The 57,671-nt window shown below is 38.9% G+C and carries 57 protein-coding genes (1 of these 57 running past the window's edge); 11 read left to right on the forward strand and 46 right to left on the reverse strand.

Annotated features, from left to right (window positions below):
- Together A3GQ_RS26205 and A3GQ_RS0110275 are read left to right on the forward strand one after the other, a co-directional pair.
- A partial coding sequence (locus tag A3GQ_RS26205) for an IS3 family transposase (RefSeq protein ID WP_083964185.1) occupies positions 1-226 on the forward strand: 226 nt, incomplete at its 5' end.
- Between the two features lie 719 nt (positions 227-945).
- Positions 946-1,365 carry a hypothetical protein gene (locus A3GQ_RS0110275; protein ID WP_028776973.1) on the forward strand — a complete coding sequence of 140 codons (420 nt, stop codon included), beginning with the start codon at positions 946-948 and terminating at the stop codon, positions 1,363-1,365.
- 489 nt (positions 1,366-1,854) lie between these two features.
- Here A3GQ_RS0110275 and A3GQ_RS26930 read toward each other — a convergent pair whose 3' ends face one another.
- Entirely contained in the window at positions 1,855-2,049 is a 195-nt protein-coding gene (locus A3GQ_RS26930) for a hypothetical protein (RefSeq protein ID WP_156877652.1), read from the reverse strand.
- 331 nt (positions 2,050-2,380) lie between these two features.
- Here A3GQ_RS26930 and A3GQ_RS0110280 point away from each other — a divergent pair, with 331 nt between their 5' ends.
- Positions 2,381-3,265 (forward strand): VOC family protein, encoded by an 885-nt coding sequence (locus A3GQ_RS0110280; protein ID WP_028776974.1) that lies wholly within the window; start codon positions 2,381-2,383, stop codon positions 3,263-3,265.
- A 510-nt stretch (positions 3,266-3,775) separates the two neighbouring features.
- Here A3GQ_RS0110280 and A3GQ_RS0110285 read toward each other — a convergent pair.
- The gene (locus A3GQ_RS0110285) at positions 3,776-4,087 is read right to left on the reverse strand and encodes a hypothetical protein (protein WP_028776975.1); all 312 of its coding nucleotides are present in this window, start codon (positions 4,085-4,087) and stop codon (positions 3,776-3,778) included.
- A 459-nt stretch (positions 4,088-4,546) separates the two neighbouring features.
- Between A3GQ_RS0110285 and A3GQ_RS0110300 the strand changes: the two genes are divergently transcribed.
- A complete protein-coding gene (locus tag A3GQ_RS0110300; protein WP_156877653.1) occupies positions 4,547-5,935 on the forward strand; it encodes a helix-turn-helix domain-containing protein in 1,389 nt (462 codons plus the stop codon).
- Positions 5,936-6,107: 172 nt separating this feature from the next.
- On the opposite strand, the gene A3GQ_RS0110305 is transcribed toward A3GQ_RS0110300, so the two are convergent.
- On the reverse strand, positions 6,108-6,701 hold the full coding sequence (locus A3GQ_RS0110305; RefSeq protein WP_028776977.1) for a hypothetical protein: 594 nt from the start codon (positions 6,699-6,701) through the stop codon (positions 6,108-6,110).
- Positions 6,702-7,150: 449 nt separating this feature from the next.
- Positions 7,151-7,525: a hypothetical protein gene (locus A3GQ_RS0110310; RefSeq protein WP_028776978.1), complete on the reverse strand. Its 375-nt coding sequence runs from the start codon at positions 7,523-7,525 to the stop codon at positions 7,151-7,153.
- A 329-nt stretch (positions 7,526-7,854) separates the two neighbouring features.
- Between A3GQ_RS0110310 and A3GQ_RS26935 the strand changes: the two genes are divergently transcribed.
- Both A3GQ_RS26935 and A3GQ_RS0110320 read left to right on the forward strand, forming a co-directional pair.
- Positions 7,855-8,001, forward strand: coding sequence for a hypothetical protein (locus A3GQ_RS26935; protein WP_169818281.1), 147 nt, complete (start codon positions 7,855-7,857; stop codon positions 7,999-8,001).
- Positions 8,002-8,337: 336 nt separating this feature from the next.
- Positions 8,338-8,793, forward strand: a complete 456-nt coding sequence (locus A3GQ_RS0110320) for a GNAT family N-acetyltransferase (RefSeq protein ID WP_028776979.1) — start codon at positions 8,338-8,340, stop codon at positions 8,791-8,793.
- Between the two features lie 226 nt (positions 8,794-9,019).
- On the opposite strand, the gene A3GQ_RS0110325 is transcribed toward A3GQ_RS0110320, so the two are convergent.
- The 24 genes from A3GQ_RS0110325 to A3GQ_RS24065 all read right to left on the reverse strand — a co-directional run bounded on the left by A3GQ_RS0110325 (position 9,020) and on the right by A3GQ_RS24065 (position 32,601).
- Positions 9,020-9,580 (reverse strand): hypothetical protein, encoded by a 561-nt coding sequence (locus tag A3GQ_RS0110325; RefSeq protein WP_028776980.1) that lies wholly within the window; start codon positions 9,578-9,580, stop codon positions 9,020-9,022.
- Positions 9,581-9,716: 136 nt separating this feature from the next.
- Positions 9,717-10,835: a deoxyribonuclease IV gene (locus A3GQ_RS0110330; RefSeq protein WP_028776981.1), complete on the reverse strand. Its 1,119-nt coding sequence runs from the start codon at positions 10,833-10,835 to the stop codon at positions 9,717-9,719.
- A gap of 185 nt (positions 10,836-11,020) precedes the next feature.
- Positions 11,021-11,431: a hypothetical protein gene (locus tag A3GQ_RS0110335; RefSeq protein WP_028776982.1), complete on the reverse strand. Its 411-nt coding sequence runs from the start codon at positions 11,429-11,431 to the stop codon at positions 11,021-11,023.
- Positions 11,432-11,627: 196 nt separating this feature from the next.
- Positions 11,628-13,058, reverse strand: a complete 1,431-nt coding sequence (locus A3GQ_RS0110340) for an aldehyde dehydrogenase family protein (protein ID WP_028776983.1) — start codon at positions 13,056-13,058, stop codon at positions 11,628-11,630.
- Positions 13,059-13,078: 20 nt separating this feature from the next.
- The gene (locus A3GQ_RS0110345) at positions 13,079-13,792 is read right to left on the reverse strand and encodes an ABC transporter ATP-binding protein (protein WP_028776984.1); all 714 of its coding nucleotides are present in this window, start codon (positions 13,790-13,792) and stop codon (positions 13,079-13,081) included.
- 1 nt (position 13,793) lies between these two features.
- Positions 13,794-14,561, reverse strand: a complete 768-nt coding sequence (locus A3GQ_RS0110350) for an ABC transporter ATP-binding protein (RefSeq protein WP_028776985.1) — start codon at positions 14,559-14,561, stop codon at positions 13,794-13,796.
- Positions 14,548-15,528, reverse strand: a complete 981-nt coding sequence (locus A3GQ_RS0110355; RefSeq protein WP_051271579.1) for a branched-chain amino acid ABC transporter permease — start codon at positions 15,526-15,528, stop codon at positions 14,548-14,550. Before A3GQ_RS0110355 ends, A3GQ_RS0110350 begins: the two co-directional genes overlap by 14 nt.
- Positions 15,529-15,532: 4 nt before the next feature.
- Positions 15,533-16,432: a branched-chain amino acid ABC transporter permease gene (locus A3GQ_RS0110360; RefSeq protein ID WP_028776987.1), complete on the reverse strand. Its 900-nt coding sequence runs from the start codon at positions 16,430-16,432 to the stop codon at positions 15,533-15,535.
- 83 nt (positions 16,433-16,515) lie between these two features.
- Entirely contained in the window at positions 16,516-17,640 is a 1,125-nt protein-coding gene (locus A3GQ_RS0110365; RefSeq protein ID WP_028776988.1) for a branched-chain amino acid ABC transporter substrate-binding protein, read from the reverse strand.
- Positions 17,641-17,720: 80 nt separating this feature from the next.
- Entirely contained in the window at positions 17,721-18,584 is an 864-nt protein-coding gene (dapA, locus tag A3GQ_RS0110370) for a 4-hydroxy-tetrahydrodipicolinate synthase (protein ID WP_028776989.1), read from the reverse strand.
- Positions 18,585-18,679: 95 nt separating this feature from the next.
- A complete protein-coding gene (locus A3GQ_RS0110375; protein ID WP_028776990.1) occupies positions 18,680-19,681 on the reverse strand; it encodes a 4-hydroxyproline epimerase in 1,002 nt (333 codons plus the stop codon).
- Positions 19,682-19,683: 2 nt separating this feature from the next.
- On the reverse strand, positions 19,684-20,862 hold the full coding sequence (locus A3GQ_RS0110380; protein ID WP_028776991.1) for an NAD(P)/FAD-dependent oxidoreductase: 1,179 nt from the start codon (positions 20,860-20,862) through the stop codon (positions 19,684-19,686).
- Between the two features lie 17 nt (positions 20,863-20,879).
- Entirely contained in the window at positions 20,880-22,115 is a 1,236-nt protein-coding gene (locus tag A3GQ_RS0110385; protein ID WP_245596770.1) for an FAD-dependent oxidoreductase, read from the reverse strand.
- Positions 22,112-22,444 (reverse strand): (2Fe-2S)-binding protein, encoded by a 333-nt coding sequence (locus A3GQ_RS0110390; RefSeq protein WP_028776993.1) that lies wholly within the window; start codon positions 22,442-22,444, stop codon positions 22,112-22,114. The genes A3GQ_RS0110385 and A3GQ_RS0110390 overlap by 4 nt, the downstream gene beginning before the upstream one ends.
- Positions 22,445-22,446: 2 nt before the next feature.
- Positions 22,447-22,713: a (2Fe-2S)-binding protein gene (locus tag A3GQ_RS0110395; protein WP_028776994.1), complete on the reverse strand. Its 267-nt coding sequence runs from the start codon at positions 22,711-22,713 to the stop codon at positions 22,447-22,449.
- A complete protein-coding gene (locus A3GQ_RS25665) occupies positions 22,706-23,500 on the reverse strand; it encodes a FadR/GntR family transcriptional regulator (RefSeq protein WP_051271583.1) in 795 nt (264 codons plus the stop codon). The genes A3GQ_RS0110395 and A3GQ_RS25665 overlap by 8 nt, the downstream gene beginning before the upstream one ends.
- A 390-nt stretch (positions 23,501-23,890) precedes the next feature.
- Positions 23,891-24,481, reverse strand: a complete 591-nt coding sequence (locus A3GQ_RS0110405) for a hypothetical protein (protein ID WP_156877655.1) — start codon at positions 24,479-24,481, stop codon at positions 23,891-23,893.
- A gap of 289 nt (positions 24,482-24,770) precedes the next feature.
- On the reverse strand, positions 24,771-25,451 hold the full coding sequence (locus A3GQ_RS0110410; RefSeq protein WP_028776996.1) for a DUF3139 domain-containing protein: 681 nt from the start codon (positions 25,449-25,451) through the stop codon (positions 24,771-24,773).
- A 449-nt stretch (positions 25,452-25,900) separates the two neighbouring features.
- The gene (locus tag A3GQ_RS0110415; protein WP_028776997.1) at positions 25,901-26,872 is read right to left on the reverse strand and encodes an agmatinase family protein; all 972 of its coding nucleotides are present in this window, start codon (positions 26,870-26,872) and stop codon (positions 25,901-25,903) included.
- 15 nt (positions 26,873-26,887) lie between these two features.
- A complete protein-coding gene (locus tag A3GQ_RS0110420; RefSeq protein WP_028776998.1) occupies positions 26,888-27,649 on the reverse strand; it encodes an amino acid ABC transporter ATP-binding protein in 762 nt (253 codons plus the stop codon).
- Positions 27,646-28,320 (reverse strand): amino acid ABC transporter permease, encoded by a 675-nt coding sequence (locus A3GQ_RS0110425; RefSeq protein WP_028776999.1) that lies wholly within the window; start codon positions 28,318-28,320, stop codon positions 27,646-27,648. The genes A3GQ_RS0110420 and A3GQ_RS0110425 overlap by 4 nt, the downstream gene beginning before the upstream one ends.
- A gap of 49 nt (positions 28,321-28,369) precedes the next feature.
- Positions 28,370-29,137: a transporter substrate-binding domain-containing protein gene (locus tag A3GQ_RS0110430; RefSeq protein WP_028777000.1), complete on the reverse strand. Its 768-nt coding sequence runs from the start codon at positions 29,135-29,137 to the stop codon at positions 28,370-28,372.
- A gap of 124 nt (positions 29,138-29,261) precedes the next feature.
- Positions 29,262-30,617 (reverse strand): sigma-54-dependent transcriptional regulator, encoded by a 1,356-nt coding sequence (locus A3GQ_RS0110435; RefSeq protein WP_028777001.1) that lies wholly within the window; start codon positions 30,615-30,617, stop codon positions 29,262-29,264.
- Positions 30,595-32,601: a transporter substrate-binding domain-containing protein gene (locus A3GQ_RS24065; RefSeq protein ID WP_083964186.1), complete on the reverse strand. Its 2,007-nt coding sequence runs from the start codon at positions 32,599-32,601 to the stop codon at positions 30,595-30,597. Before A3GQ_RS24065 ends, A3GQ_RS0110435 begins: the two co-directional genes overlap by 23 nt.
- A gap of 218 nt (positions 32,602-32,819) precedes the next feature.
- On the opposite strand from A3GQ_RS24065, the gene rpoN reads away from it, so the two are divergent.
- On the forward strand, positions 32,820-34,154 hold the full coding sequence (rpoN, locus tag A3GQ_RS0110445) for an RNA polymerase factor sigma-54 (protein ID WP_028777002.1): 1,335 nt from the start codon (positions 32,820-32,822) through the stop codon (positions 34,152-34,154).
- Positions 34,155-34,238: 84 nt separating this feature from the next.
- On the opposite strand, the gene spoVM is transcribed toward rpoN, so the two are convergent.
- The 3 genes from spoVM to thiT all read right to left on the reverse strand — a co-directional run bounded on the left by spoVM (position 34,239) and on the right by thiT (position 35,636).
- Positions 34,239-34,319 (reverse strand): stage V sporulation protein SpoVM, encoded by an 81-nt coding sequence (gene spoVM, locus A3GQ_RS24070; RefSeq protein WP_037464635.1) that lies wholly within the window; start codon positions 34,317-34,319, stop codon positions 34,239-34,241.
- Positions 34,320-34,413: 94 nt separating this feature from the next.
- Positions 34,414-35,085: a thiamine diphosphokinase gene (locus A3GQ_RS0110455; RefSeq protein WP_028777003.1), complete on the reverse strand. Its 672-nt coding sequence runs from the start codon at positions 35,083-35,085 to the stop codon at positions 34,414-34,416.
- Complete coding sequence (thiT, locus tag A3GQ_RS0110460) at positions 35,082-35,636, reverse strand: energy-coupled thiamine transporter ThiT (protein WP_028777004.1); 555 nt, start codon at positions 35,634-35,636, stop codon at positions 35,082-35,084. The genes A3GQ_RS0110455 and thiT overlap by 4 nt, the downstream gene beginning before the upstream one ends.
- Before the next feature lie 379 nt (positions 35,637-36,015).
- Between thiT and solA the strand changes: the two genes are divergently transcribed.
- The gene (gene solA / locus A3GQ_RS0110465) at positions 36,016-37,146 is read left to right on the forward strand and encodes an N-methyl-L-tryptophan oxidase (protein WP_028777005.1); all 1,131 of its coding nucleotides are present in this window, start codon (positions 36,016-36,018) and stop codon (positions 37,144-37,146) included.
- Between the two features lie 262 nt (positions 37,147-37,408).
- Here the strand turns inward: solA and A3GQ_RS0110470 are convergent, their stop codons facing one another.
- The 8 genes from A3GQ_RS0110470 to rsmB all read right to left on the reverse strand — a co-directional run bounded on the left by A3GQ_RS0110470 (position 37,409) and on the right by rsmB (position 46,069).
- Entirely contained in the window at positions 37,409-38,764 is a 1,356-nt protein-coding gene (locus tag A3GQ_RS0110470) for an MATE family efflux transporter (protein WP_028777006.1), read from the reverse strand.
- A gap of 148 nt (positions 38,765-38,912) precedes the next feature.
- Positions 38,913-39,038, reverse strand: a complete 126-nt coding sequence (locus A3GQ_RS28220) for a hypothetical protein (RefSeq protein WP_281170820.1) — start codon at positions 39,036-39,038, stop codon at positions 38,913-38,915.
- Between the two features lie 264 nt (positions 39,039-39,302).
- Entirely contained in the window at positions 39,303-39,965 is a 663-nt protein-coding gene (gene rpe / locus A3GQ_RS0110475; RefSeq protein ID WP_028777007.1) for a ribulose-phosphate 3-epimerase, read from the reverse strand.
- Between the two features lie 4 nt (positions 39,966-39,969).
- A complete protein-coding gene (rsgA, locus tag A3GQ_RS0110480) occupies positions 39,970-40,854 on the reverse strand; it encodes a ribosome small subunit-dependent GTPase A (protein ID WP_028777008.1) in 885 nt (294 codons plus the stop codon).
- A 19-nt stretch (positions 40,855-40,873) separates the two neighbouring features.
- Positions 40,874-42,700: a Stk1 family PASTA domain-containing Ser/Thr kinase gene (gene pknB, locus A3GQ_RS25670; RefSeq protein ID WP_425423373.1), complete on the reverse strand. Its 1,827-nt coding sequence runs from the start codon at positions 42,698-42,700 to the stop codon at positions 40,874-40,876.
- A gap of 28 nt (positions 42,701-42,728) precedes the next feature.
- Positions 42,729-43,481 carry a Stp1/IreP family PP2C-type Ser/Thr phosphatase gene (locus tag A3GQ_RS0110490; protein WP_028777009.1) on the reverse strand — a complete coding sequence of 251 codons (753 nt, stop codon included), beginning with the start codon at positions 43,479-43,481 and terminating at the stop codon, positions 42,729-42,731.
- Positions 43,482-43,509: 28 nt separating this feature from the next.
- On the reverse strand, positions 43,510-44,556 hold the full coding sequence (gene rlmN, locus A3GQ_RS0110495) for a dual-specificity RNA methyltransferase RlmN (RefSeq protein WP_028777010.1): 1,047 nt from the start codon (positions 44,554-44,556) through the stop codon (positions 43,510-43,512).
- A gap of 169 nt (positions 44,557-44,725) precedes the next feature.
- Complete coding sequence (gene rsmB, locus A3GQ_RS0110500) at positions 44,726-46,069, reverse strand: 16S rRNA (cytosine(967)-C(5))-methyltransferase RsmB (RefSeq protein WP_028777011.1); 1,344 nt, start codon at positions 46,067-46,069, stop codon at positions 44,726-44,728.
- Positions 46,070-46,164: 95 nt separating this feature from the next.
- On the opposite strand from rsmB, the gene A3GQ_RS0110505 reads away from it, so the two are divergent.
- The gene (locus A3GQ_RS0110505; RefSeq protein ID WP_028777012.1) at positions 46,165-46,818 is read left to right on the forward strand and encodes a pyridoxine/pyridoxamine 5'-phosphate oxidase; all 654 of its coding nucleotides are present in this window, start codon (positions 46,165-46,167) and stop codon (positions 46,816-46,818) included.
- 280 nt (positions 46,819-47,098) lie between these two features.
- Here A3GQ_RS0110505 and A3GQ_RS0110510 read toward each other — a convergent pair whose 3' ends face one another.
- The 6 genes from A3GQ_RS0110510 to A3GQ_RS0110535 form a co-directional block, all read right to left on the reverse strand.
- Complete coding sequence (locus A3GQ_RS0110510; RefSeq protein WP_028777013.1) at positions 47,099-48,577, reverse strand: xylulokinase; 1,479 nt, start codon at positions 48,575-48,577, stop codon at positions 47,099-47,101.
- 6 nt (positions 48,578-48,583) lie between these two features.
- The gene (gene trpA, locus A3GQ_RS0110515) at positions 48,584-49,381 is read right to left on the reverse strand and encodes a tryptophan synthase subunit alpha (protein ID WP_028777014.1); all 798 of its coding nucleotides are present in this window, start codon (positions 49,379-49,381) and stop codon (positions 48,584-48,586) included.
- On the reverse strand, positions 49,378-50,340 hold the full coding sequence (locus A3GQ_RS0110520) for an ABC transporter permease (protein ID WP_156877656.1): 963 nt from the start codon (positions 50,338-50,340) through the stop codon (positions 49,378-49,380). Before A3GQ_RS0110520 ends, trpA begins: the two co-directional genes overlap by 4 nt.
- Complete coding sequence (locus tag A3GQ_RS0110525) at positions 50,333-51,850, reverse strand: sugar ABC transporter ATP-binding protein (RefSeq protein WP_028777016.1); 1,518 nt, start codon at positions 51,848-51,850, stop codon at positions 50,333-50,335. Before A3GQ_RS0110525 ends, A3GQ_RS0110520 begins: the two co-directional genes overlap by 8 nt.
- A gap of 66 nt (positions 51,851-51,916) precedes the next feature.
- The gene (locus tag A3GQ_RS0110530) at positions 51,917-52,843 is read right to left on the reverse strand and encodes a substrate-binding domain-containing protein (protein WP_028777017.1); all 927 of its coding nucleotides are present in this window, start codon (positions 52,841-52,843) and stop codon (positions 51,917-51,919) included.
- A gap of 709 nt (positions 52,844-53,552) precedes the next feature.
- Positions 53,553-54,173, reverse strand: a complete 621-nt coding sequence (locus tag A3GQ_RS0110535) for a TetR/AcrR family transcriptional regulator (RefSeq protein ID WP_028777018.1) — start codon at positions 54,171-54,173, stop codon at positions 53,553-53,555.
- 210 nt (positions 54,174-54,383) lie between these two features.
- On the opposite strand from A3GQ_RS0110535, the gene A3GQ_RS0110540 reads away from it, so the two are divergent.
- Together A3GQ_RS0110540 and A3GQ_RS0110545 are read left to right on the forward strand one after the other, a co-directional pair.
- On the forward strand, positions 54,384-55,817 hold the full coding sequence (locus A3GQ_RS0110540) for an MDR family MFS transporter (protein WP_028777019.1): 1,434 nt from the start codon (positions 54,384-54,386) through the stop codon (positions 55,815-55,817).
- Positions 55,818-55,842: 25 nt separating this feature from the next.
- Positions 55,843-57,063, forward strand: a complete 1,221-nt coding sequence (locus A3GQ_RS0110545; protein WP_028777020.1) for a macrolide family glycosyltransferase — start codon at positions 55,843-55,845, stop codon at positions 57,061-57,063.
- Between the two features lie 266 nt (positions 57,064-57,329).
- Here the strand turns inward: A3GQ_RS0110545 and A3GQ_RS0110550 are convergent, their stop codons facing one another.
- Positions 57,330-57,671: the 3' portion of a GNAT family N-acetyltransferase gene (locus A3GQ_RS0110550; RefSeq protein WP_051271590.1), read on the reverse strand. It continues 168 nt past the right edge of the window; the window shows 342 of its 510 coding nt (coding positions 169-510); the start codon falls outside the window, past its right edge — the gene reads right to left on this strand; the stop codon is at positions 57,330-57,332.

Below are 57,671 nucleotides of genomic sequence, written 5' to 3' on the forward strand. Positions count from 1 at the left end.
AATGGTAGGCAGCCACTCTCACAAAGGAAACTGCCTAGACAATGCGTGCATTGAGTCTTTCTTCTCTCATTTGAAGACAGAAACGTTGTACTTTTCCCAGTGTAAAACAGAACAGGAGCTTCTTCAAGCTGTCCAAGATTACATTGGCTTCTATAACCATGAACGTTTCCAGAAAAGATTAAACCAATGTTCTCCAGTAGAGTACCGGAGAACATTGGTCGCTTAGGCTTTTTTCTTACTGTCTACTTGGCAGGGGTAAGTTCAATCCCAAAATGGAATTGGTCTTTTTCAATTATATGATCTATTTCTAGGCACTCCGTAATTACCTCAATCCAATGATTAAAAATTGGACTGAAATCCTCAGAGAGATAAACCATTAATGTGCACTTATTTTCGCACTTACCATGTTGCCCATAATGCCGGCAAAACCACTTGCGCAGGAGTAATGAGGACTTAAATTCCAAAGTTAAGGTGTATAACAAGAAGTCTGTCCTCTGTTCACTTCCCTACTCCCTCTGTAGTTATCACAATGACGTTGTGCCCATCACCCCTCACGATCCACATACTCTACATTTCAATCATATGGTGCAGTAAAGTAAATGGAGAAACGATTCGTGAGTATATCAAAGGTCAACAAAGTGAATACGATACTATGTTTGATATCAAGGAGTAACTCACTTTAGCCTAATTATTTGATAAAAAAAGAATCAACAACACCCTATCGATTGAAAAAGATATAAAATTTTTTAAAATTACAATTCAATTAGTTTAGTTTTCAATTTTGATCTTCGGCTTTTTTACCAATTATTAGTCCGAATATAAACTTGAAGATAATGGATTGTAAATGATTTGTTAATATTAATAATTTTTATATTGTTATTTTTATTAGGCGAAAGTATACTGTGGTCACGTAGTAGAATATTAGACCAAAAGGAGGATTTGACTATGTTAGCTAGGTTACGCCCAAAGAAATCTCTTGCGTTTGTAGTTTTGTCACTTGTTGCCTTGGTCATTTCATTTTTACCTGCGAATCAAACGTATGCAGCGTATGAATATAAGCATACGAATTCCTATCATTATTGGGAAGATACGAGTGTGTTCAGGTATTATAGTGGTGGTTTGGGGATTAAGGTCTATTGTCAAAATACAAGCGGAGACACTCAAAAGATGACCGTATTTCGTAAAATTAATGGATCATGGAGTGCTCGTGCTACAGAAACGGTTTATTGCTATGAAGAATCCAAAAAATACAATTATTTTTATTATTCCGGTGCAGTATCTGGTTCCGAATATTATTTACGATTTGAGAATTCTGGGTCTCCCATATCTAGTACCACACTAAATGTATATGTGAACCCAAGTTAATCCGAAGTGAACTCGATAAGAACTATCCCTTCATATTTAGACAGATAATGTGTCATAGAGGGAACTCCCATGAGAAACATGGGGAAAACATTGTATAAGAGTTCCAAAGGAAACCATGGATTTGTATCTGAACGAATATATGAGATACAAAGAAATTGGAAATCGACAGTTTTCTAGTAATAGACGAAATAGTATCAAGGCGCTCAGATGAGCGCCTTTTTTTACTCTAAAACCACATATCGACCACCTGTGGCACTCAGTTCGACTTCTGTACTTAAAAATCTTCTCTCAAAATTCGACTTCTAAACCTAATACTTGAACGATTTTATAATCATACTTCTTACGTAGAATGAAGGAAAAATTGTATTATTTTATGGCATTAACGATATATCACATAAAATAATACATCGTATCTTATCTGTCATACAAAAAACCTCCATTCCCTACAACGAGGAAAAATTAAGGTTTTATTTCGAAATCAAATTATACTTATCTGTTTCCCGCTTCTCTATCTTGAAGCAACGGAAATAAGAAAAACATAATCATCGTTAATAAGATATTAAATCCTATCGTAAAGTTAAATGCAGTGATAACAGACTCGTTTTCGAAACCAAGAAAAATAATTCCCGCTATCACGCCACCAAGTGCATAAGCAGTTGTAGAACAGCACATTGTATTAGCCAAATACGTAACATTCGGTTATCCAAACGAGAAATGCAAAACCATTATTTTTCCACGATTATTTTAACTACCTATCCAACCAATCTGTGACAAATTGTCTCTAATCATGTTTTTATGCCTATAAAACGACACTTGAGAGCGGCCAATGGTCGCTCTTTGATTTTTCCCCATATACAGGAATGGCTAATTCAATGTACGTTTAGCTTTGATAGTATCCGAAGTTTACTTATTGGCTATTATTTATTTATATCTGTATATTTTCATTTTCACCAAATATACGTTCGACTCACTTTCTGTTATTTGCTATAATATGGAAAAAGAAAGAGGCGAAAGCATGCAAAAAATCATTCCACATTTATGGTACGACACAGACGCGAAAGAAGCTGCTGAATTTTATGTATCCGCTTTTGGAGATAACTCCAAGATCACCAACATCACTACCTTGCATAATACCCCATCAGGTGATACAGATATTGTCTCCTTTGCACTTGCTGGGCAAGATTTTATGGCGATTAATGCAGGACCTTATTTTACGTTTAACCCTTCTGTATCTTTCATGGTTCATTGCAGAACTACAGAGGAAGTTGATTCGTTGTGGGATCGATTGTTTGAAAACGGTGCAGCTCTAATGCCATTAGGCTCCTATCCATTTAGTGATCGATATGGATGGTTACAAGACAAATACGGACTTTCGTGGCAAATCATGCTTATCGACCAAGAGATAACACAAAAAATTACCCCATCTCTTTTATTTACTGGTGATATTTGTGGGAAAGCGGAAGAAGCTATTAACTTTTATGTCTCTGTATTTAATCAAGCCAGTTTTGATGCGAAGGCACGTTACGAAAAAGGAGAAGAACCTGATGCAGAAGGAACTCTAAAATTTGCTGCGTTTACACTGGAAGGTAAAAAATTTTCGGCAATGGACAGCGCTCATGCACATGGATTTTCGTTTAACGAGGCAATCTCTTTTCTCGTTAATTGTGATAATCAAGAGGAGATCGACTATTATTGGGAAAAACTCTCTGCAGTACCAGAAGCCGAACAATGTGGCTGGGTTAAAGATCCATATGGATTCTCATGGCAAGTTTCTCCCAAAAAAATGGACGAACTAATGCAGACGAATGATCAAGAAAAACTCGCTCGCCTCACGAAAGCTTTTTTGAAAATGAAAAAGTTTGATATAGAGGAGTTAGAAAGAGCCTACAACGGAAAGTAAATATAAGTATGACAGGAAAGAGCGGCCAGTGGTCCCTCTTTTTTTTATTTCTGCTATCAATCATGTAATCCGCATTCATAGGCCCATAAATAAGCAAGGATAAAAAAATCCCGATCAGCAATTACAGATCTGGAAAGAGGGTTTTATTATGGTATTTGTAATATCACGAGTGAAGGGACAACCTTTACTTTTTGTACACAAAATAGGTTGACCGTCTAAATCAAATGATCAGACGGTCATGGTGCCTCCAAAGGAGACATGCAAGGATCTCGATCAGTGACTCTCGCCACGAATCACACTGACCACCACAGCAGCTACAAATGCCGCAATGAACGCAGTCATACCAGCCAGCCTCTCAGAAAATCGACCTGCAATGTAAATCCATGATAACATTATTTTTTATTTGAATACATCTCTCATTTAAATCCTTTTGCAATATCCTATGAACAGACCGACTATTCTCTTTTATTTCTATCCATGCATATACTTGTTTGAGTATTTGTATAAATTCTAAGTAGTAGTACTTTTTGGAATAGCAAATATGTCATAGCTTGACCCTGCTATTTGTCGTGTATGCTCACCAATCCTTGTTTCCACTGGATGAAGCAATTCAATCTGGATAACTTGCTCATCCAAAGTTACCAGCTCTACTTGTGCTATCTGCAATTGTGTTGGTTTTAATAGATTTGTGGTAAATTGCAGTTTTCTTTTTCCTGTCTCTATCTCCACTTCCGAAATCTTCGTAAAATAAGGTTGTGTTTTTAAATGAGTGACAAATGCTTCTACCTGATGGAGTTCACCGCTTAGTATCATCGTTAACAAAATCAAATTCCTCCCGGATTCCTTTCCGTTTCAATCAATCCTAAATTTGTTACTTATTTTTTCATTTTACGGTTTTTCTCCATGTCTCTTCCGATCTGCATGATCTGTACTTCCTTCGCTTCCCCCACTTCCAGCTTGATTCTCATCAAATACAAACTCTACGATATCTTTGTTTGGTGAGAGTTAATATCTTGCGCTCGCATAGGTAGCATAGCGTTCATTGGTTTTCATAAAGGTAATAGAGTTCCGTACTGCCTCCTCTTGTCCTTCGATTTTGAGCAATAAATCCATCAAGTCTCTCTCCTTTCTCGCAAAATCCTTTCTTTGCCAAGCATAAAATAGTACAATGATTTTTACCAATATTGGAATTAATTTTATATTTTTCTAATTTTCTTTTGTTTGGAAAGAAACTTGATTACGATTTTTCAATTGGTGACAAAAGGAGGATTTGCATATCGGATGAAAGCATCTGTATTTGTTTCGTATGAACTGGGCGAAAAGATCCGCAAAACGAGGAAACAACGAAGGATCACACAAGAAGATTTGGCTTTATCCCTTGATCTGTCTCCCTCATTAATCAGCAAAATCGAACGTGGCGCCTATCAAGTAGCTAGGGATAATTTTGAGGTGGTCTGTGAGTTTTTGGGGTTGGATGTGGAAGTGTTGTTAGAAAACAATCAAGTAGAAATGGATAATCAGGTGGATATTCGATTGCTTTTAAAAACGATTGAGCATGATATTCATTTAGTTGGAACAACAGAAGTATGGGCAGAATTGAATACAATTAATTTAGATAAAAATAATCATCTATTGGGAGAATATTATTATTTGCAAGGTTTAATTTATGAGGCAAAACAGAGTTGGGGGAAAGCACAAGAATTTTATGAGAAAGCAATTCGCTTTGCTGATCAATTCCAAACATCAAATGATACTAATATTAAATCTATTAGTTATTATGTTTTAGGTCGTTTGTTCGGAAAACAAGGTAAGTTAAAACAAGCACTAACTTTTATTAAATTAGGAGAGGAGAGCTTTATAGAAGGCGTTGAGCGCAGTTATCTAAAGTATAGCTTGCTTTTGAGTAAAGCTATATACCTAGAAAAACTAAATCAAAATGAGGAAGCATTTCGAATTACAGAGGAACTAAAAAACAAACCTTTTATTACTGCCAGTACTGAAGCAAAAACTAATCTTGTTCAGTTACATGCAACTCTGCTAAATAAATTTGGACTCTATGATCAATCTATTCAAATTGCAGAAGAAGGAGTAATCCTCGCTCGTCTGGACAAGCTCTATGATCGAACATTTGAATTATGGACAACTAAGGGTGAGAGTTACCGAAAAAAAAGATCTTTTGCTAATGCCAAACATTGTCTCAAAACTGCTTTAAAACTTAAAGAGAAAATACAATACCTTCCCCTTGCTGTCTCTACCTACACCCAATTGGGTTTGTTATACTTAGAATTAACAGATATTCAGAAATCACAGAAATCGTTAGTGCAAGCTGTCGAACTAGGAAAAGAAACAAAAGATAACCTTCGCCTGATGAGTGCTTTAATCGCTTTAGGAAATTGTTACCTTCAACAACAAAAGTTAACCAAAGCACAATGTCAATATGAAATGGCACTGTCCATTGCACAAACACATTCTTATACCCAACATGAATGGGATATTTTGATGAAACTAGCAGTAACATGTAAGCAGGATAATCCAGATCTTTATGGAAAATATGTAGAACAATTCCATCAATTATCATTAAAACTATGGATAGGTGGTGAGAAAAGTATGACTTTCCATCAGAATTACAGAATTCCAATACATTTAGAAGCAGAGCCACCTGATGTTTAAACGATGAAACAATGAAAAATATTATTACTCTAAAATATTTCCCTAGATCATATATAATACTTAAAACCAAAAATCAAAACAAAACCCAGTCAGGATCAATAGCCTAGACTGGATTTTGTTTTGATTCAAGAATCCGTTCGCGCCCGGAAATTATGAACATAGTTATGCAAACCTACACCACCATATCCCGCATATCAACCTCATATATATCATCTTTACAAACCAGCAAAAACTTGTGTGCTCGTCCAATCGCATAATCATATGGTATAACTCTATTCTCTTCATTCACTGGAATATAGGTTTGAACCTTCCTATCTTTCTTTGAATAAAGATGCAGTTTTCCTCTGTCTCTATAGCCATGTCCAAATAAAATATGATCTTTCCAAATAGCAAAGGCATGACTTCCTCTGATAGGGGATGTATGGAAAGCTTTATCTTGAAATACTTCAAAATCAGTTTTGTTATGAAGAGCTACTACTGGAAAATCATAATAGTAATAGGCATATACAGTTTTAGCAGAACAAACGTTCAAAGCATAACAATCATCGATAAAAGGAATTTCCTTATTACTTGAAGACTCGATAAGTTTTATAAAATCAAAGGTGCGATGTGTGGATGTGCAGTCTCGGTACTCGCGAAGAACTGGAAGCACGGCAAGTACTTCCAGAAGCGGTACAACGGCAAGTACGGCTGGTTCCGGGCCTGGATCTTCAACCTGAAGAGGGGAAGGATCGTGAGCAACTTCACGCTGTAGGGGTTGTTCCATCGGTCGCCTGTGTCTAGCATGTAGACACAGGCGACCGCAGTCGTTTAGTCAAAGAATATTTTAGCTTTTCATCTTTTCATTAAATCAGATATTAATCCATCTCGATTATTTAAATGCATAACAAGAGAACTGTGCCCTGTGTCACTAAGCTATCATTACTACTGTTATGCTTTTTATTCTTTTTGCAATCATCATTTTTCGTTAGCATAAATCTTGGTTGAAGATATCTATTTCTCCTGTTTATACATACAGTGAAGAAAAACCGCTCTTTATCTATCCAATAAATGTAACTTCTGTTCATGCGACAAGAGAACCGTCCCCTTGTCTCTCGCTTATATTTCATAACCCGAAACGCAGGCGACCGCTGGATTATGCGAGAATAATCCAGCGGTCGTGGTACACCCTCAGGTGCTAGAGCAAGGTTCCGCCGTCAGGTGTCAAGCTCTCTGTCACTTGGCGTTGGGGGCGTTGGGGGCATTGGGACCACTGGTAGCGGGTACGCCATCCGGTCCAGGGCCGACATAGCTCTCGTCAGGCCAGGCCCAACCATTGTGGTATCGCTTCCCGTTGATGGTGTGATAGCAGTGAACGTCAGCGTACAGGCCATTGCCGTATTCGATCTCACAGTTCGGCTCCGACTTTCCATCCAAGTCTACACCTCTGATATAGCCATTGGTGTGACCCTCGACGTAACCGAAGGTATAGCCCTCTCGGTAACTTTCCTTTTCAGTGAGATGCTCAGCGATCTTGTATGTACCGACCAGAAGGGCCAGTACAGACAGGAACAGAGCGATGGCCTTCAGGTGCTTGCGACGCTTTCCCATTTTGACTCCTCGGGGATCAACTTGCTGTTACACTCATCATAACATTTTCTTCTCCTTTCAATATATTCAATATGAGACTTCACCATTTCGATTACTACTATTTTGCTTTTTATACTGTTTGCAACCATCCTTAAGATAGACAAAAGGAAATCATTTGAGATAGGGATGCATATAACGACTGATCCAACTTTTAATGCATATAAAGAGGCTGAATAGGATGAATTTCCTATACCTTACTCTAACGTAATGCAAACCCAAGATTACTGGAAGCAAAACGAATTTTAACAGAAATAACTCCAGTTTATTTGTATATGTTTCATGTGGAAGTAGTGGATTTAAATAATGATGGCCAAACAGCGATCATCGGGCAATTTTCACATTTTGATCCTTCAGAAAACGGATATGAACGTTTTTATATTGCTCGATATAAAAAAATAGATGGATACGGGATTTTTCTTACCATCTTAGTAAATTAGAACTGTTCGAGTAACTATCTGTATCTGATAGGAGAAATAGCTATTGGAACGGAGTTATCCTCACTTGTAATGGTCGAAACAAGTATGTACTTACCTTTTTTGAAAATAAGTTAACGTTATGGAGATATGCTGGATCTTAATCGATTTCATTTGTATAAAGATATTAGAGCTGAGTACTTATTTTTTAAAAACCATTTTCGAGATTTCCTCTTCCTATCTTCCGTTTCCTCTTGTAAACTTGCTACTAAAGACTACAAATGAGATTGTTAATAAAAACTGTAAGCAGGAACAAGACATCTTGTTTTGCAAACAGAGAAAAAGGTAGTGAAAACGAATATGGCAAAATATATCATAAAAAAAGCAACATTAGAGGAATTGGATCTTGTAGCACAGTTGTTTGATCAGTATCGCGTCTTTTATGAACAAGCTTCGGATTTCGAGAATGGGAGAAGATTCATTCAAGCAAGAATGAAAAACAACCAATCCGTGATTTTTTTGGCTTTGGAGCAGGATAATATCCCATTAGGGTTTGTCCAGTTGTATCCTTCTTTTTCCTCGGTTTCGATGAAAAAGCTATGGATTTTAAACGATTTATTTATGGATCCTTCCGCACGAAATAGAGGAATTGCAAAGAAATTAATGGAGACAGCCAAAAACTTTGCAATCGAAACTGGCGCCAAAGGAATAATACTCGAAACAGCAGTTACCAATCATCAGGCAAAGAGTTTGTATGAGTCCATCAGATATAAAAAAGATGTCCACAGTGATCATTATGAATTAACTTTGGATTAAAAAAATACAACTAAACCATTTCCGATCAGGCGTTTTTTTAAATTTCTTATGCGACAAGAGAACCGTCCCTTTGTCGCCTTTAAATAGAAAAGAACCGATCAGTGAAAGGATCGGTTCTTTTCTATTTATATATTAAACATATTATTCATATCCGTTGCCAGACAACCTGTACTAGCGTTGCCTGACAAACGGTTTTCTGAGTTCGGAGAGAACTCAGGCGAGAAGTTCAGGCACGACAGACGAGTGCCGCATCCATGATTCCGAGGAGCACAACTGCACCCAAGTCATCCGAGGGGTTAGTCTGCTGTTCGCGCAATGCCTCATACACCATGCTCTCGGCGACTTCGACCGCCCGCTTCTTCCGATCTTCCGAGCTTCCCTGCTTAAGGATCCGGAGAGCTGCTTCAGAAGCAACCGCACGAAGCCCCATGACCTCTACGACGTACCCAGCCTTCAGGGAATAAATGAGTGCCGCATCGAGGATTCCAAGGAGCACAACTGCATCCAAGACATCCGAGATCTCTGCGGGGTCAGCCTGCTGTTTGCGCACAGTCCCATACACCACGTTCTTGGCGACTTCGACAGCCCGCTCCTTCTTGTATTCCAAGATTCCCTTCTTGAGAATCTGGAGAACTCCCTGCTTGAGAATTCGGAGAGTTCCCTGCTTGAGAATTCGGAGAGCTGCTTCCGAAGCGATCGCGCGAAGTCCCGTGACCTCTACGACGTACCCAGCCTTCAGGGAGTATGCCTTCTCGACATCGCCGTCGTTGGTGTAGCCCAAAAGCATTTTTCATTTCCTCCAAACCAGAAACCGTGATTCTATTATAACATACAGAATTTAGTAAACTAATCCATATACAAAAGAGTCATCCATAAGGATGACTCTCATCAGTAATACTTCCTTATACAGATAGGGTGTAGCATTACTCTACATTCTTCTTAGCTAAACAAGCTATCAAACGATGGTTTACTTCTTCTTCGCTCAAATCTTCCATCAGCTTGTCCTCTCTGACCATATCGTACAAACGCACGATAGGCTCACGGCTGTCTGCTTTCTTGGCTTTGGCATCTGTTTTGAGTGTTTCCCATGTTTGTACAACAAATTCACGAGGGTTGATTTCTTTTTTGTTAAAGAAGTAACCCAGTTGATCAACATCCTCTAGAAAAGCTGATCCAAATCTTTGTTCGATCTCCCCTTGAAGTAGGGCAATTTCAGCCTTGTACATTGGGGATTCTTTGCCTTTTTCTTTCCCAATCCATGGAGTTTCCAACACCATTGGGAGATGACGGATTTTTTCATGGTGAACGATATAGTTCATCGCTTCAAATCCAATCAATCCTGCACCGACAGGAGCGTGACGGTCTTTTCCTGCTCCACGGAAGTTTTTGCTGTCATTCAGATGGACAACAGCCAAGCGATCTAGGCCAACAAGACTATCAAACTTCTCTAATACTCCATCAAAGTCGTGAATGATATCATAGCCTGATTCATGAAGGTGACAAGTGTCCATGCAGACAGTTATCCTGCGATTATCTTCCACTTTCTCTATAATTTGTGCGATTTCTTCAAATGATCGACCCACTTCTGATCCTTTACCAGCCATTGTCTCCAGAGCAATGTTTACTTCCGTATCCTTTATTCCTTTAAGTACTGCATTTAAACCTTCGGCTATTCGCGCAACTCCATATTCTGCATCTTTATCAGTAAAGGAACCGGGATGAAGGACAATATTTTTCACCCCTATATAGTTAGTTCGCAGTATTTCTTCTTGTAAAAAACGAATGGCAAACTCAAATTTATCGTCTTTGTATGTTCCTAAATTGATAATATAAGGTGCATGAACCACGATCTCCTCGATGCCATGTTCTTGCATTATTGCTTTCCCTTCTGGTACAAATTGCTTCTCGATCGCTTTGCGTCGTGTATTTTGTGGTGCTCCTGTATAGATCATAAATGTACTGGAACCATACGTAACAGCCTCTTCTGCTGCATTTAACAAGCCTTTACCTGAGAACGATACATGTGACCCTATTTTTAACATGCGTCCAAACCCCTTTGATTTAGAAATAAATCCTATTTTTGTAAATGATGTTATGAGGTAATCCAACATCCTCCATCGTTAATTTTGACTGTTCTTTGCAAAATTCCTACCTCTTATGTTTTATCACAACACATAAAAAAGAACCAATCCATTGATAGGTTCCTTTTTTATCCACATCTTATATATTAGCCATAAATACAATACGAGGTAATATGTAAGGTTCTATCTCCACCATTAGTAAAATAAAGCTTGTAGCTCCCTTTTTTTAATTTTTTATCCGATAACACAAGCGTTTTAGTTTGTTTATTTGTTGTATAATTAAACGATTTGTAGCCTACCATTAAGCCGTCTGGTTGGTTAATCGTAGCATCAGCAGATCCATTTTTATCTCCGTAAAAGGTAAGGTCTATTTTGGGCTGAAAATCCCCATTAGCCTGAAAAGAAATGTCCTCAGATGCTTTACTAGAAGAAACATTTACACTACCTTTTGCATAACAATTCGGTTGTGCCTTTGTTGTTTGAGGAAAGCTGATCCCCCCAAACAATAATGCACCTGTAGTCGCAATAATACCAATGAACTTTAATGAAATTCCCATAAGATGACTCACTCCCTATAATTTGGATGTTATTATTATATAATTTTTTGTAATCACAATAATCACATTTATTTACATATAAATGAACCTTAAATCAACAAATAGAAAGACACCTAATGATATCTATCTCTCTATCCTATCAGGTGTCTTTCTATTTGTTCTTTTTTTCTCCTACATCTAGCAACCATCTTCTTTATCAATAACGAATCGCACAAGTTTTGATCTGGGTATAAAAATCAAGGGCAGCAGTTCCTTGTTCACGGGTATGAGAACTAGACATTTTCATCCCACCAAAGGGAGCCTGATATTCCACTCCAGCGGTCTCTTGATTGACCCGAACCATCCCGGCTTCTGCTTCCTCTAGAAAACGAAAAGCATGATTTAAGTTTTGGGTAAAAATAGATGCGCTTAATCCATAGATCGATCGATTACATAGATCGATTGCTTCCTCAAAATTTTCAGCAGGTAGAAGGCTAATAAAAGGACCGAAGATTTCATCTTGTACTAATGTATGGTTTGCATCTACTCCTTTTACAACGATAGGCGGAATATAATAACCATCTTCTTTTTGATTTATGGTCCCTTCTACTACAATTTCTGCATCTTTGCGGGCCAAATCAACAAAGGATTGAACAGTATGGTACTGATCTTTGGATGCGACTGGTCCAAGGTAAGCTTGTGGATCAAGTGCATTGCTGAGTTTTACACTTGACATACCCTTGCGGATCGCCCATAGGAAAGGTTCCCAAATTGCTTTATCCACAATAACACGACTGGTTGCCGTACATTTTTGTCCGGCTGAACGAAAGGCTCCACTTAACAGAATGGGTACAGTTTCATCTAAATTTGCATCACGACAAACAATCGCAGCGTTTTTCCCACCCATTTCGGTCTGGTATTTGATGTTGCGTTTGGCACATTTGGCCGCTATCTGCTTTCCAACAGCGGTAGAACCAGTGAAACTGATCGCGTCTATTTCCAATTCTTCTACTAGTATATTCCCAATAACTCTTCCTTTCCCGATTACTAGATTTAAAACGCCATCTGGCAGTCCTGCTTCTGCGAAAATTTGCGCCAGCTTCGTAGCAGTGAGGGAAGCGTATTCCGCAGGTTTCCAAATCACCGTATTTCCACAAATAAGAGCAGGAGCTAATTTCCAGATTGGAATAGCTACTGGAAAATTCCATGGAGTGATCAGCCCAACTACACCTAAAGGAACTCGCTTAGAATATTGCAGAGTATCGGGTTGTGCAGAGGGAATGATACTACCATTGGTTCGTACCCCTTCTCCCGCATAGTAACGCAGGAGTTGAACACCTCTCATCACTTCCATCTTCATTTCGGTAATCGGTTTGCCCATCTCACGACTAGCTAATGTGGCTACTTCTTCTAGTTGATGTTGCAAAGTGTCGGCAATGGTGTAAAGAAGTTCTCCTCTTGCAGAACCAGATAATCTGCCCCAACTTTTGGCAGCTCTTTTTGCCGCCTCTCCTGCTTGACGTACATCATCTTCCGTTGAGCAGTAAAGTACTCCCACTTCTTCCTCCAAATTAGATGGATTATGAATGATTACTTCTCCTCCATTTGGTTTCATCCACTCGCCGCCAATCCAATTTTTTGTCTCCATGATGTTCACCTCTGTTGTATCTATGCTAAATAAGCATGAATAATATTATGATCTTGGGACAACTGCTCGGTCGATCCAGATAACGTAATTTCACCTGTTTCGACTACATAGCCAGTATGAGCTAGTTTTAGGGCAGCCCGAGCGTTTTGTTCTACCAATAAAACCGTTGTGCCTTGTTGGTTGATTTGGGAAATAATTTTCATAATATCTTTCACCACAATCGGAGCCAATCCCATGGAAGGCTCGTCCAACATAAGCAATTTTGGTTTCCCCATTAGTGCTCGACCAATCGCAACCATCTGTTGTTCTCCACCAGACAGTGTACCTGCTTTTTGCTTGGCTCTCTCTTTTAATCGTGGAAACAAAGTGAATATCAGTTCTAGGGTCTGTTTCAAAAAACGATGATCTTTTCGTTGCGTAAAACCACCTAACTCTAGATTTTCTAAAACGGTCATCGACCCAAAAATCCGCCTACCTTCTGGTACTTGGATGATCCCTTGACTGACGATATCATGAGGGAGCTTTTGATGAATTACTTCACCCATAAAGCGAATGGTTCCTGATCGAACCTGTACTAGACCAGAAATTGCTTTCAAAATGGTACTTTTCCCTGCGCCATTACTACCCAATAGTGCGGTGATCTCCCCCTCTTTCACCGTAAAACTGACATTTTGCAGCGCATGTATTTTCCCATAAAAAGCATCCACGTTGCTAAATTCTAGGATCGGCGTCATATCAATCGTCATCCTTTCCAATATAGGCTTCGATCACACGTGGATTGGCCAGTACTTCATTTGGTAGTCCTTCTGCTATTTTGCGACCATAATCCAACACGACGATCTTATCAGCAACTTCGCTCACTAGTCCTACATCATGTTCAATAAGTAAAACCGTCAGTTGAAAATGTTCTTTTATCCGTAAAATTAGGTCAATTAGCTCTTTTCTTTCCGATAAATTGAGTCCAGCAGCTGGTTCATCCAATAACAATAGTTTTGGTTTGGTCGCTAATGCACGGGCAATTTCTACTCTTCTTTGGATTCCATAAGGTAAATTTTTGGCTAATCTACCTGCATATTTCTTTATGCCTACAAAGGATAAGCAATCATTCGCAATTTCTAAAATTTCTTTTTCTTCTTTTTGTTGTTTGGCCGTTCGCAAAACAGCTCCCCATATTCCTTGTGATGTTTTACTATGCATCCCACTCATCACATTCTCACGCACAGTGAGCGAAGGAAAGAGACGAATATTTTGGAAGGTCCGTGCCATTCCTAGCTGTGTGATTTTACTTGGTTTTTTGCCTACGATATTGGTTCCTGAAAAAATGATTTTGCCTTTTGTCGGCTTATAAAAACCAGTAATCATATTAAACATGGAAGTCTTCCCAGCACCATTAGGACCAATTAAACCAACTACATTTTTCTCTTCAATTTGAAATGAAACATCGCCAACCGCTACCAATCCACCAAATCGCAGCTCAATTTCGTCCACCTCAACTAACGACACTTTTGCTCCCCCCTTTCAAAGGTTCTGGATCATCCATCTCTTCTGTTTCCTTTTTCGATGGCCACAGCCCATTCGGTCTAAAAATCATCGTAAGAACAAGCAAAACCCCAAAGAGGAAAATACGCCAATCGGAGAAGCTTCGCATTGCTTCTGGGAGTAAGATAACGAGTACTGCACCCAATATAACGCCAGATATGCGGCCGATCCCACCCAATACGACAGCCAACAAAATCATCGCAGACTGCATAAAACCGAAACTCTCTGGTGCAATAGCAGACATCTTCACAGCAAATAGGGAGCCAGCTAATCCACCAAACATCGCTCCTAAACCATAAGCGAGTAATTTGTAATAAAGTCCATTTACTCCCATAGCTTCTGCTGCATCTTCATCTTCTCGAATATATTTCCATGCTCTTCCAACCCGTGAGTTCCCCAATCTCCAGATGACAAAGATAGCTAGAAGCACGAAGATAAACATTAAATAGTAGAGGAGCACATTACTTTGGAACACAAAAGAACCAATCTTTGGTTTTGGAATTCCATATATACCCGATGCTCCACCTGTAAATTTGGAGTTGTTTGCTATGAGTCGAATGATTTCTCCAAATCCCAATGTTACAATAGCTAAATAATCACTTCGTAAACGTAACGTGGGGATACCGATTAATACGCCTAATACTGTTGCAAAAATAGCCCCAAGAAAAATCGAGATCCAGAAGGATACCCCAAACTGTGTTGTGAGAATCCCCGTAGTATAACTTCCGACCGCAAAAAATGCAGAATATCCTAAATCCAAGAGCCCAGCATAACCAACGATGATGTTTAAACCTAATGCTAAAAGGATATAAAACATAGCTGTGCTAGCAACATCCGTCCAGTATCGATTGGTAATCAAAGGAATGGCAATCATCACGATAAACAATAAGATGTATAGGAATGATTTATTTTTCAAAAAAGGAGTATTCATCTACCTACACCCTCTCGTTTACTGCTTCACCAAGTAACCCTGTTGGCTTTAGCACAAGGAATAGAATGAGAATACCGAAGGCAAATACATCTTTCCATTCTCCTCCAACATAAACAGTACCCAATGTCTCGACAATGCCAAGAACAAGACCTCCTAGCATTGCACCATTCACACTTCCGATCCCGCCGATTACAGCAGCAGTAAATGCTTTTAAACCAAAAAGAAATCCCATTAAAAAGTTGATCTGACCATAATAAATCCCATCCATCACACCAGCTACCGCGGCTAATCCAGATCCCATAAAAAAAGTAAGGCCAATAAATCGATGGACAGGTATTCCCATCAAAGAAGTAGCAGTATCATCTATTGCAATCGAGCGCATTGCTTTTCCATAAATACTTTTATGAATAAATAATTGAAGGAATATCATAATCAAAATAGTGAAGAGAATAATTCCGAGTTGGATATAGGTAATCTTTACATCACCAATATGAAATCCAGTATTCGGAAGTTGAATGGGGTAAACACGGAAGCTAGGTCCATAACTCAACATGACCGCATACTCAATAGCTAAAGACACACCTACTGCCGTGATAAGTAGATTTAATTTCGGTGATTTTTTCTTAATAAGCGGTCGGTAAGCAATTCGTTCTACACCTAACCCGATCAACCCTACAACCAATACAGATACAATTAATGCCAGCCCAATACCTATAAAGCCAACTTGACCGGTAAATAAAGATAAAACCGAAAATCCGGCAAAAGCACCTAACATAAATAAATCGCCATGAGCAAAATTGAGTAAACGAATAATCCCGTAAACCATAGAATAGCCCAAGGCGATGAGCCCATAGAAGGTACCTACGACTAATGCATTTATTACTTGTTGTAAAAATATATCCATCGTGTATTCACTCCCTTGAGAAGGGTTGTGATCCCAAAATAGGTTTGGGATCCAGTTGTACATTGCTTATTTATGTGGTGGAATTATTTCACCATTTCAAACTGACCATTTTTTACACCAATCATAATGAAGTTAGACTTTGTTAACGTACCATTTGCTTTGAATTCGACTGGCCCAGCAAAGGTAGCAAAACCTTTTGTTTTGGCTATCGCACCCGTAATTGCATTTGGGTCATCCGATTTCGCTTGCTCTAGGGCATGAATGATTAAGCGCATCCCATCATACGAAAGAGCAGAGTAAGGACCTGGCGCTTGTTTGAATTTTGTTTCATAATCTTTTGACCAATTTTTCGCTCCAGGGATAAACTGAGGCAATGGACTCATCGTGGCAAAAACACCTTCTGCATTATTTTCCCCAGCAATTTTAATTAATGTTTGGTCTACTGAGCCGTCCGCTACACCGAACGAACCGCTTACCCCTTGTTGTTTAAATTGTTTTATCAATAATCCACCTGCTGCGTAATAACCTGTCCAATATGTAGCATCAGGTGTTTTGCTTTTCACTTTTGTTAACACGGAATTAAAGTCAGATGCATTTGGATCAACGGATTCGTATAAAACGACTTGTCCACCTGCTTTTTGAATCGCGTCTCTAGTCCGTTCTGCAAGATCAACCGAATAAGCAGTATTATCATTGAGAATGGCAATCTTTTTTCCTTTTAAGTTGGAAATCATGTAATTTGTTGCAGTTTGTGCTTGAGCACTTGCTGTACTGTTTAAAAGAAAAATATTTTTATAGTTATTTTCGGGAATTTTTTCCGAATTGGCTGCCGTAACAACCATTGGAATTCCGGCAGAGTTGAACACACCAGAAGCAGGTAATACCGCACTGGAACAATAGCCCCCGATTACAGCAGAAACATTCTCCGAAACCAATTTATTCGCAGCCGTTGTGGAAGCTTGAGGATCACATGCATCATCTGCAAATACAAGCCGGATTTTTTTGTTGTTCACCCCGCCCTTGCCGTTTATTTCATCTACTGCCATCTGAATAGCATTGTTCATATCTTGACCCATTTTGGCACTTTGACCTGTTGTTGGGGAAATCACACCAATTACAATTTCATTTCCATTTCCGCTTCCACATGCTGTAAGAAAGAGAAAGGACAAAACTAGTAGGATACTTGCGATTTTTGAATGCGCTTTCATTTTGTATTCCTCCTATGTTTCGTTGATTTGGTATACTATCCCATGGAAATGGACACATAGGATAGTATAATAGGATAGAGTTAGATTAATTTGCTAACTTGCTCAATATTTGATTTTTCTTCTTCTGTTAGGTCTAGACGCGGGGCACGTGCTTTACCAACGGGTTTACCAACTAACTTCAATGAATATTTAATGGATTGTACCAAGCGCGGTGTTGAATCGTATCGAAACAAAGGTAGCAAACGACGATACAATTCGGTAGCTTCTGCTACTTTGCCAGAAGTAGCGAGAGCAAACAAATCCACACTTTCTTTGGGATAGGAATTGGTAAAACCAGCAATCCAGCCTGTCGCCCCTGCCAATAGACCCTCTAATGCTAAATCATCTGCCCCTGCAAGCACTTCTAGATCCGTCTTTTCATAGATTTCATGAATACGGCGAATATCTCCCGAAAACTCCTTTATCGCTACGAAATTTTCAATTTTACATAACTCCGCAAGCAAATCTGGCTTTAAATCCACTTTGGTATCGAATGGATTATTATAAGCGATAATAGGAAGACCAACATTGGATAACGTTTGATAAAATTCGATGATTTCATGACGGGTAGGATTATAATTAATAGGAGGTAATGCCATAATTCCACTTGCACCTGCTTTTTTGGCATGCTCAGCCCAATGAACGGCTTTCTTTGTAGAAGGGGAACCCGTACCTACTACTACTGGAACTCTACCAGCTACAGCTTCTATGATGGTTTCGACAACTTTTTCCCTTTCGGCGTCATCCAAGGTTGCATATTCTCCAACTGTACCCATCGGAATCAAACCATGCACTCCGTTTTCAATCAGCCAATCGGCATGCTCTCGCAAGCAACCATAATCTACTTCCATCTCTTCTGTAAAAGGGGTAACAATCGCAACATAAACTCCAGCAAAACGTGTCATTTTATTTCCTCCTAATCATGTTGTAAATGGTCTGTGAGCAAATAAGAATACGTGAAAATGCCTCACCCCCCTTAATGGATCATCCAATTTTCGTCTTAAAGAATGAGAAAACCGTCTAGAAGCGGATCGCTAGGATCAATGACAAATTGATGAAAACCAGTGACCCAAGCAGAACCCGAGATTTGTGGAATAATCGCAGGTACATTTCCTACATTTGTTTCAGACAGTACCTTCGCATAAAAGAGCGAACCAACAATACTTTCATGTATAAACTCTTGTCCTATCGCCAGTTCGCCCCTTGCATAGAGCGTAGCAATTTTCGCTGATGTTCCTGTTCCACATGGAGATCGATCGATCGCTCCAGGAGGTATGACAACAGCATTTCTACAATCTGCCTCACGGGATACCGCATTTGTATAAAATTCTACATGAGTAAGCCCACGAATGACTGGATTTTCAGGATGAACTACTTCTATCTTTCTATTGATTGCTTCGCGAATAAGGATTGCCTTCCGGACAATTTCTGGCGCATGATCGGTAGTAAGTTTCAACTGAACCTGTTTCGCATCTACCAAAGCATAAAAATTACCACCATAAGCAATATCAAGCGTGATTGATCCGAGTTCTGCTATATCTACACTCACATCTTTCTGATACATAAAGGATGGAATATTGGTAAACGTAACGCGTGTAACTTTGCCATCCTCTATCGTAAGATTCGCATCGACTATTCCAGCTGGTGTATCCAATCGCAAATGTGTTTTGTTAGCTGGAAATATTCCCGCCTCGATTAATGCAGTACATACCCCAATCGTGTCATGGCCACACATTGGCAAATACCCACCTGTTTCGATAAAAACAACTCCTATATCTGCTGTTGGGTCGCATGGCTCTGTTAAAATACAGCCTGACATTACACCATGTCCACGTGGTTCATACATCAACAATCTTCGAAAGTCATCATGATGTTCTTTCATATACACCATTTTCTCGGTCATCGTTTTACCAACCAAAGTAGGTGCCCCGCTTGTAACAGTACGTGTTGGGTTCCCTCCTGTATGCGTATCAATAGTAGAAATGAGTTTGGATATTTTCATGTTCAAACCTCCGTCTTTTGAAAACGATCATAACGCAATGGATCAGTTGTGATGGTTGTTTTTTGATCTGTGATCAATTCACTCATCACTTTGCCTGTAATCGCTGCTAAACTAATGCCATCTCCTTCATGACCTGCCGCAATATAAAATCCAGGGACTTCTTCTACTCGCGAAACAATAGGCAAATGATCAGGTGTCCAAGGCCTCAAACCACAATAGCTCCGTAAAATAGGTATGTCTTTCATCACTGGAAAAAAACGAATGGCACGTCTTGCAATACATCGAATGACATCTACATTGATCTGGGTTTGAAAACCGACAAACTCTCGGCTACTTCCAATTAAAAAGTTTTGAGATGCAGTGGGTTCAAATACAAGAGCCACACCGTATTTCTCGGTCTCTTCATCTACCTTTCGTTCTTTCCCAAATTTACTCATCAAGTAGCTGAATTCCATCACTTTTCGTGTTCCGATACTCTTGGTACGAGAAGATACTAAAATATGTCCTTTTCGTGGCTCAATAGGAACCTCAATTCCGACCATTTGACCAATATGCTTGGACCAGACGCCGGCAGCATTAACGACTTGTTTGGTATATATCAAGCCAGAAGAAGTTTCGACACCCTCTACCGCACCATTCGCATCTAAACGAATCTTCGTTACGGTTGTATGTGTTTTCAATCTAACTCCCAATCGCTTTGCAGTTACAGCCAGTGCATACGTAAACAAAACTGGGTTTACAGTAGAGTCGGTCGCACACTCTAATCCACCATAAATATCATCCGCCATATACTTCCATTCACTTTTAATGTCGTTGCGATCCAACATTCGGAAAGGAAGCCCTGCTTGCTTCTGGTGTTCTACCCATGCATTTGCAGCAACCATTTCTTCTTCGTTTTCACAGACCAATATGCTTCCAGGTGCTCGGTATTCAAATTCTTCATCTAATTCTTTCACTAACTCTGTCACGAGTTCTTGTGACTTTAAAGACATTTGGCTATCAAAACCTGGTTCTTTATCGATTGCTAATATATTTCCATCACATTTGGAAGAAGTTCCGCCTGCTATTTCTCCTTTTTCGACAACGACAACATCCAAGCCGAGTTTCGATAAATAGTAGGACGTAGCCATACCAATTATCCCGCCACCAATTACTACTACATCAGCTGTCTCATTACCCATCTCGCTTTCACCTACTTTTAAGAAGTCAAGCTTTCTTTTTGTAAGGAATCATACATCTCATAAACACGTTTTCGAGCAGCGATAATCCCTGGATGAAATTGAATCGTGGCGGTCTTTCTAACTTGATGTACTTCATCCATCGCTTCTGCTATTTTCTCCCTGCCATTTTTTAATAACCCTGCATCATTACCAATAGACCGTGCAGCAAGTTTTCCTTGAGCCATCGCAACTTGTGCTCCCTCTACCCCCGTAATGTTACCAGCCACATAAAGATTAGATAAAGGAGTCTTCATTTGCTCATTATGTAAAGGTATATTTCCACCTAACTCTGGTAGATAGAGAAAAGAACATCCAGCAACCGCAGCCAACTCCGCTAATGGATATAGGCCTCCAGCCAAGGCAACAAAGTCTACCTTTTCTTCGCGTTCACTACCAGCTATGATTTGTCCACTGCTATTCACATCTGCTAAAACTACTGATTCTACTGATTTTTTCCCTTGAATAGAGGAAATGGTAGTTTTTAATAGAAGTGGGATATCCCAAACATTCATACCTTGGCGCGGAAAAAAAGTAGAGACCCATTTCCCCATCTTCATCTTTTGCGCCAATGATCCACCCAATCGCATCCATGCGGAAGGGGCTAAGTGGGAAAGACTCATTAATAAATTTATTGCCTCAACTGGATTTGCATTTTCACCCGAAAATAGATTGTTTGGCGAAAGTACAATTCCGGCTAAGTCTACTCCAGCAACAGCTAATTCTCTGGAAATTGCTAGACCTAAAACATTTACTCCAACAATAATTCCTCGGTCGCCTGGCTTTACCATGTGAACATTTGTCAAAACTTGCGCAGCACCGATCGACATTACACCCGGTAGTGTCCAACCTTCTAGCGGAACTGGAATTTCCGCTGCTCCTGTAGCCAATAATAAATATTTTGTCTCTATAGTCCCGACTGAGGACAGGACTTCCCAACCTTCTGATATTTGCTTTAATCCATAAACAGAAACACCACATTGAAGAGAAATATTCGGTTGCTTCGTCATCTCTACCAGTTCGGAAGCAACTTGTCGGCCAATCCACCATGAACCATCGGATTCTTCATGAAATTGCCCCAGCAATCGACCACCTGGATGCGGAAACTCGTCCAATATCGTTATTTTGAAACCGCTTTCAAAAAGGTTTGTCGCTGCTGCTAATCCAGCTGGACCTGCTCCAATGATCAGCACATCCGTATACTGTTTTTCCATCATGGAGCTTCCCTCCCTGTGATTTTATTTTCTAACTGTTTTCCTTCTACGACTTCCATTCCTTCCACAATAGGAGTCAAACAAGCACGGACTTGTCCTTTTCCTTGTACATCAACGCGACACTCCATACAGTGTCCTATCGCACAATAAAGCCCACGATTTGATCCAGATTCCTCATGTCTACGTAAAATTCGAATTCCATGAGCAAGTAGTGCAGCCGCAATTGGTTCACCTTCTAATCCTTCCAATGACTCGCCATTAAAAGTAAACGATATTCGTTTTTGCTCTCCCTTCTTTATCAGCGGATGATTTACGATACGAAGTTTGGACATATCTATTCCTCCCCTGCTAATTCTCCAAAAGTGATAGGCCGAACAGGAGGTCGATAAGATAATTGTTCTACTCCTTTGGAAGCGAGTGGATTCTTATTTCCCATCCAAAGATCCACTAAGTTTCTACAAACTCTCCCTTGACAAGCACCCATCGTAGCTCTTGTTTTCATCTTAATCTGACGAGAAGTGATTGCCCCAGTATGATAAGCATCTTCCAAATTTTCTACGGTTACTTCTTCACATCTGCACACAATAATGGAATTACTCATTGTCCCTCACCTCATCGCTCACCTGATCTGGGATTGTCCATTCTTTTACGACATCTGCCTCTATATTTCTTTGAACATGCTCTGCCATCCGTTTGCGTGCCAACTCAGGATTTCGCTCTTTGATAGCTTTAGCAATACCAATTAAGTCACTTGCTTGTCTTGTCCGCCATGCTACTTCATCTACTTTTTCCAACAATAAAGAGGTCTCATGAAATACGCCCTGAATCGCCATCATAATCGCAACGCGAATTTGATTTTGAGATGCTGATGCAACTTCTTCATGAAAAGCGATATCTAGTTCAATAAATTTTTCCCAAGGTTCTTCTGGTAAACTAGCAACTTCTTTTACTGCATTTGCTAGTTTGGTTAAAGTTTCTACTTGCTCAAACGTAGCTCGCTTTGCTGCTAAATATGCTGTTTCCGCTTCAAAGGTGCTTCGAAACTCTACTAATTCTCCTACTGTAGCACCCCGAAATCGCAACAATGCCTCCAATGCTTTGCCAACCTGATCCGCTTTTGGCTCTGTTATGAAAATACCACCGTACACTCCTCTTCGTACTTCTACTATTCCTGTCGCTTCTAACGAGCGAATAGCTTCCCGAACAGTTGGTCTACTCACGTTAAACAAAGTACCTAATTCTCTTTCATTTGGCAGTCGATCTCCCACTTTTAAATGACCTTGCAAAATCGCCTCTTTGATCTGGACCGCAATGTCCTCAAAACCTCGAACCGGGCTTACTTCCGTAAAAATTTTCCCTAGAGAATCCCTGTTTGAATCCGCTTTCATTTTATTCACCTCTTTACAATTAACAGAAACAAACGGTATCTAAAAAACAAATATATTGTAAAAGATTAAAATCTTTAATCATATAAAGGTATTACCTTTTATTTGTAAGCTGAGTATAGCAAAAAGGATTTTATTTGACAAGATTATATTTAAATTTAGAAATGATATTCAAAATGCACCTATAAAGACAAATGCAAAAGCCCATAGCATTTACGCTATAGGCTTTACTCCCTTGATCGGATCACCATTTCATACTCAAACTGTTCATTTTCAAATAATATAGCATTCCATCAAAATGGAAAAAGACTATCTGTTGATAGTCTTATCTATGTTGTCACCTATAATATTCGGCGGGCGGATCAGTATTCGTTCTACTGACCGCCCAGACTCCTACGACCTGGGTTCGGGAGCCACGATCTCGCGGAAGTCCTCCACATCCTTAGCATTGGTGAGCGGAATCTGCTTCCACAGATCGAGCAGCTCATTCCAGAGCCGCTGACGGGTGTTGTAGGCCTTCTTGCTCAGATGCCGTCGATGCGCCACAACGTGCAGGAAGTCCTTACTCAGCATCCATGTCGGGAAATTGATGCGAGCGCCCTTCCTTCCGTACAGCTTCGGAAGAAAGTAGAGAGCTCCGAATACGAAGCACCCGATCATTCCCTCGAGTTGTTCGACGTGCGCCGTGTTGCGCCCGACAGAAGCGAATTCTTTCAGGCCTGTCTTGATGGCAGCGAGCTTCCGAAGGAGCTCGAAGCTGGGGAGCTGGTTGGGCTCCTTGGACTCGAGTTGCTGCGTCACGATCTGAATGAACGCGACGCAGTCTTCAGAAGGATCGTTGTGCTCTTCGATGTGTTGGAGGCCAGCGAACAGCTGCTCACGCGAGATGTCCGCTCCGAGAAGGTTCACCAGGTTGCGCACAGCGCCTCCCGGGCTATGATCCGTGTTCAGTTCGTAGGTAGTCGAGTTGTTGGACTCAGCCATCTCCATACCTTTCGGTAGAGTGGGTTTAGTAGGACTATATTTATACTATCAATTTTAATCAGAGTGATCAATCTATTTGAATTTTCATAACTAGATTTTCCCAAATGTTTTATATTATAAAAAAAGGAAGGAGCAGTTGCCTCTCATCTGCTGGATGCTGTTTCTAGACTATTTATAAGTCACAAGAGTCTTTTTTTTCGTTTGGGAAGGACTATTTTTCGTTTTAGCTTGATGGGTATGGGGTACCTCCAACATTTCGTAAAAATTGCAAAAGCCCATAGCATTCTCGCTATAGTCTTCCTGGTTTGTTTTTGATACATGTTTTCTCACTATGTTTTTTTCTATTGGTGAACCATTTTCCATTCATATCGGAATAACCACAAATCTGTATAACCTTTTCTGATTTTTCCTCTTTCACAAATAAATAAGATACCTCTTTTTCGTCTCTAAATTGAATATCTAATATGGCTTCATACCCACTGTTTTTAAGTGGATAATTAGAAGAAAAAATATTTATATCGGATTTTTTGTACCCTTTTTGTATCATCCATGCTATTATCTGACGATCACTGGGACAGTATTTTTCTCTGTGCTTTCCTTCTGGTCTTCCATTTAGCAACATTCCTTGAAAGAGTTTTTCCCTTCTGCTTGTTATCTGTTCACCACTTTGATCATAATAATCACAATCTTGTACTAGTTCATATGAAGCTCCATATTCCCTATATACATAACCAGCTTTTGGTTCATCTTTAAAAACCACAAATGTATAATATGATCCTTCCATCTTCCCTGTTTTTATCGTAGTAATATCTGACTCTTTGATACCCTTTTGCAGTAATAACAGTTTCACCTTATTAGTCTGTTTGTTTTTCATTTCTGTTTCTGGCTTCAAAAAAATTAAATAAAACAAACCAATAGCAACGACTACAAGAATGAGTAGTATACATAAAACCCATTTGATTATTTTCATTTGACTATTCCGCCTGTGTTTTTTTCTTGAAATTGTAATATCGCTTATGAATTCAATATTTATTCCACGAATGAAATACGATAATGGTTCGCTATCATATTATTCTGTAAAATAAATACACTCTTTTTTCTTTCTCATCCGCCAAGTCCTTCACTCAATGTTCTGATACATGTACCTAAGTCTTAAATTACTCTCTAACTTAGTGTATTAAGAAAAAGTTTGTATAACTTTTCTTTATCCATCTCATTACCCCATACCCTTTTAGGGTATTTTTACACTAATCGATTATTTTGTCAATTGATTTTCTACAAAATTGTGATGAAATGGAGACAAATATTTTTTCTAAATGATAAGAAAAAGGCGGAACTCTGCTAAGTGTTCCGCCTCTAAGCTATCTTAAAAAATCTTATCTATGTAATTTACTCAAAGAATTGCCTGATTCTTGAAATTTAGAGTTGCTTTTGTTGGCAAAGTCCAGATACAAAGTGCAGAAACAAGTGGAGGGAGATACGAGTGGAGACATCACGAAAATCAACAGAGGGATCAACACAAACCATATCCATCGCACTTACTTTGGACCAAGCTCCTAATGTTACGGCACTGGAAAATAATTGATCTGGTGTCAGCCCTTGTGGACCGATCGCTGGAACTCCTGGGACAAATGATTGATCCAATGCATCAATATCAAACGTCACATATACTTCGTCACATGGCTCCAAGCGCTTCATCGCCTCTGTCACTACACTATCTATTCCTCTTGTGTGAACTTGTTTGGATGATATCACGTGAATACCTTTCGCTTCTGCGTAGTTACGGTAAAGACGCGAGTTAGCAAAATTGCGAATGCCAATCGTTACGATATCTTCACCCTGAACAGTTCCCGATTCTACCAAATTGCGGATTGGTGTCCCATTGGAAGGGCCTCCATAATCGAGATCACGAACATCAAGATGAGCATCAAATTGAATGATCCCAATACGTTTTCCAGTAGCTGCTTTTCTCCCTTTGATGAGAGGAGCCGTAATAGAGTGATCCCCACCAATCGTAATCGGAAACGTTTGTGAAAATCGAGTGGATACTTCTTGCATCGTCTGTTCGATATTTCGATGACAAGTAGCAATATCGGTAACATGCATTGCTACATCCCCAAAATCAGCGGCGCGCAACATGGTGAAGTCAAGATCAAGGTCCCAATGATACGTAGTAAAATTGGGCCAAAGTTTACGAAATGTCATCGGATGAAGATGAGCTCCAGAAAAAGAAATCGAGCTTTTCGAAAGTGGAACACCTAACACACATAGATCATAAAGCGCATCATCTTGTGGCTTTTCGATCCACTCTGCAAGCGTTGTCACATAAGGATCGCTTTTTCCACCAGCAAATTGCCATGCTGCTGGATGCAAATGTTCAATTGGCTTCATTCATACTCTCCTTTCTTACGTATGAGTTAGAACTTTGTGCAAAAACGTTTTTGTGCGCTCTTGGGATGGATTTTGGAAGATTACATCTGGTTTATCTACTTCAATGATTTGCCCTTGATCCATCACGACGACACGATCAGCCATGTCTTTGGCAAATCCCATCTCGTGTGTCACAACAACCATCGTCATTCCTTCTCTGGCAAGCTCTTTCATTGCATCCAGCACTTCACCAATGAGCTCAGGATCGAGTGCCGATGTTGGTTCGTCGAACAACATGACATGTGGCTTCATTGCTAAAGCACGAGCAATCGCAACACGTTGTTTTTGTCCTCCAGATAATTGATCTGGATATGCATCCGCACGATCGGACAGGCCAACTTTTGCCAAGAGCGTACTTGCGGTTTCATTTGCTGTTTTTTTGTTCATTTTACCGAGTGTCAGTGGTGAAAGTGTAATGTTTTCCCGAACAGATAGATGCGGAAACAGGTTAAAATTTTGAAATACCATCCCGACTTTTTCTCGCATCTTGTTCAGTTGATTTTCAGGCATTTCTTTGTGTTTTCCATTTTGTTCGATCATCCCAATTGGTTGATTTTCAATGGAAATCTGCCCGCTTTGAATCGGTTCCAAATAATTCATACAACGTAACAAGGTACTTTTGCCAGAACCACTAGGCCCAATAATTACAACAACTTCCCCTTGTCCAATAGTTAGATTAATATCTTTGAGAACATGGTGTGAACCATAATATTTATCTAGATTTGTGATTTCAATCATGAGCGTACTCCTTCCACGTTTAATTTTCGTTCCAATAAGCGAATGAGCACCGAAATACCATAGTTGACAACAAAATAGAATACAGCGATCGTCAGATAGATCTCAAAATACTTGTAATTATCCGCAACAATGGTATTTGCTGCACGCATTAACTCTGCTACAGTAATAACAGATAGAAGCGAAGAGTTTTTGGTCAATGCAATAAATTCATTCGCAAGTGGAGGCAACATACGACGAATAGCTTGTGGCAAGATTACTTTAAACATCGTTTGCCAATGACTCAAACCAAGGGAACGTCCAGCTTCCATCTGTCCACGATCAATTGATTGAATTGCTCCCCGAACAATTTCTGATACATATGCGCCACTGTACATCCCTAAGCCTAAAACCCCTGCAAGTGAAGCGGTTAAATCAATATTTAAGCTAATTGCTAAACCATAATAGAGCAGCATGAGCTGAACCAATAAAGGGGTTCCACGAAACCAAGCTAAATAAGTAGCACATAAACTAGAAATCCATTTGTATTTGGACATGCTTCCAAGGCCAATGACAAGACCAATGAAACAACTGAGAATGAGGGCTAAAAACGTCATTCGGATCGTAACCCACAAGCCTTGAAGTAGCAGCGGTAAGTTTTCATCTTGCAGCAAAATACCAAAATCTAATGTCATATTCGGACCATCCTTTCATTAAAACAGAGAGGTTAGCCTCTCTGCTTATTCACTCTCCAAACCATTTTTTAACGATTTTGTCGTATTCTCCGTTATCTTTTAAACGCTTGAGTGCTGCGTTAAATTCTTTGTTTAGCGCTTCATCTTCTTTGCGTGTTCCTATGGCATACTCTTCTTTTGTGAGCTCTTGGTCTAATACTTTTACGCCGCCTTTTTCTTTTGCATATACTTTTGCGGCTGGACGACCAGTAACAACAGCTTCTACACGGTTACTTTCTAACTCAAGGAACATATCGGAGTTCTTTTCTACTTCTTTCACTTTTACATCTGGATGATTTTCTTTGAGGAACTTCACAGATTTGGTTCCGATTTGCACTGATACTTCTTTCCCTTTTAGATCGTCAATACTTTTCACGGTGTTGTTATCTTCTTTTACCATGATGGATAGTCCACCTGGATAATACGTATCAGAGAAACCTATCACTTTTGCTCTCTCATCCGTTTTGTATATGCCTGACATAATCGCATCAAATTTCTTTGCTTGTAAACCCGGAATCAAGCCTTTGAATTCGGTATCCACAAACTGTACTTTTTCTACTCCCATTTCTTTCGCAATCGCACGAATCATATCAATATCAAAGCCATCGTACTCTTTTTTATCGTTTTTAAACTCAAAAGGTGGAAAAGTGGGATCTGTACCCACAACGAGAACTTTATTTTTCTTCACTTTATCTAGCGTGGATTCACTTTCTGCGCTACAACCTACAACAGCAAAAACAAGCAATAAAGAAATAAGAGTCAGTACTATTTTTTTCATTCTATTCCCTCCTAGTGGTTGTCACCTATATAAGGAGCAAGAAGTGTGCCAAAAGAAAAAACCCTTTATGTAAGGGTTTTCGTTCTAAAAAAAGCGGCAGATTTTGCCGGCCGGCTATTTTTGCCTACTCCGTTGTTACATATTTTTTTAGTTTATCACGCAAATTCCGTTCGCTTATACCAATGATTTGCGCTGTTTTTCGTCGATTCCCATTCATTGCAGATAAATTATATTGGATTACTTTTCGTTCTACTTGTTCCATCTTTTCCCCTACATAAATCGGAATCAAGGTATGATCTGGAAAAACTTGTTGCTGATTGGTCATCTCTTCAGGAAGATCTGCCACTTGTATAATGGATGAATAAGTTAATGCAATTGCACGCTCCATTATATTTTGCAACTCACGCACGTTCCCAGGAAAAGAGTAATCCAACAAAACTTGAAGTGCTTCTTGTGAAATCCCCTCTACCGGTTTGCCCATGCGTTGGCTTAATTTATGGAGAAAAAATTCCACCAAAAGAGGAATATCTTCTTTTCTCTCTCGTAACGAAGGTAGATGAATCGGAATGACATTTAATCGATAGAACAAGTCTTGGCGGAAATGTTTATCTTGCACATCTTTCAATAAATCACGATTGGTTGCAGCAATCAAACGAAAGTCTACTTCTTTCTCCTCTGTTCCCCCTACAGGAGTAATCTTACGTTCTTGAATAACACGAAGTAATTTCCCTTGCAAGGTTAATTCCATTTCTCCTATTTCATCTAAAAATACCGTTCCTTTATCTGCTATGGAAAGCAAACCTAGTTTTTTATCCACAGCACCTGTAAAAGAACCCCTTTCATGCCCAAATAATTCCGATTCCAGTAGATTTTCAGGTATAGCAGCACAATTGATGGTTTGAAAACGCTTTTGATGCCGTTGGCTTTGATAATGGATAATCTTGGCGACCAATTCTTTTCCTGTGCCACTCTCGCCTGTAATTAAAACATTGGAATCGACAGAACGAATTTTATCCAACATCCGAAACACTTCTTGCATTTTCGGGCTTTTTCCAATAAAACCATGTTCGTTATGTGCTTTTTCTAATGCTTCACTCAACCATTGTACTTTGGAAGAAAGGTGGTAATATTCATCTGCTCGATCCAATAAAACCATTAACTCCTCTAAGTGAATCGGCTTTGTCACATAAGAGAAAGCTCCTTTATGCATCGCTTCGACAGAAGAAGGGATACTGCCGTATGCAGTAATCATGATGACAATCGTATTTGGTGAAATGCGTTTGATTGACTGCAATATATCAAGCCCACTGTGTTTACCCATTTTCAAATCCAACAAAACGATGGAGATATCTATCCGTTTAAAAAGGGGTAGAGCTTGCTCGGGATCTGTGAATGTATAAACTTGATAACGATCTTCTAGTGCAAATTTTAGTGATTGACAGATTGCAACTTCATCATCAATGATCATGACTGGATACATCGGTCTCATCCTTTGTTGTAGAAGTATTTGGGAATTGTAAGAAAAAAATAGTACATTCATGAAGCTGACTTTTCACTTGAATCGAGCCGTGATTTTCCTGAATCAATTGATAAGAATTCGCCAGACCCAGTCCTATACCGTCATTTTTCTTTGTATAAAAAGGTTCAAAGATTCGATCCAAGTCTGCTTCTTCCATTCCACATCCATTATCTTCTATCTCAATCAACACCTGTGAACCACCGTTTTTTCCACGAATAGTCAGTTCTCCTTTGACATCAAGCGCATCTATTGCATTGAGGATAATATTTAGCAAAATTTGTTGCACTTGTTGACGGTCAGCAAATATAAAACAATCCGTCGAAATCTCTTGTTTTATGGATAGCTCTTTTTGTGTGAGGTTTTGATTGAGTAAAATAAAAATGCTTTCCACAAGTGTCGCTAGTGGAAATGATGTAGGTGTAGATTTACGGGGATGTGCATAATTTAGCAAATCATCGACCAAATCATTTAGCCTTGTAATTTCTTCTGTAATCTGTTCTGAAAAGAGGCGGCAAAACTCTTTGTTATCCATTTTTTTGGGTAATAATTGTGCATACGTCAGAATAGATGTGAGCGGATTCCGGATTTCATGCGCTATACCGAGCATGAGTTGTCCCAATGCACGCAACCGATTGCTTTCGGCCATCTGTTTTTCCCATTCTTTGCGCCTTGTAATATCAGAAAAATTGAGAATCACACCAATACTCTCTCCCTCTTGGTTTTTATGAGGAAAAAGACTGTAAGACAAAATACGTTTCTCATCTGCTCTTCGCCATGTAACTTCTTGTTGCAAGTAAACTACAGTATGATCAAAAGTTTGTTTGATTTGTTTAGCTGGAATAAACTCCACGATTGGAGAGTCTCTAAAAGATTTACCTGCCATATCACCTGAGAAATACAACATTTCTTGTGCCTTTTGATTGTACATGGCGATTTTCCCATTTTGATCCAATGTAACAAAGCAACTATAGGCACTATCTAATAACTGTTGCTGAAAATATAGATTTTCTTGTAATAAACGCATTTTTTCCTGTAATTGTTTATTTATTTGCTCAATCTCCAATGTCCGCTTGCTTACCTCACGTTTTAACTGACGATTCCACCACAGAATGCCAATAAACAAAACAGCAGCTACCAAAACAGCTATTTTCAACCAAAACATCCATTTTTCAAAATAGGTAGACCAAGGTAAGATGGGTTCTCCAAACCACTTTCGTTCTATCTTTTCATAAGTCCCATCTTTTTTTATTTCCTCGATGCTTTCATTAATAGTAGTAAGTAATTTCTTGTTTTTCGGCAACACAACCATGCCGTACGCCTCTGGATGCAATGGTCCTCCTACGATTTTGATATTCTCCTGTTTATCCATGACTTGAACAAAATATTGTCCCGTTATCCGATTTCCAACAAAAGCATCTACTTTTCCAGTAGAAAGTAAGGTGATAGCTTCTTGTTGGCTTCCTACCTCGACTAATGTTATGCCCTGATCTTTTTTTAGCAATTCATTTGCAATATCACCTTTTTGCACTACTACTCGTGTCTTTTTTAAATCTTCCAATTCACGAATATGAACATTATCTTTGCGTACAAATATGGCTTGGACACTAGTAAAATAAGGCTTGGAAAAATCATATACTTTATCCCGTTCCGAACTATATTTCATTCCTTGGATTGCGTCTACTTTTCCATCATGTAATGCTTGGATTGCTTGATTCCAAGGCAGGGGGACAAATTCAAACTTGATGCCTGTTTCAATTGAAATAGCGTTCATCATATCGACATTAAAACCAGAATAAACCCCTGCACTACTCATGTATTCAAAAGGAGGAAAATTGCGATCACCTGCGATACGAATTGTTTTTTCGCCCTTACTTTCTGCAATCGTTGGCTGTACTACTAAAATCATCAAAAACGCAAGGAACAATAAGGCAATTCGTCTACTCATCTCACTCCGCTCCCAACCTATACTGGCAACAAACTTCTATTATATAAAATTAACATAAAACTATATGTCGAAATAGACACATCTCTATGCCCGCTTCTTCCATATTAAGTAATATTTTATAACTAAATGTTATCTCGCTAAATACGCGTAATATTTATTTGTAATTTTTATGATAGAATATATATCTAGCATAATCAATATACAATAGGAGTGATACCATGAACATACATTCTGGTTTTCAGTTAACCCAACAACAAACAACCAAGTTAATGATCACTCCTGAAATGAAACAAGCTATTAAAATTTTACAATCTTCAAGGGAAGAATTAAGTAGTTATGTTCAGGAACAACTAATGGAAAATCCAATGCTGGAAGAAGATAAATGGACAGAAGAAAGAGATCACACAGTAAACGGTATAAACCATTTGAATAGTGCAGATCGAGGTTTGGATTCCTATCCATCAAAGGAACAAGAAGGGCTGTGGGAGTTCGCTGCTCCCCATCAAAAGAGCTTAGTGGTGTACTTAGAAGAACAACTGGCTTTCCTATCAATGGAAGCAAAACAAAAACAGATCTGCCTTTTTTTAATCGGAAATTTAAATGAGTACGGATTTTTGGATTTGGATCATTCCTCGTTTTCCATTGACGAACAACAATTCGAAACATGTTTGTCTATCATCCAATCACTCGAACCAGTGGGTGTCGGTGCAAGAACGTTAGCAGAATGTCTAGAAATACAATTACGACATCAACATAAGCCAAATAAACTGGCTATACAAATCGCAAGGCAATATCTACCTGAAGTAGCAGATGGGAAATGGAAAAAGATCGCATCTGAGTTGGCAATTGACGTAAGGATGGTTCAACAAGCCGTCGATCGGATCAAACAATGCAACCCTCGTCCATGTGCCAATTATTTCACTGCACCACTACCCTATGTTTACCCAGATGTTACGATCGAAAAGCTCAATGGAACGTTTCAAATCATATTAAATGAAGATGCTTATTCACGGATTCGGCTCCATTCCAATTATCAAGAAATGATGAAGCAAACGCATCTAGGACAAGATGTACAACACTACTTAAAAGATCGATATCACTCTGCACAATGGTTAATAAAAAGCATAAACCAACGAAATCACACCATTTATGAAGTGACCAAAATCATACTGATTAGACAAATGGACTTTTTTGAGCATGGTATTTCTCATTTGAAACCGCTTATGCTTCATCAAATAGCGAAAGATCTTCATTTGCATGAATCCACCATTAGCCGGACAACCCAAAACAAATACATGCAGACTGCCCATGGACTTTTTCCATTTCGTTACTTTTTTCCATCCGGTCTAAATCAAGAAATCACTTCCAATTTAGTGAAGGACAAACTCCAACAAATGATTGAACAAGAATCCAAACATACTCCTTTGTCTGATCAAAAATTAGCAGATCTGCTGAAAAAAATGGGAATCCCGATCTCCCGCAGAACGGTTACAAAATATCGCGAACAGATGGGCATTGCTTCCTCTGCATCACGTAAGCGCTATGTAGTTTAGTAGTAAAATCCGCGACAAGGGGACGGTTCTTTTGTCGCACTTCAAAAAAAATAGGCAACTCCCAACACAAGGGAGTCACCTTGATTAATCTTTTTTAAAAGCATGTAAGATTGCCCTTACCATTCCACCAAGGAACTTAGGAAGTTTTAGCGTATAAAAGCGCAACCGAGTTCCCTCCTTCTTCATCGGTACATTTCCTGTTTCTCATCCTATATATATTCTACCCATGGGTATTTGTACCTAGAACGAAGAACAAAATTTACCTAGCATGATCTTTGCTTTCGATGATCAATCCAATTCCCTTTTGTGCAGAGATCATTGCTATTTCTTCGGATTTTTCGTTACTTATACCAAGCGAATCCCCTCTAACTAAATTTTTTTCTTTCAAAGGATATGCCAATCCAAATGTGGATACTTTTTCTAAATATTTGCTTATAGGTATGATCGAAACATAATCAAAATTATGATTTGAAGATAAATGTACATTACCCGGTCCAGACAGCAATTGAATTCGATTTGTCTCATCTTGTAAATATCCTTTTACTTGATGTGTATGTAACCATTCCAAAAGGCTGATATTTGCAAGCGTGTGATCCATTCTTCCGCCTCCAAAAGCTCCAAAGAGATGGATTTCTTTTGGATTATATTCAAGCGCATGTTCCAATGCTGCATGTGTATCTGTTACATCTTTCATTGTAGCAAGGGGAATGATTTCTATCCCTAATGATTTCCATTTCTTCCATTTTTCTTTCCCCGTTGTATCAAAATCACCAATCGCTATTTGAGGCGTAATTCCTGCATCTAGTAGGGAAACGACACCCTGATCTGCTCCGATAATCATATCTTCAGCATCAATGTTAGCTTGTAAAAAGTCACTCTTAACAGCCCCACCAGCAACAACGATCACACGCTTATCATACTTATCATTCATTCGGAATGAAATAACTTTGGAGCAGTATATAAAAGTACGATCACAACAATGATCGATATGATAATTTCTGGCAAGATATAGCTGGCATTATATACAAGCGAATAAACGTACACAGACTGACCTTTGGGAGCGTATTCGGCAAAAAAAATAACTCCAGATAAAAAATGCGAAAATAGACGTAAGACACCTGCAACAAATAACCCCATGACGACTTTTATAATCTGACTGCTTGGTTTATTCACATCTTTCAACGACACCCAACCAGCAACACCTAGTAGAGCAAATGCTAATGGATAGTCCAAGATAACTTGAATCGGATGAGCATAAAATGCACCCGGTAAGATCAATAGTATAAGACCTGTGATCAATCCAGCAGTAATGGCAGGAACGATTCCTCTGCGAAAAGCTAAAATCGCGATAGGAACCATTGTTAAAGTAACCGATCCACCATTTGGCCAAAGTTGAAAAGGAGTAAACAAATTTAAAACAATGGCGAGTGCTGCAATAATTGCTGTTTCCACTAATGTGATGACTTTGCTTCTTTGATTCAAAACTTCTCCTCCTTAAACCTTCATCTTTACTTCGAGAATAATTCCCTATCATTTTATCAAAATATTCACCTGGAAACGAAAATACTTTTTTAGGCTAACATTCATACAAAAAATTTATATTCATACAGTACAAGGATATCCATTCATCGCATCACTAAGTCTTTGCTACCTACACAAAGTGGTGAACACGCTTGCTAAAAAATTTTCTACGCAACATGTATTTAATGGCTTTGATCGTACTAATGGAATTTTCTCCTATCAAGCAGCAAATTCTATTCATATAATTTAACAATATCCAGAAGTATATTTAAATAAATTACCTAAATAGATAAAATAGATTTAAAGATTTACATCTAAATCTCCAAGGAGGAGAAAAAATTTGATTTCAACCTATGATGTGATTATCATTGGTAGCGGTTCAATGGGAATGGCAGCAGGATATTATCTTGCAAACCACCAAATCCAGACACTACTTATTGATTCTTTTGATCCCCCGCATTCATTCGGCAGCCACCATGGAGACACTCGGTTATACCGATATACGTATGATGATCCTACCTATATCCCTTTAGCACTTCGAGCAAAGGAATTGTGGGATGAACTGGAAGAAGAGAGTGGACAATCCCTTTTCTTACCCACTGGAGTACTGTCCATAGGTCCTCCTGATCATTCGTCTCTTGTAAAAAAACAATCAAATGTGAATTCATTTGGATTGTCAGTCGAAAATCTAACCAAGCAAGAGATTCAATCTCGTTGGCCAGGTTTTCAAATACCAGATGAATTTATTGGCCTCTATGAAGGAAATGCAGGCATACTATTTAGCGAAACATGTATCCAAACATACCGCAACTTGGCTGTCAAAAAAGGCGCAAAATTGCAAACAAATACCCCAGTATCCGAAATTATCTGCAATCAAGACCAAGTTACAGTAAAAACGGTTCATGGTGACACGTTTTATGCAAATAAATTGATCGTGAGTGCAGGAGCTTGGAACGCGAAATTGCTTTCTAACCTTTCGCTCCCTTTGCACCCTATACGTAAAACTGTATCTTGGTTTCCTGCCAAAGAAAGTTTTTATAATTTCTCTAAATTCCCAGGGTTCATCCTTTTTGGGCATAATGAAAACTACTATGGATTCCCTAGTATTCATGAAAGTGGGATCAAAATTGGTAATCATCTCGGAGGAACATCAATTGATCCTGATCATATAAATCGTGATTATGTACATCACACCGAAGAGGAAAAAGATCTTCAAAACATCATTCAAACGTATTTTCCACATGCGACTCCTACTTGTACCCGCGGCAGTGTCTGCATGTATACGATGACACCAGATGAACACTTTATTCTCGATGAACATCCACAGTATTCAAATGTATGGATAGCAGCAGGATTTTCTGGTCATGGTTACAAATTTGCCAGTGCAATCGGGGAAATTTTGTCTCAGTGGGCACAAGGACAAACCTCTGACTATGATCTATCCTTATTTTCCTTAGATCGATTCCATTGAACTATTCAAAAAGGAACCAGGAGGAACAGAGTTAATCCCAACCATAACTACAGGAGTGGTTATCATTTTAGTCTTATTTGTAATTATGCTAAAAGTATAATAAATAACCCCCTCTGTTCACATTAGAGTTTTGTAACAAAGAAATGATATTCATCTAATGTCTTATACCAAGGGAAAATGGTATTTCATTTGGTTGATAAAATAATAAAAAGTGTGATTTATTATTTGCAGCACCTCTCTAGTATTAGAGAGGTGCTTTTGTTTATGAATCTACCAGTTTGTCTTTATCCTTCGGAATCCATCCACGACCATAAAATCGCAGAATGGCGAAGATACAGAGAATGGACCAGTATCCCATTTCGATAAAGTACAAACTCTGGTAGGTCCATTGGTTTGCAATTGCGATCCACACACTTGTGCAGTAACAAATGGTACTGAAGAAACTAGTCAACATCAGCCACTTGTTGTACGTAACCCCGTTGAGGGCCTGCTTCGCACACATATATATGCCCCAAATGCTGTCCATGATGACCAGCATCATAAGCATCCAGTAGCTCATATGTGTGATGTGTGATTCCTGTGTAAAGAGTTGGATGATCCACTTGCCTGTCAGAAGTTCCAGTGTCAGCAGGAGCCCACATACCCCAGACATCACACCGATCGCCCAATTGCAATAGCGCAGGGAATTTTTATAGTTTTTCATCCCATATTGCTCTCCTACCAAGGGGATCAATGCACTGGAAAATCCAACGATCCAAGCGATGGCGATAGCGTTTTTAATTTGCCACGCGATGCGATTGGCAGCAAAGGCATCTTCACCTCCAAGCTTCAACAAAGCAAAATTGAAGGTATTGGTGACGAACCATCCAGCCAAAAGGGATGCTGCGTTTGGTAGCGATTGCTGAATAATTTTTTTCTGTAGTGTCCAGTCGACTTTCACGATGAAGCCAACATGGGGAAACACTTTTTTCAGCATCTTTCGCCACATATAAACAGCACCAAATCCGGTGGAAATTACTGTTGCCCAAGCTGCTCCTCTAACACCTTGATGTAGGAGGAAGATAAAGAGATAGTCGAGTGGCAGATGAATGAGATTCATTCGCCATCCAGCTTGAAAAACAGCCCTGCTATCTTGAACGCCTCTGAGGATAGCTCCTGTTGTCTGCATGAGCAAAGATAGAACAGAGCAACCTCCTACAACGCGGAGATAGGTAGATGCTTCTGCGGATGTCTGGGCATCTACACTGAAGAAGGAGACCATCTCATGTGCAAAGCAGATGATTGCAATTCCGCCAAGCAGACCGAGAACTGTGGTTAGGATCAAACCTTGAACAGCAACAAGTCTGATCTGGTCATCCTGATTCTCCAATGGCTTGTTTAGAAGCTTTTCACCACCTTTACTTTGAGCCACAAAAGCAGAGGTGGAGTTGGATACGGAAAATGCTACAGTTCCTATCGTTGCTAGGATAGTAGCACCGATTCCTACGGCACTTACAGCTACTAGGTTGATTTTTGCGACGAACAGAGCGTCAACGAGATTGAGACTCAATTGACACATCTGTGTGAGAACGTTAGGCCACGCTTGTTTGAAAAGATTCCGTAGATATGGAGTAGACATTGGAACTCCTGTGTAGTAGTGCGGTGGATAGAAAAATTATACCATTTAATTTATTGAATATTATTAACCATCAAAAGTTTAATTTTCTATGCATCAGGTCAAAAACCTTGTAACCACATTCGTATTATATTCAAAACATTAAGTTATTTTATCTTTTTAGATTGACCGAAAATACCACAATTGCCATGAGTAAAGCTGCCAATGCAATACTAAATTCCAACCAACTCAGGCTTGAAACGGAGAAATGACTTACGACAAGACCTATTCGATACAAACATTTATTCCCTTCCTTCTTAGAAAAAAAGATACGTATGTTTTCAAGATGACCCTTACCATTGGCCGATTCATTCCCCACTTTCGCTTTGCTTAGAAGTGGGCACCTTCTCGGCTTAATATGGTAAAAATCAGATGTGATCTAAAGGGAATAAATTCGCCTCTCTTGATTCATTTTCATAAAGAAATAAAAGTACTGAAAAAACAAAAGAACGTATAGGGTAAATTTACCTCATACGCTCTTTTTCATATCAATCCTATTCGATTATTTTGTATGTCTGTAATCATTTCGAATCGCTTCTATCGCGAGTTTACGATCCTTTTGTCCAAATACTGCCGATCCTGAAACCAGTACCGTCGCTCCATGTTCCACAACTTCTTTTGCTGTTCCGGGTGCAATTCCACCATCCACTTCGATTTCAAGAGTAAGTCCTTTTTTATTTATCGCATTACGTAATTCCGATATTTTAGTAAGAACATTGCCTATAAAAGATTGCCCACCAAAACCAGGATTCACGGTCATAAGCAAAACAAGATCCACATCAGGCAAAATAGGTTCGATCAAGGAAAGCGGTGTTGCTGGATTGATTGCTACTCCAGCCTTAACGCCTTGATCTTTGATGTGATGGATCGTTCGATGCAAGTGAGGACAAGCTTCTTGATGCACGGTAATATAATCTGCACCGCTTTTTGCAAATGCATCAATATAGTTATCCGGTTGTTCGATCATAAGATGAACATCAAAAGGTAGAGCAGTATGAGTACGAATAGCTTCCACTAAGATAGGTCCAAAGGTGAGATTCGGTACAAAATGACCATCCATCACATCAATATGTAACCAGTCCGCTCCCGATTGCTCAATTTCTTGTACTTCTTCTTTTAACCTAGAAAAATCGGCAGAAAGGAGAGATGGAGCAATTTTAACCATGTTGTTAATACCTTCTTTCTTGCTGAATTTCGCTTAAAAAAAGCAGATAATGTTCATATCTTTTTTCGTTTAGTTCTCCAGCTTTTACTCCTTCTTTTACTGCACAACCCGGTTCATTTTGATGATAACAGCCCCGAAAACGACAGGATTCTAAATAAGTATGGTATTCAGGAAAAGCATAAGTCAATTCCTCTGCTGTCATACCTTGAAGCCCCAATTGGCTAAATCCCGGGGTATCTGCGATTTGTCCACCATCTTTTAAGGGCAATAACTCTACCTGTCTCGTGGTGTGACGACCTCGACCAATTTTTTCACTAACAGCACCAACCTGCTGATTACTATCAGGAAGAATATGATTGAGTAAAGATGATTTCCCAACACCTGATAGACCTGCAAATACCGTTGTTTCGCCTTTTAACATTTCCAGTAACTCATCTATGCCTTCTCCCGTACGAATACTTGTAGTAACAATCGGATAATCAGCTTTACTGTACATTTCCTTAATCATTTCGATATCTTCTAATTGTTCTACCAAATCTTTCTTGGTTAAACATATCACAATTCGTAGTTTTTCTTTTTCCGCATGCACCAAAAAACGATCTAAGGGCAAGGATTGAAACTTTGGTTCTCGCAGTGCACAAACGACAACCGCTTGTTCCACATTGGCTATAGGCGGACGAAGCAGTTCAGTAGAGCGGGGCTGGACGGAAGTAACAACTCCCTGATCCAACCCCGTACTCTCCCAAGTGACTAAGTCACCAACCAATGGTTTTATTTTCTTCTTTTCAAATTTAAATATGCCGCGGGCACGACACTGTATAACTTCCCTATCATCCGATTTCACATAAAAAAACCCACTGATTGCTTTGATGATCTGCCCACTTGGCATCCACACATCCTCCTTTCATTTAAGTTTGTGTTACTATTTCTTTGAATCTTGTATTTCCTATTAAGTCATACACAAAGAATTTGTTATCTGTATTTTTAGCTGATCCATTTAACGATGGAGGAAAATCTTTACAGTCCCCATTGTCAGGAACATAAATCCATAGGTAGACTGTTCCACCTTTTTCGATCTTTTCTCCTGCTTTTGGTGACTGCTCTAATATTTGACCATGGGATAAATTTTGACCAGTTGTATTTTTGTTATAACAACGGCTATCACTGTAATCAATATTATATCCCAGATCACCGGAACTGTATTTCCCTAGTTTACTTTGATACATTCCGGTAAAATCCATTACCTTTAAAGATTCATCAGCTCCACCCAAACCAAGTGTAATTTTGGCTTTGTTGGTTGAACTGATTTCTTCACCAGCATTTGGGGTTTGTTCAATTACTTTTCCTTCTTTATCATCCGGGCTTTCTTTATAAGCAATGTCTGGTACGGTGAGAGAATTGGTTTGAAACCAATTGGTTGCTTGTTCTTTTGTATAATTAGAAAGATCAATCATATTTACTGTATTGGTACCTGGATTGTTGTCGTCATTCGTAGGTCCAGACATCAATTTCCAAACCAAACTGAAGCCATAAATCGCTATAAATACGATTATGCCAATGGTAACTAAGCTAAATAAAAGTTTTTGCCACCAAGGTAATTTTGCTTGCACATTATCAAGCCAGATTACTGTTCGTTGAAATACAGTCTTATCTTTGTCATTGGAAACATTACGAAATCGTTCCAGACCAGCCATCGTTTCTTGACCCACTTGTGTGGCATGATTGGTTTCTGATCTTTTTGGAGAACGAATTTCTTCCCGTTGAATAGGTGATTGATACGTATTTGTCTTATTATTGCTTCGTGGCTGAAAAACTTTATGCATTTCTGTTTCTTCATCGGCTGAAATCGGAATGGTTTGGAAGATATCACTAGTTTTCGCAGGTCTCTCCCAACGATTTTCACGGCGATTATCAAACTGCAAAGCATAATTGATATCTTGCATCATTGCCTTTACCGATGTATATCGCATCTCTGGATCTTTCTCCAAAGCTCGCATAACGATATTTACCATACTCTCCGGTACTTTATCATTTAATTCCCTTGGATCTATTACAGGCTCTTGTAGATGCTTTAATGCAATACTGATTGCAGAATCACCATCGAATGGCAGTTCCCCAGTCAACATTTCATATAACACTACTCCAAGCGAATAAATATCTGCTTTTGAACCAATCTGTCCACCACGAGCTTGTTCTGGAGAAAAATAATGAACAGAACCCATTACAGAACCAGTCTGAGTAATGGTGGAAGAACTCGCAGCCCTAGCAATACCAAAATCAGTAACTTTCGCTCGACCATTTGTTCCAATCAAAATATTATGCGGCTTAATATCTCGGTGCACAATTTGATTGTCATGCGCGTGTTGGAGACCATCACAGATTTGAGCAGCAATATCCCCTGCCTCTGCTGTTGTTAAAGTTCCACGCTCTAAAATCATTTGCTTTAATGTTGGGCCTTCTACTAATTCCATAACAATATAATGAATGTAACCATCTTGCCCTACATCATATACATTGACAATGTTCGGGTGAGATAAACTAGCAGCTGCTTGTGCTTCGCGATCAAACCTACGAACAAATTCTTGATCATTACTTAGGGATTCACTTAATACTTTTATCGCTACGTTCCGGTGAAGCAAGATATCTTTGGCTTTATATACAACAGCCATACCGCCTCCGCCGATTCTACTTATAATCTCGTAACGTCCCCCAAGTTTCTTCCCTTCCATCTGCATGGTCACCTCGCTCCTCCTTAAGTCCCACTTAAGATGGGCTAGACGCTCCTCTATGTTTCAACAAAATCAGAGAAACATTGTCTTTTCCACCAGCATGTAATGCCATCTGTAACAGACGATCTGCTTTTTGATCTATTGACTCTCCTGTTTGAGATAACACTTCACCTATTTCTCTCTCACTCACCATTGTGGTTAATCCATCCGAACATAAGAGTAAAATATCATCTTTTTCCCATGGAGTGGTGATCAAATCTACTTCCACTTCATCACTTGTACCTACTGCACGTACAATCATATTGCGCTGAGGATGATTTTTTGCCTCTTCTGCTGTTATTTGTCCATGTTTTTGAAGCATATTGACGTAGGAATGATCTTCTGTTAGTTGATACAAACCTCCATCATGTAACATATATGCTCGACTATCACCAACATGAGCCAAAACCACTTCTTTTAGGTCAATTACAGCACCAACTACTGTTGTTCCCATCCCTTGGTACTGGTTATTTCGCATCGCGAGAGAAAAGACTTGTTCATTTGCCTTACCCACTGCTTGTAATAAATGATTGCTCTTATCTTCAGTCGTATTTTGAAACTGAATTGGTGCTAAATAACGTTCCATGATCTTAATGGTCTGTTGGCTAGCAACGTCACCCGCTTGGTGGCCACCCATTCCGTCTGCGACTATGGCTACCACTCGTCTACAATTGGAACGGAACAGATGAATGCTATCTTCATTAAGATCACGAACAAGGCCAATGTGAGTCCGATGTGCTATCTCCATGCCGGCTTACCCCTTTCTCATTCTTTCATTATTTCTCTAGTAAACCTTGTTGCTTAGCTCGAAGTTGGCCACAGGCTGCATCAATATCATGACCCTGTTCACGTCTAATTGTCGTAGAAACATGATAAGACTCAAGAATACGTTGAAAAGCAAAAATTTGTTTTCTTGGTGTACGAACAAAATTTCGCTCTGGTACAAAGTTGACCGGAATAAGATTCACCAAACAGTTCATTCCAGACAAAAGTTTGCCTAATTCATGAGCTTGTTCGTCCTGATCATTTTTCTCTCCAATCAATGCATATTCAAACGTAAGCCTTCGACCTGTTTTTTGAAGGTAATACCAGCATGCCGTTAATAAATCTTTCAAAGGGTAACGGCGATTAATGGGCATAAGCCGTGAGCGTAAATCTTGATTTGGGGCGTGTAAGGATATGGCTAAGCGAACTTGCCAATCTTCATCCGCAAATCGATAAATGTTTGGAACTACTCCACTCGTGGAAACTGTGATATGACGTTGACCAATGTGCAATCCATTTTCTTCATTGATGATACGTACAAAAGCAATCGTTGCGTCATAATTTTCAAATGGTTCCCCTGATCCCATAATAACAACAGATTTCACGCGTTCTCCAGTTTGATCCAAGTGCTGTTGTGCTTTCACCACTTGGGCAACAATCTCCCCGGTTGTCAGGTTTCGTTTCAAACCTCCCAAGGTAGAAGCACAAAACGTACAACCAATCCGACAACCAACTTGTGTGGTTACACAAACACTTATTCCATATTGGTGACGCATTATAACGGTTTCAATCGCATTTTTATCATGTAAACCAAATAAAAATTTAACCGTTCCGTCTTGCGATGTTTGTGTTGTGATGGTTTCTAGAGTTTCGAAGTCAAAATATCTTGTTAGCTCTTCTCGAAGTGTTTTAGGTAAGTTCGTCATCTCTTCAAAAGAAGTAACACGTTTGGAATATAACCATTCCATTATTTGTTTTGATCGAAAGGCTGGATAGCCTTGACTCTTTATCCATTTCGTCCAATCTTCTGTTCCATAGTCATATACAAATGATTTCATATCTATCGCTCCAACAAACCGCAACTTTATCAAACGAAAAACATTTCCTATTATATCAAAGAAAAAAGCTAGATGGAAAGAGCTCGTTAATGGTTTCGAAAATTATTCGCACTTGATAGATCTTTTATTTCTTATCTACATAAAAACAAATATAGAAAAAAGACAAATCCTATGTTTTTCGTAATTTAGCAATAAAAAATCCATCACTATGAAAATGGTGCGGAAGAATTTGCACGGTACCATCAGTGATAATAGCTTTTTCTCGCACACTCTCAGGTAAGGAAGCCATAAATGCTGGATCAGGAAAATATTCTGGATGATGATCCAGAAATCGAGCAATTTGCTTATGATTTTCTTCCAATGTCCACGTACAAGTGCTATACATTAGTATACCACCAGACTTCACCTTAGATGCTACTGATTCTAACAGTTGTTGCTGAATCAACACAAGTTGCTCAATCTCTGACTCTGATTTTCTCCATTTGATATCTGGTTTTCTTGGGATAACGCCTAAACCAGAGCAAGGAGCATCCAATAAAACAGCATCGTACAATTTTGTGTCTTCTAATTTGCGAACATCTAATGCTTTAGTTTGAATAATGGAAATGCCGAGCCTTTTAGCATTCGATTCGATGAGTTTTATTTTGTGTTTATGAATATCTAGCGCCAAAATAGAACCTTGGTTATTCATTTTTTCCGCAAGATGTGTTGTTTTTCCTCCTGGTGCCGCACAAGCATCCAATATATGCATACCAGGACTGGGATCTAGTAAGGAAGATACTAACATCGAACTCTCATCTTGTATCGTAAAATCACCTTGACGATAACCAGCATGATTGGCAGCATTCCCAATCCCTGAAACAATAACGCCATCCTGACTAATAGCAGAGGCCTCAGCATGTAACCCTTCTCCTTGCCAGTGAGCGATGAATGTTTCTCTATCCGTTTGCAATGCATTGACACGAATACTTACTTTAGGAGGTTGATTACAAGCATCCATAATAAGATCAGCTGTATCTTTTCCATATGCTCCTGACAAATGAGATACCAACCACGGAGGGAAAGAATGCAGAAGTGATCGGTCTTTTATAGTGGACTTAGCTGTAAATGTTCCTAGTTCACTTTGTTTTCTTATAAAGGAACGCAACACACCATTTACGAATTTACTAACACCCATACTTCCTCGCCATTTGGCTATCTCAACTGCTTCGTGAACGATGGCACGTTCTGGTATTTTATCCAGATAAATAAATTGATATAAACTGAGTTGCAATAAGTGTCTTACCCACATATCCACTGTTTTTTTCTTTACCAATTCATCAATGATAAAATCCAACGTATTTAGTCGTTGAATCGTTCCATAAACGAGTTCCGTAACCAAACGTTTATCTCGATTTTCTAGATCGCTTTTTTGGAGTTGTTGATGCAAGAGGAGATTACTAAAAGCACTCGCTTTGTGCCATTTCTCCAATGTATCCAATGCCCATGCTCGGGCAGTCTTACTGATATGCATGTTTTAACCTTCTTACTTATGTATTTGCAAATATGATAACGTATCCATATGATGGATGACAAATAACACATCTACATGGGAGTCGAATAACACAAATGGACAACATTAGAAAGCAACTAAGGAATTTAAAATCTCTGCAAGGCCCTTTCCCTATTTTTGATGTAGACAAATTACCACCAGAACCTGAAATGTTGTTTCTCGAATGGTTGTATAAGGCAATAAATATGCAAGTAAGGGAAGCCCATGCCATGACATTATCAACTGTTGATTCAGAAGGTGTTCCTGATGCTCGTATCGTAATTTTAAAAAACGTTTCCAATAATAAATGGTTCTTTGCCACTAGCTCAGAGAGTCAAAAAGGCCAACAACTACAAACTAACCCAAAAGTCGCACTAACATTTTATTGGCCTCTCTTAGGAAGACAAATTCGTATACGTGGCAATGCTTTTGATATGGGGGATGAAGCCAGTTCTAAAGATTTTCTGGCAAGATCTGAAGATGCTCGTGCAATTGCCTTACTCGAAAAACAAAGCAAAGTTGTTACACCAGGAGTGGATATAAGTAAAGAATTTCATCATAAACAAAAACAAATCACTCAAAATCCTAACATAGTAACGCCCAATTGGAGACTGTATGGTGTAGAAGCCACTGAAGTAGAATTTTGGCAGGGAAAAGAAACGCGCAAACACGTTAGGATAAAGTATAGACTTACAGAAAATAGTTGGACACAAACTTTGTTGTGGCCATAAGAAATAAAAAACAAAGAATAGAATAGCTAAACGAAAACCAACCGACTATACAGGAAAGTCAGTTGGTTTTAATTTCGTATCGATTTCCATTTGTCCAAGCTACCTATTTTCTTTTCATTCATAAATTCGAGTAAAATCTCATAAGCCCTTTTTCGTGATACAAAAAATGGTACTGGAGTATCTATACATGTTCCTCCTTCAGAATGAGTCTTACAAAAAAATATCCCTTTCTGTAGATTCCTGCAATCATAGTAGGTGCTCTACAAAAAGGGAAAAAGGGCTAAAATATATCTTTTATATGTTGGTAGAGCATTTTATACTTCGCATATTTTTTGTTGTAGTGTTCCACCATGAAACGGTCAGGAGTATAGATATCAGAAGGAAAGACGGACAAAGCATGCTGCGCAAAATCAGAGAAGTTCTTAGTCCATCCTAATTTTTTTGCACCAAGTACAACTGCTCCCATCGCAGGAAAAAACTGCGATTCGGATGGAACCTTTACTTGTTTATTTAATACATCAGCCATAATTTGATTCCATACTTTACTCTTGCTGCCTCCACCAATAAGCGTTAAAGCTCCAGTATTCTCTTCCGTAATAGCTTCCATTGCCTGCCTCATTGCCATCGCAACCCCTTCCAATGCGGCACAACTCATATCAGATGAGGTTGTTTGGGGACGAATCCCAATCATACAACCAGAAGCAGCAGGATCTTGAATTGGAAATCTCTCTCCATTTAAATAAGGCAAAAACAAAAGAGAATTGTTCGCTCGATCACTCTGCCTTATGTGTTGTTCACATTCTTCATAACTCCTATCCTCTAAAAAAGCATGGTTTCCAAATGCAGATATGATCCATTTGTGTACATTGCCAGCATTCATCAATGGAGCTATGGCTAAAAACTGATCTTCCTGTACATAGGGAAGATGAAATAACCCTTTGGTTGATTGAGATATTGTCTCCACTGGTGTAGCAATCCAACCAGTAGTACCTAGATACCCATACATTTCTCCTGTCAGAAACACCCCAGCACCAATAGAAGCAGAACCTCCATCTCCAATTCCACATAAAACGGGAGTCCCTGCTAATAAACCGGTTTCCTTTGCTGCTTGATCTGTAATGGTACCGACAATTTCATCAGAAGAAAAAATAACAGGGAGTTTGGTTTCCTCGATCCCACATGCTGCAAACCAATCCGTTTGCCATTGCTTTGTTTGTGCATTCATCATTCCAGTAGTTGCAGCAGTAGTAGGATCGGTAACTGCCCTGCCTGTTAATTGGCGAATAACATAGTCTTTCGAACCAATGAGAAACGAATTAGTATGATGATAAACATCTGCCTGTTCTTCTTTGATCCATACTATTTTGGGAAAAGTTAGCGTACCATCCATTTGGTTACCTGTAACAGCTTGAATCGGAAATTGCGCTTCCAACTGAGCAGCTTGTTTTCCTGCTCTACTATCACCATAAAGTATTGCTGTTCTTAATGCTTTTCCTTTTTTATCTACTGGTATACAGTCTTGCATCTGACCACTAAAGGTAAGGAGCTGAATATCTTGCGGCAAGATCCCCTGTTCAAACCAATACGCTAAAATATCTATAACAGCCTGATACCACTGATCCGCATTTTGTTCCATCTGGTTGTCTGCATAGTCTGTCACGATCTCTTTATTTTTCTCAAGGTGTGGTCTAGCATCAACGGCAACCAAAATACCTTTTGCTTGTGTTGTTCCTATGTCAAAAGAAGCAATATAACACAATATACATCATCCTTTAATCTCATAGAGATCTGTCTGACTTTTCATTTCAGCTATAAGCTCATATAGTTTATTTTGTCTGTCATCTATACAACATTCTACTAATGCAGACCCTACCACTACTCCATCAAACCCGCTCTCGATTACTGTTCTAACATGTTCAGGTGTCTGAATGCCAAAACCAGCTACTGTCAAAGCAGAAGTTTGCCCTTTTATACGCTCATAAAAAGCAGGCAGATTTCCTAAAGTGGCCGAGGGAGAACCGGTTGCACCAGTATAGGTTTGTCCATAAAGGATGGAAGCATGACGAGCTATCTTGTTAATCTCTTGATCGGACATATTTGGTTGAATAAACTGTACAACATCTACCCCATAATCTTTTATTTCCAACGCCAGTTGTTCCCGCTCTTCCGGAGAGCAGTCAGGAACTAATAGAGCATCAATCAGTCGATTGGTTACTAACTGCTCATAAATGTCAGATTGAAATAAATCAGCTTGATAACTCATAGCCCAAATTGGTTTTTGGATACGCTGCCTCACTTGCTTCCAAAATGGGAGAAACCAATGATCGAGATTTTGATTCACTCTTGTATGGCCAGCTTGAATAATAGGACCATCTAAATACGGATTTTTACTTGGTATACCTAGCTCGAGTATATCTAAACCTGCTAATACAGCATTCTCGATTAGTTTCAATGATTTCTCGGGAGTGGTATCCCCGGCTATAAGATATCCAATTAACAACGCTTCTTGATGTTTTTTTATATATTCCCATGTTTGTCGATTGCGCTGATTATAAAAATTCACGAGGAATCACGTCCTGTTTTTTGCAAGATCACTGCTGCGATTACAATGCAACCTGTCACCACATCTTGCAAGAAGGAAGGAACTTCTAACATCGTTAAACCATTTGCTAAAATCCCAATAATCGCGGCTCCTACGAAAGTCCCCCATATATTTGGAACTCCTTCTTTAAAAGAGGTCATTCCTAAAAAAACTGCCGCATAGGCAGGTAAAAACAAGCCATCTCCACTAGTAGGCTGTGCAGAGCCTAATCTCGATGCCATCAAAATACCCGCAAGGGTAGCGAGCATCGCACATAAAGCAAATGCCATGTTTTTATTAATCGCTACGGATACTCCTGCATTTCTAGAAGCAGACTCATTTCCCCCAATCGCATATAACCTACGACCAAAAGGAGTGTGGGACATGATATACCAGAACACGAACGTAAGAAAAAGCATGATAAAAGAAAGGATGGGAATCGTAAACCACATTTCTTGTCCCAGATAACGGAAAGATTCTGGGATATTTTCAAAAATCGTAGCCCCATCCGTTAGCCAAAAGGTGATCCCTCCCAAAATCGTTCCCATCGCCAGTGTTGTAATAAAAGATAATACTCTAAACTTCGTAACTACCCATCCATTGATATACCCGATAACAAGTGACGAAACGAGCGGAATCAAAATACAAAGCCATATAGGTTGTCCTGATACTGCTAGTTTTGCAGCGATTACCCCACCTAAGCTTGCCATTGCTCCAATAGAAAGATCGAATTCTCCAACAGCCATTACAAGTGTTGCACCAAGTGCAATGATAACCAAGAACGAGATTTGTCTACTGATGTTAATCATGTTATCCACTGAAGCAAAGTCTGGACTAAGAATACTAAAACAAAGAATGATCAATACTCCTGCAAACAGTGTTCCATATACACGAAACAAATTTCGCAGGGAGACAGTATACTCTGGTAGTTTCCTATTCATTTTCGACATCACTCAGCTTTCTCTGGTTGTAACATACTTGCAAAATCTGCTCAGCAGTGACAGCCTCATTCTGAAATTCTGCTACAGTTGCCCCATCATGAACCACAAAAATTCGATCTGCGATCTCTAATACTTCCTGTACATCGGAAGATACAAAAAGAACACCACTATCTTGTGTGGTTTGCTCTCTTAATAGTTGATGAATTTCTTCCCTTGTCATGACATCGACCGCTTGAGTAGGTTCATCACATAGAAACAAGATTGGTTTGGAGAGCAACGCTTTAGCAAAAACTACTTTTTGTTGATTCCCTCCACTCAATTCTTTAATGGCTTGCTCTGAACTAGTTGCTTTTACTTGTAGTCTCTCCATCCAAGCATGGACCTCTGTCTGTTCTCGTTGTTTTCTCATATGAAAGAGCGATGAAAAACGCGATAGCGTAGATAGTGTCATATTTTCCCGAATAGACATATCCAGTACCAATCCATCGCCCCTTCGATCTTCTGGAATTAAGATTATCCCTTTTGAAAGGGAATGCTTCGGTGAAATAGATTCTACTCTTTCACCTTGAATTTCTACTTTACCTGACTTTCGTTTCCTTGTACCGTAAATGGTTTCCAGCAACTCTGTTCGTCCCGAACCTGCCAAACCAAATACTCCTACGATCTCCCCCTGTTTCACATCTAGAGAAATATGTTTCACTTTTTGATCCATGGAGGATATCCCTGTCAAACGTAAAACTTCTGGTTTCCCTGTTAGGGAAGATTTGTGTTCACGAACTTTTGTCGTTCCATCCTGGTTGGTCATGAGTTGTACCAATTTGTCTTTATTCATCTCATTAGTAGGAAAAGTTCCAGCAATTTTTCCATTTCGCATAACAGTAACACGGTGAGACAAACGTAAAATTTCATTCATTCGATGGGAAACGTAGAGAATGGAGGTTCCTTTGGCAACTAATTTATGGATAAGGGCATATAATAATTCTGATTCTTCATCATTTAATGCTGCTGTCGGTTCATCTAATATGAGCAATCGACAATCCATCATAGCAGCTCGCATGATCTCCAACATCGTTTTTTCAGACGGAGACATATCTTTTGCTAATTTGCTCAAGTTTAGTTGAATACCAAGCCTTTTTTTCACTTCCTCCGCTTCAACCCTCATTTGCTTCCAGTGAATACCGAGGGCCCATTTCTGTTTTGGATAAGACATCCCTAAAAACAAATTTTCATAACCAGTAAAACTACGGATTAATTGACGATCTTGGTGAACAACTTGGATACCTATCTTTCTAGCTGCTTTTGGTTCACGGATCTGTATGTCTTGCCCATTCCAAAAAATCTTTCCGCTATCCACTTGATAAATCCCGGTAAGGATCTTTATCAATGTCGATTTCCCTGCACCATTTTCCCCAATAAGTGCATGAATTTCCCCAGCTTGTACATCAAGTGAAATTTTCGACAGTGCATAGTGAAAACCAAAACGTTTATCTAGTTCTTTCACTTCTAACATGGCTTGCCCCCCCCTCTCTGTGTTGTATAGATGTGAAGGAGGATGCAGCAAAATGCCGCATCCTATTTATTTTCCTGCATTTTCTTTTGTAATGAGAGAAGCTGGTGCATATAACTCTGTTCCTTCTACTTTCTTACCTTGGAACACGAGATCGATTTGTTTGGTTACAATTTCAGCCATACCTGAGAAATTTTGTTTGACAGTAGCCACCAGAGGAGAACTTTGTTTGATCAATTCAACTGCTTGGCTATTTCCATCAATCCCAGTTACGATAATATCTTTACGACCAGCAGCTTGGATTGCTTGTGTAGCACCAATAGCGGGTTCATCCCACCCAGCCCATACTGCTGTAATCGAACCTTCTTCTTTGTTTGCAAGCAGTAGATTTTCCATCTGTTTACGAGAATTTTCGATTGGACCAGGTACATCCACTTGTTGCTCAATCACTTTTTTCACATTTGGATTTTGCTTGCGAAGCTCATCCAACTCTAACGATCTTTTGAGTACACCTGGGTGAGGGCGATACGTAAGCACAACCAGATTGATTGGTTTATTACCCAGTTGTTTGAAAAGATGTTCGGTGATCATCTTGGACATTGCTTTGTTATCACTTGTTGCATTCATTGCCATGCCATCAATATACCCTGAGTCACAGCCAAAAACGGGAATGTTTTTTTCTTTTGCTGCTTGGATTTGGGCTTTTACTTGGTTAGGATCCGTACTTACCAATACAATAGCGTCCACATTGGTAGCAATCACATCTTCCATTCTACTCACTAACTGCCCTACATCCCCTTTGGTATCTACCACATTTGCTTCCCAACCTTTTGCTTGGGATTGCTTCTTCAATAAATCTACCATTTGATTTGTGGTTACGGATGAGAGATAGGGTGTTAAAATAGCTATCTTTTTCGTGTCTTTTTTAGGCGACCCACATGCAGCTAAGCTCAATAGTAATGATAGCGCTATCACAATAGACAGAATTTTTTTCATCTTTTTGCCCCTCTACATAAAATGAATAACTAATATAAATCTTTGGTTTTGTTCACACTTTCTGAGATATTTTACAGTTAGGAACTTTATATTCTTTAGCATAAACGTTTAATATTTCGTTTGTAAATAATATTATTATAAATATCATAAAAAAATAAAATTCTCATAAATAGAAAAATAAGGAATGGAAAACAAAAAAACATCCCCTACTATTGGTTGGATGTTTTTTATCAGGAGTCACGGTACGCAAATACTTAGACATCTTTTAGACACAAACCAATCAACTACCTGTACGTTAAGCAGTTGGTTGATTTTTTCTATTCATGAGGGCTCTAATTCTTTCTTTTCCTAGAGGTCAAAGATCATCAAGAGAAATTCGCTGTTTTCGATTCCGTACAGAATCACCTATGAGGTTGATGTGTTCCCATCCAAACGGAGAGAGATGCTGTAAATACTCTTCTGGAATGTTTATTCCTTTCCCTCACAAGGCTTCTACTGTTTGAGCAATGTAACCTGTATTCATAAAATAATTGCAATGACCACCCATTTTGTATACCACTTACTCGATGGGATTGGTCTGGGTTAGGATCGATTTCGTATTTCTCCCAATTGTCGTGCAGAGAATCTCCCTCAAAATCATTCCATGATGTAGTTTCCTCTTTAACATATCACTCAGAGGCTACATTTTGTTCGATTATTTCTCAGCATTCTATTTTTTATTTTGATCCAATTTTATAAAAGGTTCCAATAAAAGAGAGTAAAATCTCTCAAGGATATCATCTTGTGAATACCCTTTCTCTTGCCGTTGATATAAATAAAAATCAGGACTTATAGCAGCTAAAAAAACATCCGTTGTATAGGATAAATCAGTAAGTTCTATCAATCCTTGTCTCTCGATCTCTTTAAGTAGACTATGGATGGTTTTATACATAAAAACATAAGGTTCTGAATGAAAATAAGTAGCCGATCTTCCTTTTAAACAATCATATGCTTGAATCACTTTTAACCATTTGGATAATTCCTCAACCATATTTACATATTCACGCAAAACTTTCTGCAACTGAGCGATAGGGGAACCATTTTCCATATCGTCTAAATAAGCGGATAGTTGTTCCTTAAAGTGCAAAAACCGCTTTTGAACTAAATCTGAACATAAATCACCTTTATCTTTATATCTCCGATATAAAGTCCCTTTTCCAACTCCCGCTGTTTGAGCAATCTCTTGCATGCTTACATTGTCAACTCCATGTTTCTGAAAAAGAACATGAGCTGTTTCTAAAATAAGCTTTCTATTTTCAATAGCATCCTGTCTTTCTTTTCTAACGGCCACACGCTACCCCTTCTTTGCAAAATAGTCGAATTTTTCATTGACAAATAATAATAATTCTGATAGTTTCTATTAAACGGACTCGAGTCCGTTTAATAGAAACAAATAACCTTCTTTTTGTTCTTATAATTTCTAGTATTGTACTCACTTCGATCTCATTAAGTCAATAACCAGAGAAGTTAACAAAAAGTCACCTGAGGAGGCATTACTTCGTTGAATACAACTCAATTAAAACAAGAGTTAACAATGAAACAACTCATTCTACCATTGACTACACTTGTCATCGGATTATTTATGGTTATTCTGGACAGCACAGTAATGAATGTTGCACTTCATGATCTGGTTAAAGATTTCAAAAGTGATCTTTCTACCATACAATGGACAGTGACCAGCTATGTTTTAGCTGGCGCAACGGTCATTCCTCTATCGGGCTGGCTTTCTGATCAATTTGGAGCCAAGCGAATTTTTCTTATCTCCATTTCACTATTCACCATCGGATCATTACTCTGTGCACTAGCACTCAATGTTGAACAACTCATTGTCTTTCGCATCATTCAAGGGCTAGGCGGGGGCATGGTTATGCCTATTGCGCTCGCTATTATTTATCGCATAAGTCCTGCAAAAAAAGTGGGTACCATTATGAGTACAATGGGAATCCCAGTACTTTTGGCTCCAGCACTTGGTCCCGTTCTATCTGGTTGGCTGGTCGAATATGTAACTTGGCAATGGATATTTCTTATTAATATACCTGTTGGTTTTATTGCAATTCTAATGGGGTTTCGTAATTTGCCAGTTATTCCGTCCGAAACCGTTGCAAAACTTGATGTTTGGGGTTTATTACTTGCTCCACTCTCATTTGCAACTCTCTTATATGGGATAAGTAAAGGTACAAACAGTTGGACTACACCAAAAACACTTATAGGCCTTCTAATCGGAGTCATCTCTCTCATTCTATTTGTATTTGTTGAACTAAAACATAAAAACCCCATCTTAGAACTTCGCGTTTTTCGATCATCGCGTTTCACCAGAGGGATCATTGTACAATGGATTAACCAAATTGTTATCTTTGGTACTCTTTTTTTAGTTCCTTTGTTTTTTCAACAGGTTAAAGGATACTCCGCATTTGAAACGGGTCTTATGATGTTACCATATGCTCTATCTGTTGCTATATTTATGCCGATAGGAGGAAGGCTTTTCGATAAAATCGGAGTTCAACCTCTCGCTATCACAGGTATGGGATTTGTTGCAATTGCTACTTTTCTACTTTCAACTATATCTCTGAACAATAGCTATTGGCAGATGATGGTCCCCTTGTCCTTCTTAGGTATAGCTATGGGTCTTTCTTCTATGTCCATCAGCACCTATTTAGTTCAGATCTCACCACAAAACACCGTCAGTCGTGTTACAGCTTTAACTAGTGCTGCACAGCAAGTGATGAGTTCATTGGCGATCGCTGGTTTAACTACGTTTTTAACGACTCGAATGAAAAGTGAAACAAGCCAATCTCTTCACTCGTTATCTGCTTCATTTAGTGAAACTTTCTTGATACCAATGGGAATTGCTATCATTGGACTCTTTTTGGCGATCAGTTTGTATCCAACAGCAAAGCCAAAACGCTTAAAAGACAATCACACACAAACACAGTAAATATTAATAGAAAGAGGGATTTTTTGTGACAAAGGCGCTTTACTTTAGTACCCCATTAGAAAATCGAATCAACCCTACAATCGGTTTAGTGACAGAATTAGTGAAACAAGGGCATCAAATTGTTTATTTCACTGGCAAATCTTTTCGAAAACAGATTGAACATACCGGGGCTGAATTTCGCCCAATACCCAAAGAGACTGAGGATTTACTACAAAGTATCATCGCTGATCCTTCTTTCCAAGAACTTCAGAAGACAGGTTTTACGGAAGACATCCTAGATAAAATAATGACGATGTTTCAATTGCAAGAATCGATTACTGATTTTATTTTAAAAGACATCAAGGATGAACAATATGATTATGTTTTACACGATGCACAAGGTCTACCTGGAAAACTTATTGCAAATACGTTAAATTTACCAACTATTTCTACTTGGACTACATTTGCACCATCAGATAAAGCCCCGATTCAAAATAACAATCAAAAGAAAACTTCTATTTTTGCTTTATTGAAAGAAACTGCTCCCATTCGAAAACATTTAGAACAAAAATACAAGGTAAATCTACATGAAAATTTGATGTTATGTTATGGAGATATGAATATCTGCTTTACCTCCAAAACCTTTCAAAAAAACGCTGAAAAATTAGCTGATCAATTCGTTTTTGTAGGTCCATCTATTGCAGATCGTTTTGATGAAACTGAGTTTCCCTTTGATCAGATTCGTGATCAACGTGTTGTTTTGATGTCAATGGGTTCTATTCTGCAAAATCAACCAGAACTTTATCAAATTGCTTTTGAAGCACTAAAAGATATAGAAGCGAAAGTGGTTGTAAGCATTGGAAAAAATCTATCTTTCAATCAATTAAAAAAAGCACCTAAAAACTTTATTATCCAAGATTATGTGCCTCAACTAGAAATTTTACAATATGCAGACGTTTTTATTACACACAGCGGATTAAACAGTGTAAGCGAAAGTTTATACTTTGAAGTTCCACTCGTCATGATTCCCATTCGTGCAGATCAACCAGCAGTTGCCAAACGGATAGAAGAACTAGGAGCAGGTATTCGACTAGATGTGAATAAGATTTCACCACAGCAACTCAAAGAAGCGGTTTTAGATGTACTTTATAATCCAATCTACAAAGAAAATGGGAAGATAATTAGCCAATCTTTTAAAACAGCAGGTGGATATGTGAAAGCAGCAGAAAGCATCATCCAATTTGTAAATAGAAAGCAAAAAGATTAATTTTTTTGCATCTCCAATCAAGCATGCGTTATATCATTAGATTATTAATTTTAATACTATTCTTTATTGTTTATAAAGTAATCCAAAAGAAACAACCAACTGCTTAACGTACAAGTAGTTGGTTGTTTTGTGTCTAAAGTAGTATGTCTAAACGTACAATTTTCTTATTGGGTACTGTGTCCCCTATCAGTATATGAATTGGAACCATTTGAGATCAAATAAAGAAAGCTGATTAACTATTGCAGCATCTCCACTGTAGTTCCGGTTTATTGATGTTCCTCTTTATATTCCTGTTTCAGAATAGACATGGAAACAAGTGAGATATATTGATCTCCCTCTTTGCGGCACTCTCTAGCAATACCTTCTATTGAAAAGCCTTCTTGATCATATAATTTCTGGGCTCGTTTATTAAATTCTTTCACATCTAAGTACAATCGATGTGCTTGTAACTCGTTAAAACACCAAGCTTTCAAAAGTCGCAATGCTTCTTTTCCAAAGCCTTTTCTCTTTTCATCAACAACAATCCGTTTTAAATAATAAGACCCATGTGGATTATGGAGATCAGTCATAATCATATATCCGACTGCTTTCCCTGTAGACACACTCTG

Origin of the sequence: Shimazuella kribbensis DSM 45090, assembly GCF_000428065.1 — a bacterium.
Classification (GTDB): Bacteria; Bacillota; Bacilli; order Thermoactinomycetales; family Thermoactinomycetaceae; genus Shimazuella; species Shimazuella kribbensis.

Coding starts and splice junctions, on each gene's coding strand:
- A3GQ_RS0110390 (WP_028776993.1), bottom strand. CDS start 22,444: ATGTCCAAACTTCGTATCGTAAATCATCCGCTGATAAAGAAGGGAGAG.
- A3GQ_RS0110455 (WP_028777003.1), bottom strand. CDS start 35,085: ATGAATGATAAGTATGATAAGCGTGTGATCGTTGTTGCTGGTGGGGCT.
- A3GQ_RS0110490 (WP_028777009.1), bottom strand. CDS start 43,481: ATGGAGATAGCACATCGGACTCACATTGGCCTTGTTCGTGATCTTAAT.
- rsmB (WP_028777011.1), bottom strand. CDS start 46,069: ATGCATATCAGTAAGACTGCCCGAGCATGGGCATTGGATACATTGGAG.
- A3GQ_RS0110530 (WP_028777017.1), bottom strand. CDS start 52,843: ATGAAAAAAATTCTGTCTATTGTGATAGCGCTATCATTACTATTGAGC.
- A3GQ_RS25665 (WP_051271583.1), bottom strand. CDS start 23,500: ATGAAAGCGGATTCAAACAGGGATTCTCTAGGGAAAATTTTTACGGAA.
- A3GQ_RS0110365 (WP_028776988.1), bottom strand. CDS start 17,640: ATGAAAGCGCATTCAAAAATCGCAAGTATCCTACTAGTTTTGTCCTTT.
- A3GQ_RS0110305 (WP_028776977.1), bottom strand. CDS start 6,701: ATGGAACAACCCCTACAGCGTGAAGTTGCTCACGATCCTTCCCCTCTT.
- A3GQ_RS0110420 (WP_028776998.1), bottom strand. CDS start 27,649: ATGATTGAAATCACAAATCTAGATAAATATTATGGTTCACACCATGTT.
- A3GQ_RS0110300 (WP_156877653.1), top strand. CDS start 4,547: ATGAAAGCATCTGTATTTGTTTCGTATGAACTGGGCGAAAAGATCCGC.
- A3GQ_RS0110415 (WP_028776997.1), bottom strand. CDS start 26,872: ATGAAGCCAATTGAACATTTGCATCCAGCAGCATGGCAATTTGCTGGT.
- A3GQ_RS0110525 (WP_028777016.1), bottom strand. CDS start 51,850: ATGTTAGAAGTGAAAGAACTAGATAAACGTTTTGGTTTTCACTATGCA.
- rpoN (WP_028777002.1), top strand. CDS start 32,820: ATGAACATACATTCTGGTTTTCAGTTAACCCAACAACAAACAACCAAG.
- A3GQ_RS0110520 (WP_156877656.1), bottom strand. CDS start 50,340: ATGAATAGGAAACTACCAGAGTATACTGTCTCCCTGCGAAATTTGTTT.
- A3GQ_RS0110355 (WP_051271579.1), bottom strand. CDS start 15,528: ATGAATACTCCTTTTTTGAAAAATAAATCATTCCTATACATCTTATTG.
- A3GQ_RS0110505 (WP_028777012.1), top strand. CDS start 46,165: ATGGACAACATTAGAAAGCAACTAAGGAATTTAAAATCTCTGCAAGGC.
- A3GQ_RS0110310 (WP_028776978.1), bottom strand. CDS start 7,525: ATGGGAAAGCGTCGCAAGCACCTGAAGGCCATCGCTCTGTTCCTGTCT.
- A3GQ_RS0110395 (WP_028776994.1), bottom strand. CDS start 22,713: ATGAGTAATTCCATTATTGTGTGCAGATGTGAAGAAGTAACCGTAGAA.
- A3GQ_RS0110410 (WP_028776996.1), bottom strand. CDS start 25,451: ATGAAAATAATCAAATGGGTTTTATGTATACTACTCATTCTTGTAGTC.
- A3GQ_RS0110280 (WP_028776974.1), top strand. CDS start 2,381: ATGCAAAAAATCATTCCACATTTATGGTACGACACAGACGCGAAAGAA.
- A3GQ_RS0110320 (WP_028776979.1), top strand. CDS start 8,338: ATGGCAAAATATATCATAAAAAAAGCAACATTAGAGGAATTGGATCTT.
- A3GQ_RS0110375 (WP_028776990.1), bottom strand. CDS start 19,681: ATGAAAATATCCAAACTCATTTCTACTATTGATACGCATACAGGAGGG.
- dapA (WP_028776989.1), bottom strand. CDS start 18,584: ATGACACGTTTTGCTGGAGTTTATGTTGCGATTGTTACCCCTTTTACA.
- A3GQ_RS0110470 (WP_028777006.1), bottom strand. CDS start 38,764: ATGTCTACTCCATATCTACGGAATCTTTTCAAACAAGCGTGGCCTAAC.
- A3GQ_RS0110380 (WP_028776991.1), bottom strand. CDS start 20,862: ATGGGTAATGAGACAGCTGATGTAGTAGTAATTGGTGGCGGGATAATT.
- A3GQ_RS0110435 (WP_028777001.1), bottom strand. CDS start 30,617: ATGTATCCAGTCATGATCATTGATGATGAAGTTGCAATCTGTCAATCA.
- rpe (WP_028777007.1), bottom strand. CDS start 39,965: ATGGTTAAAATTGCTCCATCTCTCCTTTCTGCCGATTTTTCTAGGTTA.
- A3GQ_RS0110325 (WP_028776980.1), bottom strand. CDS start 9,580: ATGCTTTTGGGCTACACCAACGACGGCGATGTCGAGAAGGCATACTCC.
- A3GQ_RS0110405 (WP_156877655.1), bottom strand. CDS start 24,481: ATGGCTGAGTCCAACAACTCGACTACCTACGAACTGAACACGGATCAT.
- A3GQ_RS24065 (WP_083964186.1), bottom strand. CDS start 32,601: ATGAGTAGACGAATTGCCTTATTGTTCCTTGCGTTTTTGATGATTTTA.
- A3GQ_RS0110425 (WP_028776999.1), bottom strand. CDS start 28,320: ATGACATTAGATTTTGGTATTTTGCTGCAAGATGAAAACTTACCGCTG.
- A3GQ_RS0110335 (WP_028776982.1), bottom strand. CDS start 11,431: ATGGGAATTTCATTAAAGTTCATTGGTATTATTGCGACTACAGGTGCA.
- A3GQ_RS0110430 (WP_028777000.1), bottom strand. CDS start 29,137: ATGAAAAAAATAGTACTGACTCTTATTTCTTTATTGCTTGTTTTTGCT.
- A3GQ_RS0110345 (WP_028776984.1), bottom strand. CDS start 13,792: ATGACGCCGATCCTAGAATTTAGCAACGTGGATGCTTTTTATGGGAAA.
- A3GQ_RS0110385 (WP_245596770.1), bottom strand. CDS start 22,115: ATGATGGAAAAACAGTATACGGATGTGCTGATCATTGGAGCAGGTCCA.
- pknB (WP_425423373.1), bottom strand. CDS start 42,700: ATGCAGATGGAAGGGAAGAAACTTGGGGGACGTTACGAGATTATAAGT.
- A3GQ_RS0110360 (WP_028776987.1), bottom strand. CDS start 16,432: ATGGATATATTTTTACAACAAGTAATAAATGCATTAGTCGTAGGTACC.
- rsgA (WP_028777008.1), bottom strand. CDS start 40,854: ATGCCAAGTGGGCAGATCATCAAAGCAATCAGTGGGTTTTTTTATGTG.
- rlmN (WP_028777010.1), bottom strand. CDS start 44,556: ATGAAATCATTTGTATATGACTATGGAACAGAAGATTGGACGAAATGG.
- A3GQ_RS0110340 (WP_028776983.1), bottom strand. CDS start 13,058: ATGGAGACAAAAAATTGGATTGGCGGCGAGTGGATGAAACCAAATGGA.
- A3GQ_RS0110330 (WP_028776981.1), bottom strand. CDS start 10,835: ATGTTAAAAATAGGGTCACATGTATCGTTCTCAGGTAAAGGCTTGTTA.
- A3GQ_RS0110275 (WP_028776973.1), top strand. CDS start 946: ATGTTAGCTAGGTTACGCCCAAAGAAATCTCTTGCGTTTGTAGTTTTG.